The sequence below is a fragment of the Streptomyces sp. NPDC051183 genome, from assembly GCF_040682455.1.
Taxonomy (GTDB): Bacteria; Actinomycetota; Actinomycetes; order Streptomycetales; family Streptomycetaceae; genus Streptomyces.
Genome location: NZ_JBFBBA010000020.1, coordinates 56,505 through 112,478, shown reverse-complemented (window position 1 = coordinate 112,478; position 55,974 = coordinate 56,505). Strand labels below are relative to the sequence as shown.

Genomic DNA, 55,974 nt, shown 5'->3' with positions numbered 1-55,974 from the left:
GCCTGCTGATGGCGCTGTTCGTGATGGCCCTGACGGTCCTGATCGTGTGGCTGGACCGCGAGGGCTACCACGACAACGCCAACGAGAAGGTCGACTTCCTCGACTGCGTCTACTACGCGACCGTGACGCTGTCGACGACCGGCTACGGAGACATCGTCCCGTACAGCGACAGCGCGCGGCTGGTCAACGTCCTGCTGATCACGCCGCTGCGCGTGCTGTTCCTGATCATCCTGGTCGGTACCACCCTGGAAGTCCTCACCGAGCGCACCAGGGAAGAGTGGCGGCTGAACCGCTGGAGGAAGAACTTGCGTGACCACACGGTCGTCGTCGGCTTCGGCACCAAGGGCCGCTCGGCCCTGCAGACGCTGCTGGCCACCGGCCTCCAGAAGGAGCAGGTCGTCATCGTCGACCCCAGCACCAAGGTGATCGACATCGCCAACGCGGAGGGCTTCACGGGTGTGGTCGGCGATGCCACGCGCTCCGACGTCCTACTGCGGGCCGAGCTCCAGAAGGCCCGTCAGATCGTCATCGCCACCCAGCGGGACGACACCGCGGTACTGGTCACCCTGACGGCGCGCCAGCTCAACCGCGGCGCGAAGATCGTGGCCGCCGTACGGGAAGAGGAGAACGCGCCGCTGCTGCGCCAGTCGGGAGCCGACGCGGTCATCACGAGCGCGAGCGCGGCCGGCCGGCTGCTCGGCCTGTCGGTGCTCAGCCCGAGCGCGGGCACGGTGATGGAGGACCTGATCCAGCAGGGCAGCGGGCTCGACCTCATCGAACGGCCCGTCACCAGGCCGGAGGTCGGCAAGTCGGTGCGGGACACGGACGACCTGGTGGTCAGTGTGCTGCGCGGACACCGGCTGCTCCCGTACGACGACCCGCACGCGAGCCCGCTCCAGCTGACGGACCGTGTCATCACCATCGTCCGTGCGGCGCCGCCGACTTCACCGCCGGTGGTTCTGGGCCCGGCGGAGTAGCGCCCACTGGGCCCGGCGGGCGGCTTCGCGTAGCCTCCGGGCCATGCATGCGATCACCATCGAGCAGCCCGGCGGCCCCGAGGCCCTGGTGTGGGCCGAAGTCCCCGATCCGGTGGCCGGCGAGGGCGAGGTCCTGGTCGAGGTCACGGCGAGCGCCGTGAACCGCGCCGACATCCTGCAGCGGCAGGGGTTCTACGATCCGCCGCCCGGCGCCTCGCGCCACCCCGGCCTGGAGTGTTCCGGACGGATCGCCGCCATCGGCCCCGGAGTCTCGGGCTGGTCGGTGGGCGACACCGTGTGCGCCCTGCTGGCCGGCGGCGGGTACGCGCAGCGCGTGGCCGTCCCGGCGGGGCAGCTGCTGCCCGTTCCGGCGGGCGTGGACCTCGTGGCGGCCGCCGCGCTGCCCGAGGTCGTGGCCACGGTGTGGTCGAACGTGTTCATGGTGGCGGGCCTGCGCCCCGGCGAGACCCTGCTGGTGCACGGCGGTTCCAGCGGCATCGGCACCATGGCGATCCAGCTGGCGAAGGCGGTCGGCGCGCGGGTGGCGGTGACGGCGGGCGGCAAGGAGAAGCTCGCCCGCTGCGCGGAACTGGGCGCGGACATCCTGATCGACTACCGCGAGCAGGACTTCGTGGAGGAGCTGCGGGCCGCGACCGGCGGGGCCGGGGCGGACGTGATCCTGGACATCATGGGCGCGAAGTACCTGGCGCGGAACGTGGACGCGCTGGCCGTCAACGGCCGTCTCGCGGTGATCGGGCTGCAGGGCGGGGTCAAGGCGGAGCTGAACCTGGGCGCGCTGCTGGCGAAGCGGGCGGCGATCACCGCGACCTCGCTGCGGGCCCGCCCGCTGGAGGAGAAGGCGGCGATCGTGGCGGCCGTACGGGAGCACGTCTGGCCCCTGGTCGCGGCGGGCCGGGTGCACCCCGTGGTCCACGCGGCGTACCCGATGCGGGACGCCGCGGAGGCGCACCGCGTCATGGAGTCCAGCACGCACGTGGGCAAGCTGCTGCTGACCCCGTAGCGGTGCACCACGGCACGGGCTAACAAAGCACTACTAGTGGTCGAGGACCCCGGCGATGCGGTGCGTCACGCCCGGGAAGCGGGGGGACCGGCTGGTGCGGACGAAGACGCTCCAGCCCGGGCGGACGTCGTCGGCACCGCTCGGGAGGTAGGCCGTCAGCTCGGCGCCATCGGGGAGCCTGACCTGCGCGCTCGCCAGCGTCACGGACTCGACCGTGCCGATCCTCTTGCCCCGGCGGAGCTTCGCCGGGCTCGACTTGGTCATCGGTTCTCCCTCGTACGTACGGCGCTCGCGCGGTCGGCCATGGGCGGCCGCGGTCCACCGCAGCTAACCGCACCGCGGGGCCGGGGCCTCGGACCCCGGCCCCGCGACCACCCGTTCGGCGTCAGAGCGAGCGCAGCAGCACCGCCGGGGACTCGACGCAGTCGGCTACGTACCGCAGGAAGCCGCCCGCCGTGCCGCCGTCGCAGACGCGGTGGTCGAAGGTCAGGGACAGCTGGACGACCTGGCGCACGGCCAACTCGCCCTGGTGGACCCACGGCTTCGGGATGATCCGGCCCACGCCGAGCATGGCCGCCTCGGGGTGGTTGATGATCGGCGTCGAGCCGTCGACCCCGAAGACGCCGTAGTTGTTCAGGGTGAACGTCCCGCCGGTCAGGTCGGCCGGGGCCAGCTTCCCGGCCCGCGCGAGCTCGGTCAGGCGGGCGAACTCCGCCGACAGCGACTCCGGGCTGCGCGTCTGGGCGTCACGGACCACCGGGACCATCAGGCCCCGCTCGGTCTGCGCGGCGAAGCCGAGGTGCACGGCCGGGAGCCGGACGATCTCCTTGGCCGCCAGGTCCACGGTGGAGTTGAGCTCCGGGTACCGGGCCAGCGCGGCCGTGCAGATCCGCGCCAGCAGCGCGAGCACCGAGATCTTGGGGCCGCCCACGGCGTTCATCGCCGCCCGGGCCGCCATGAGCTCGGTGGCGTCCGCGTCGACCCAGCAGGTGGCCTCCGGGATCTCCCGGCGGCTGCGCGACAGCTTCTCGGCCACGGCTCCGCGCAGGCCCTTGAGCGGGATCCGCTCGCCCTGCGCGGCCACCGCCGCCGGGGCGGCAGGGGCGGCCGGGACCGGCGCCGGTGCGGGCGCCCGCAGCGCCGCCTCGACGTCCGCCCGCAGGATCAGCCCTTCGGGGCCCGAACCGGTCAGCCCGCGCAGGTCGAGCCCGTTGTCCTTGGCCAGCTTGCGCACCAGCGGGGAGATCACGGGGACCGGCCCGGCCGGGACGGCCACGACGGGCGCCGCCGTCGGCGCGCTGACCGGCGGGGCGACGGGCGCGGTGACCGGCACGGCGGGCTGCGCCGACACCGCGGCGGTGACGGGTCGCACCCGTCGCCGACGCGCCGGGCGCGAGTGGTCCTCGCCGTAGCCGATCAACGGCCGGGGCACGCTGCCAGAGCCTTCGGCCTCCGCCGCCGGGGCCGCCGGGAGCGACGACGCCCCCACCGCCACGGTGATCAGCGGGGCCCCGACCGGCAGCTCCGTACCCTCCTCGCCGAAGCGAGCGGTGACCACGCCCCCGTACGGGCACGGCACCTCGACCATCGCCTTGGCCGTCTCGACCTCGACGACGGGCTGGTCGATCGCCACGACGTCCCCGACCGCGACCAGCCAGCGGACGATCTCCGCCTCGGTCAGGCCCTCGCCCAGGTCGGGGAGCTTGAATTCCATTACCTGCGCCATCAGTTCTCCCACTGCAGGCGGGCCACGGCGTCCAGGATCCGGTCGACGCCCGGCAGGTGGTGCTTCTCCAGCATCGGCGGCGGATACGGGATGTCGAAGCCGGTCACGCGCAGCACCGGCGCCTCCAGGTGGTGGAAGCACCGCTCCATGACGCGGGCGGCGATCTCCGCGCCCGGTCCGCCGAAGCCGCCGGCCTCGTGGACCACGACCGCGCGCCCGGTCCGGCGTACCGCCTGCACGACGGTGTCCTCGTCGAACGGGACCAGCGAGCGCAGGTCCAGGACCTCCAGGTCCCAGCCCTCCGCGCGGGCCGCCTCGGCCGCCTCCAGGCAGACCGGGAGCGAGGGCCCGTAGGTGATCAGCGTCGCGCTCGTGCCCGCGCGCCGGACCAGCGCCTTGCCGATGCCGGGGACGGCCGCCGGTGCGTCCGGCGACCACTGCGCCTTCGACCAGTACAGCCGCTTGGGCTCCAGGAAGACCACCGGGTCGTCGCTCGCGATCGAGGCGCGCAGCAGCCCGTACGCGTCCTCGACCGTCGCCGGGGTCACCACGTGCAGGCCGGGCGTGGCCGTGTAGTACACCTCGGAGGAGTCGCAGTGGTGCTCCACCCCGCCGATCCCGCCGCCGTACGGCACGCGGATGGTGATCGGCAGCGGCATGGCGCCGCGCGTCCGGTTGCGCATCTTCGCCACATGGGAGAGCAGCTGCTCGAACGCCGGGTAGGCGAAGGCGTCGAACTGCATCTCCACCACCGGCCGCAGCCCGTACATGGCCATGCCCACCGCGGCGCCCAGGATCCCGGCCTCCGCGAGCGGGGTGTCCGTGCAGCGGTCCTCGCCGAATTCCTTCGCGAGCCCGTCGGTGATCCGGAAGACCCCGCCCAGCGCCCCGACGTCCTCGCCCATCACGTGGACGGTCGGGTCCTCGGCCATCGCGTCGCGCATGGCCCGGGTCAGGGCCTGGGCCATCGTCGCCGGCTTGGCAGCCACCGTCGTCATCACTCGGACTCCGCTTCGAGCTCGGCACGCAGCATCGCCGCCTGTTCGCGCAGCTGGCCGGTCTGCTCCGCGTAGACGTCTCTGAAGAGGTCCATCGGGTCGAGCACCGGCTCAGCGTTCATCTTCTCCCGCAGTTCCGCCGCCATCACCTCGGCCGCGTCCTTGGCCTCCTGGATGCCCGCCGCGTCGAGCAGCCCGCGCGCGGTCAGCTCGCGCTCCAGCAGCTCCACCGGGTCGTGCGCCTTCCACGCCTCGACCTCGGCGTCGCCGCGGTAGCGGGTCGCGTCGTCGGCGTTGGTGTGCGCCTCGATCCGGTACGTGACGGCCTCGATCAGGGTCGGTCCGCCTCCGGCCCGGGCCCGCCGGACGGCGTCGGACAGCACCTCGTGGACGGCGGCGATGTCGTTGCCGTCGACGAGGCGGCCGGGCATGCCGTACCCCACGGCCTTGTGCGCCAGGGTGGGCGCGGCGGTCTGCTTGGCGAGCGGTACGGATATCGCGAAGCCGTTGTTCTGGACGAGGAAGACCACCGGGGCCTGCCAGACGGCCGCGAAGTTCAGCGCCTCGTGGAAGTCGCCCTCGCTGGTGCCGCCGTCGCCGACCATGGCGAGCGCGACCACGTCGTCCCCGCGCAGCCGGGCGGCGTGCGCCAGGCCCACCGCGTGCGGCAGCTGGGTGGCCAGCGGGGTGCACAGGGGGGCTATCCGGTGCTCGCGCGGGTCGTACCCGGTGTGCCAGTCGCCGCGCAGCAGGGTCAGCGCCTGTACGGGGTCCAGCCCGCGGGCCACGGCCGCGAGGGTGTCGCGGTAGCTCGGGAAGAGCCAGTCCTGCTCCTCCAGGACCAGCGCGGCCGCGATCTCGCAGGCCTCCTGGCCGACGGTGGAGGGGTATACGGCCAATCGGCCCTGCCGGGTGAGGGCGGTCGCCTGTGCGTTGTAGCGGCGGCCGCGCACCAGCTCGGCGTAGCACCGGCGCATCAGCTCCGGGTCGAGCCCGTCGGCGGCCGGAGTGCCCAGCACCCGGTACGGCTCGGGGTCCGGGAGCAGCGGGGCGGCATCCGTACGGGGCCTCCAGGCGGGCGGCGGGGTGGAACGGTGGGACGCACCGGCACCGGGCAGCTCTTGGACCGTCATGGCGGCGTACACCTCCTCGTGGGAAGCGGGCAGGGAGAGCCTCGGATGTGAGGCGCCTCACCTACCGATTGTTCGGTTGTCTGCGCAATTTGGCTACAGGCGGCTCCAGGCTGTGGACAAAGTGGCGCCGGGGCCCTGGGATGGATGCAGGACGTCCAGGAGAGGGAGGCAGTGGGCGATGGCGGATGAACAAATGGCCGGAGCGGGTTCCGCGCAGGTCCCGCCGGGAGGTGCCCCCGGGACCCCGTCGGTCCCGCCGGCCCCCCAGGCACCGGCGCGCGCGCTGGATCCCGTCGACCGTTCGATCATGCGGCTGCTCCAGACGGACGGCCGGGCGTCGATACGGTCGGTCGCCGAGCAGGTGCACGTCTCCCGGGCGAACGCCTACGCGCGGATCAACCGGCTGATAGACGACGGCGTGATCCGCGGCTTCACGGCCCGCGTGAACCACGAACGCGCGGGCCAGGGCGCCTCCGCGTACATCACGCTGAAGATCGTCCAGAACTCCTGGCGGACGGTGCGCGAGCAGCTCCGCGAGCTCCCGGGCGCGGCCCACATCGCCCTGGTCAGCGGGGACTTCGACGTCCTCCTGCTGGTGCACACCCCGGACAACCGCACCCTGCGCGAGCTGGTCCTGACCCGCCTCCAGGCCATCCCGGAAGTCCTCTCCACCCGCACGCTGCTGGTGTTCGAGGAAACGGACCTCCTCGACCGCGGCCCGGGCTCGGGCGCCGGACCGACGATCTCGGAGGAGTAGCTCAGCGAGTGGCTCAGCGCTTCGTGCGCAGGCCGTCCAGGGCCATGCTGACCACCGCGTCGGCGAGCTGGTCGGGGGGCGTGCCCGGGTGCGGGCGGTACCACTCGACCAGGGAGTTGACCATGCCGAACAGCAGGCGGGTGGCCAGCCGGATGTCGACGTCGGCCCGCAGGTCACCCTCGGCCGCGGCGGCCTTGAGCAGGTCCGCGACCTGGTGGTCGAACTCCCGGCGGCGCTCCAGCGCCCACCGCTCGGTACGGGTGTTGCCGCGCACGCGCAGCAGGAGCGTCACGTACGGCAGCTCCGCCACCAGGACCTCGACCGTCCGGCGGGTGACGTACTCGACCCGCTCGACCGCGCGGCCCCGTACGGCGCCCTGCTCCTCCAGCACCGCGAAGAGGCCGTCCAGCGCCCGGCTGACGGCCCGGCGCAGCAGCTCCTCCTTGCCCGCGACGTGGTGGTAGATCGACGACTTGGAGATTCCGGCCGCCTTGGAGAGGTGCTCCATCGAGGTGCCGTCGTAGCCCCGCTCGTTGAAGACCTGGACGGCGACGGACAGCAGCGTCTCGGGCGTGTACGTGTCCCGCCTGGCCGCCGTCACTGCGACTCCTGCGCTTCGGCCGTGTCCTCGTCACCGGCGGCGTAGCCCAGCCGGAACAGCGCCAGCGAGGGCGCGTAGCGGCCGCCGGGGCAGCGCTCGTCGAGGTTGTGGAGCAGGTCGTAGGCCCAGTCCCGGCCGAGCCGGTCGTGCCATTCGGCGGGCCCGAGCGGGTAGTTGACGCCGAGCCGCATGGCGGTGTCGATGTCCTCGGCCGCGGCCGCGCCGCGGGCGACCGCGTCGGCGGTGAGGTCGATCAGCATCGCCACGGTCCTGGCGACGATCATGCCGGGGACGTCGCCGATGACGGAGACCTTCTTGCCGAGCTTCTGGAACAGCCCGACCGCCTCGGCGAGGGTCCGCTCGCTGGTGTCCTCGCCGGCGGAGAGCGCGATCCGGGTGGCGCCGCGGTAGTCGAGCGCGAGGTCGAAGTACACGACGTCCGCGAACTCGATCGCCGTCTTGCCGTCCGCGAGGACGAGCTGGCCCTCCCCGGGGAGCTGGATATACGGGCCCCCGTGCGGGGTGGCGTCGACCGCGATCCCCGCCTCCTCGAAGAGGTCGGCCAGCTCGGCGGCCGGTCCGAGGTCGCCGACGACGGAGACCTTCGCCGGGGCGTCCTCGGGGCCGGCGGTGTGCGGGGCGGACGCCTTCGCGTCCGGGCCGTACAGGAACCAGCCGTGTCCCGACTTGCGGCCGAGGCGGCCCGACTGGACCAGCCGGCGCTGCGCGAGGGAGGGGGTGAACTTGGGGCTTCGGAAGAACGACTCCCACACCGAGCGGGTGACGGCCTCGTTCACGTCCTGCCCGATCAGGTCGGTCAGCGCGAAGGGGCCCATCTTGAAGCCGCCGCTCTCGCGGAGCACGGCGTCGATGGTGGCGGGGTCGGCGCCCTGCTCCTCGTACACCGCGAAGGCCTCGGCGTAGAAGGGGCGGGCGATCCGGTTGACGATGAAGCCCGGGGTGTCGGCGCAGCGGACCGGCGTCTTCCCCCAGCCCAGCACGGTGGCGTACGCACGGTCGGCGGCGGCCGGGTCGGTCGCGAAACCGCTGACCACCTCGACCAGCGGGAGCAGCGGGGCCGGGTTGAAGAAGTGCAGGCCGAGGAAGCGGCCGGGGTGCGCGAGACCGGCGGCGAGCTCGGTGACGGACAGCGAGGAGGTGTTGGTGGCCAGCAGGGCGTCCGGCGAAACCACCTCTTCGAGTGCCGCGAAGAGCGCCCGCTTGACGGTGACGTCCTCGACGACGGCCTCGACGACGAGCGCGGCCCCGGCAAGGGCGGACAGCTCGGCGGCCGAATCGATTCGGCCGATCGCGTCCTCGGCCTCGGCCCGGTCCAGCCGGCCCTTGGCGGCCATCCGTTCGACGCGGTCCTGGACCATGCCGACGCCGTCGGCGGCCAGCGCCGCGTTGATGTCGTAGATCAGCACGCGGTGACCTGCGAGAAGGGCGACCTGGGCGATGCCCTGTCCCATGGTTCCGGCGCCTACGACCGCCACAGTGCGGGACCGCTCGATTGCTGTCATGACCCGATCCTCCCGCACCGACTTGTCCACAGGTCTGCCGGGCCCTCTTGTCCCGACCGATCGTTCGGTTACTCTAACTCCAGTCTGCTCTTTTTCGCCCGGCTCAACGAGGAGTTGGTCTTGATGGCCGCCGACCAGTCCGCCGCAGCACTGCCCGCGTCCCTCCTGTCGGAGCGGCACCGGCCGACCCTCGACCAGGCGCTGGCCGCCATCCGCAGCCGCGCCTACTGGTCCCCGCACCCCGAGCACCCGAAGGCGTACGGCGAGACCGCGCCGGCGGACGGGCTCGCCGCCTTCAAGGCCCTCGACGGCACCCGGTTCGAGCTGGACCAGCCCGGCACTGACGGCTGGACCGGCGGCGAGGTCTCCCCGTACGGCCCGGCGCTCGGCGTGGAGTACCCGCACGCGGACATCGACGTGCTGCTGCCCGCGATGAAGGCCGGCATCGGCGCCTGGCGCGACGCCGGCCCCGAGGTGCGCGCCCTGGTCTGCATCGAGATCCTGTCGCGCATCTCCGCCCGCACGCACGAGTTCGCGCACGCGGTCATGCACACCAGCGGCCAGGCCTTCATGATGGCGTTCCAGGCCGGCGGCCCCCACGCGCAGGACCGCGGCCTGGAGGCCGTGGCCTACGCGTACGAGGAGCAGACCCGGGTCCCGGGGCAGGCCGACTGGTCCAAGCCGCAGGGCAAGAAGGACCCGCTGGAGCTGGGCAAGACCTTCACCGCGGTCCCGCGCGGCATCGCCCTCATGATCGGCTGCAACACCTTCCCGACCTGGAACGGCTACCCGGGCCTGTTCGCCTCCCTGGCCACCGGCAACCCGGTGCTGGTCAAGCCGCACCCCCGCGCCGTCCTCCCGCTGGCGCTCACGGTCAAGGTGGCGCGCGAGGTCCTCGCCGGGGCCGGCTTCGACCCGAACCTGGTGGCACTGGCGGTGGAGCGGCCGGGCGAGGGCATCGCCAAGACCCTCGCGGTCCGCCCCGAGATCAAGCTGATCGACTACACCGGTTCCACGGAGTTCGGCGACTGGCTGGAGGACAACGCCCGCCAGGCGCAGGTCTACACGGAGAAGGCCGGCGTCAACACCGTCGTCCTCGACTCCACCGACAACTACAAGGGGATGCTGTCCAACCTGGCCTTCTCGCTGTCCCTGTACAGCGGCCAGATGTGCACCACCCCGCAGAACCTGCTGATCCCGCGCGACGGCATCGCCACGGACGCCGGCCACAAGTCGTACGACGAGGTCGTCGCCGATCTCGCGGCCTCGGTCGGCGGGCTGCTCGGCGACGACGCGCGGGCCAACGCGCTGCTGGGCGCGCTGGTCAACCCGGACGTCAAGGCCCGGCTGGAGGCGGCGGCCGGGCTGGGCGAGGTCGCGCTGGCCTCGCGGGAGATCGCGAACCCCGAGTTCCCGGACGCGGTCGTGCGTACGCCGGTGATGGTGAAGCTGGACGCCGCCAAGCCGGACCCGGAGGCCCCGTACCTCTCCGAGTGCTTCGGCCCGGTCTCCTTCGCGGTGGCCGTGGACTCCACGGCGGACGCCCTCGACCTGCTGCGCCGCACGGTGCGGGAGAAGGGCGCGATGACGGTCGGCGCGTACACGACGTCCGCGGACACCGAGCGGGCCATCGAGGAGGTCTGCCTGGAGGAGTCGGCGCAGCTCTCGCTGAACCTCACGGGCGGGGTGTTCGTCAACCAGACCGCGGCCTTCTCCGACTTCCACGGCTCCGGCGGCAACCCCGCGGCGAACGCGGCGCTGTGCGACGGGGCGTTCGTGGCGAACCGCTTCCGGGTGGTGGAGGTTCGCCGCCAGGCGTAGCCGGGGCCGGGGCGGGAGCCACAGCCGTTACGGCTTCGGCCCGCCCCAGTGGAAGAGGGTCATGGCCACGCTGGTGGCCAGGTTGTAGCTGGAGACCTGCGGCCGCATCGGCAGGGACACCAGGTGGTCGGCGCGGGCACGCAGCTCGGGCGAGATGCCGTGGCGTTCGGAGCCGAAGGCGAGCAGGGCGTCGTCCGGGAGGGTGAGGGAGCGGATGTCCTCGCCCTCCGGGTCGAGCGCGTACAGCGGCCCGGGCGGCAGGGTCTCCAGCGTGACCCGGTCGACGGTGGTGGCGTAGTGCAGGCCGGCGCCCGCGCGGACCACGTTCGGGTGCCAGGGGTCGAGGTCGCCGCGGGTGACGACGCCGGTGGCGCCGAAGCCCGCCGCGAGCCGGACGACCGCGCCGACGTTGCCGAGGTTGCGGGGGTTGTCGAGCACGACGACCGGCGCCCGGCGGTCCGGCTCCGCCAGGGCCGCGCGCCCGGCCTCCCGCGCGGGCCGCACCGCGAGCGCGGCGACCCCGGTGGGATGCACGCGGGGCAGCAGCCCCTTGAGCGGCGCCCGGCGCACCAGCCGGGCCACCTCGGCCTCCACGTCCGGAGCCAGCTCGCGGGCGAGGTCCCGTACCGCGCCGGGCTCGTCCGCGACGACCATCCGTACCTCGGCCCCGAACCGCAGGGCGTGCTTCAGCGCGTGGAATCCGTCCAGCAGGACCAGGTCCCCCGCCTCGGCGGCCTCCCGCCACCGCCGCACCGTCTCGTCCGCACTTCCCTGCTCGCTCATGCCCCGACCCTACGGCGCCCGGCCGGGCACGGCGGCGCAGGTCAGGTCAGGTCAGGTCAGGTCAGGTCAGGTGGGCTCGGATCGGATCGGCTCGGGCGGGCTCAGCTCAGGGCGGAGCCCGCCGGCACCTGGGCGGGCTCGGCGTCCGGCGGGGGCGGCGCGTCCGCCCCGCGGCGGGGCCTCAGCCGAGCGGCCCGCGCGCCGAGCCGGACCAGGAACGCGGTCGGCAGGAACACCGCGTCGGCGGCGATCATCGCCAGGGAGAAGAACGGCAGCCCCAGCAGCACCGCGATCCCCGCGTGCTCGACCATCATCACGGCGAGCAGCACGTTCTTGATCCGCCGGTTGAACAGCGTGAACGGGAACGCCACCTGCACCGCCACCGTCCCGTACGACAGCAGCATCACCATCGTCCCGCTGCTCGCGAGCAGCGACGACAGTCCCGGCCAAGGGGTGAAGTAGTCCAGCCCCAGCGGGTAGTACAGCGCGGTTCCGTCCTGCCACCGCGACCCCTGGATCTTGTACCAGCCCGCGGTCGCGTAGATCAGGCAGACCTCCGCCATGATCACCAGCATCCCCGCGTTGTGCAGCACGTTCGCGAGGACGTCGAGGACCGCCCGTCCCTCCCCGGCCGGCTCGTAGCGGTCGACCATCCACCACACCGCGGTGCCCACCCACACGGCCGCGAACGCCACCAGCCAGCCGTACCCGAAGCGCGCCGTCACCGCCCCGTACGCGAAGAGCACGCCGAGGACGGCCCACAGCACCGGCCCGGCCGCCCCGGCCGAGGCCGATCCGCGGCGCTCCGCCCGCCTCGCGTCCAGGGACCACACCTGCGCGCACCGCGTCAGCACCAGGTAGATCGCCATCAGGTGGATGACGTTGTCCCCGCCGTCGCCCATGAAGACGCTGCGGTTCTGCAGCGACAGCACTCCGACCATGAACAGCACCGACATCGCCCGCGCCCGCCAGCCCAGCATCAGCAGCAGGCTCGCCAGCACCGACACGGCGTACACGAGCTCGAACCACAGCGTCGAGTCCGACCACATCAGCACCGTGAACGCCCGGTTGGAGGCGATCAGGCGCTCGGCCATCTCCCAGCTCCACGGGCCGTCGGGCCCGTACAGCTCGTGCCGGTTCGGGAACTCCCACAGCAGGAAGAACAGCCAGGTCCCGGCGAAGCCGATGCGGATCACGGCGCTCTGGTACGGGCCCAGCGCCTGCCCGGTGACCTTCGCCAGCGCCCGCGAGGCGGACGCCCGCACCCTCACACCGTCCACCACGCCAGCTCCCGGTAGTACGTCTCGGTGTCGGACTTCTCGTCGGACCACTTCGGCGCGGCCACCGCCTTCGTCGCCGAGCGCAGCTGGATCCGTACGATCACCGCACCGGCCGGCTGCCGGGGCTCCAGCCGCGCCAGCGCGATGCGCCTCAGGTACTGCTCCGACAGCTCGCCGCGCTCGCCGTTCGCCTTGTTGTCGTCGTCGTGGGAGCCGGTGTAGAAGTCCCAGGCCCGCCGGAGCTCGTTCTGCTGGGTATGGCTCGGCAGCAGGTTGTGCCGGATGGCCGCGCCGTCCTCGGCGGACAGGTCGCGCCAGTCGCCGGTGACCAGCTCGCCGTCCGCGCCGCGCACCTGGGCCCGTACCTGCACCGCGATGTTCTGCTGGAGCGGATTGGGGGCGAAGAGCTTCCAGTTCTGTTCGAACTCGGGGTAGATCCAGTCGTCGACCGTCCGCGCGTGCTGCTTGCTGACGGTGTTGCTCGGGGCCACGTGCAGGAAGACCAACGCCAGGTGCCAGCAGGCGGCCACGGCCACGGCGCCCAGCGCGAGCGCGGCGGCGACCCGGTAGGGAGCGGACAGGCCGGCGATACCGGGCGCCCGCGGCGGCGGGGCGGCCGTTTCCACGGGCTCTCGCAGCGGCGGGGCGGCCGTTTCCACGGGCTCTCGCTCGTTCGAATCCATCCCGTCCCGATCGTCCGGCGTCCACAGGGTTGACCACAGAGGTTGACACCCTACGGGCCTGCGTCTCACCATTGAAGAGGATGAACCGAACGATCGGTCGGTCGGGCGGACGGACACTCTGGCAAGGGGACCGGGATGGTTGCAGTGACCCCGGAAACGGGGCAGGACCTCGGCGCGCAGCTCGCGGCGGCGTTCGACGCGGCCGTGGCGGCGGACGAGCGCGTGGAGCCGCGGGACTGGATGCCCGACGAATACCGCGCCACCCTGGTCCGCCAGATGGCCCAGCACGCCCACTCCGAGATCATCGGCATGCAGCCCGAGGCCAACTGGATCACCCGCGCGCCCTCGCTGCGCCGCAAGGCGATCCTGATGGCGAAGGTCCAGGACGAGGCGGGCCACGGCCTGTACCTCTACAGCGCCGCCGAGACGCTGGGCACCAGCCGCGACGAACTGCTGGACAAGCTCCACGCGGGCAAGCAGAAGTACTCCTCGATCTTCAACTACCCCACGCTGACCTGGGCCGACGTCGGCGCGATCGGCTGGCTGGTCGACGGCGCCGCGATCACCAACCAGGTACCGATCTGCCGCTGCTCCTACGGCCCCTATGCGCGGGCCATGGTCCGGATCTGCAAGGAGGAGTCCTTCCACCAGCGCCAGGGCTTCGAGCTCCTCATGGCCCTCTCCAAGGGCACCGAGGAGCAGCACGCGATGGCGCAGGACGCGGTCGACCGGTGGTGGTGGCCCTCGCTGATGATGTTCGGCCCGCCCGACGGCGAGTCGGCGCACTCGGCGCAGTCCATGGCCTGGCGGATCAAGCGGCACTCCAATGACGAGCTGCGCCAGCGCTTCGTGGACATCGCCGTCCCGCAGGCCGAGGCGCTCGGCCTGACCCTGCCCGACCCGGACCTGAAGTGGAACGAGGAGCGCGGGCACCACGACTTCGGCGCGATCGACTGGGCGGAGTTCTGGGACGTGCTCAAGGGCAACGGCCCCTGCAACGACCAGCGCATCGGCCAGCGCCGCAGGGCACACGAGGAAGGCGCCTGGGTCCGCGAGGCGGCCGCGGCCTATGCCGAGAAGCACGCACACGCAGGACAGGCAGCACGGGAAGTCACGGAAAGCGAGGCACGGGTATGACGCAGAACTGGCCGCTGTGGGAGGTGTTCGTGCGCTCGCGGCGCGGCCTCTCGCACACGCACGCGGGAAGCCTGCACGCCCCCGACGCGGAGATGGCCTTGCGCAACGCCCGCGATCTCTACACCCGGCGCGGCGAGGGCATCTCGATCTGGGTGGTCCCCTCCGCCGAGATCACCGCATCCTCGCCGGACGAGCGGGACCCCTTCTTCGCCCCGTCCGCCGACAAGCCGTACCGGCACCCCACGTTCTACGAGATCCCCGAGGGGGTGCACCACCTGTGACCAGCACCGATGTCGTGAATTCCGCAGCCCTTGCCCTCGGGGACGACGCGCTGATCCTCTCCCACCGCCTCGGCGAGTGGGCGGGCCACGCGCCGGTCCTGGAGGAGGAGGTCGCCCTCGCCAACATCGCCCTCGACCTGCTCGGCCAGGCCCGGATCCTGCTGTCCATGGCCGGCGACGAGGACGAGCTGGCGTTCCTGCGCGAGGAGCGGTCCTTCCGCTGCCTCCAGCTCGTCGAGCAGCCGAACGGCGACTTCGCCCACACCATCGCCCGCCAGCTCTACTTCTCGCTCTACCAGCACGAGCTCTACGGCATGCTCGCGGCCGGGGACGGCCCGTTCGGGCCGCTCGCCGCCAAGGCGGTCAAGGAGACGGCGTACCACCGCGACCACGCCGAGCAGTGGACGCTGCGGCTCGGCGACGGCACCGAGGAGAGCCGCAGCCGCATGCGGACCGCGCTGGACGCGCTGTGGAAGTACACCGGCGAGATGTTCCAGCCGGTGGACGGACTCGACGGCGTGGACTGGGCCGCCCTGGAGGAGCGCTGGCTGGCCTCGCTGACCGGTGTACTGGAGCGGGCCGGGCTCGCACTGCCCGAGGGCCCGCGCACCGGCGCCTGGGCGGCCGGGGCCGGGCGCCAGGGCCTGCACACCGAGCCGTTCGGGCGGCTGCTCGCCGAGATGCAGCACCTGCACCGGAGCCACCCGGGGGCGTCATGGTGACGTACACCGACCGCACCACCGGCGCCGAGGCGCAGGACGCGACCGCGGGCACGACCCGGCTGGAGGCGGAGCTCGCCGCGCTGGCCGGCTCCGTGCCCGACCCCGAGCTGCCCGTGCTCACCCTCGGCGAGCTCGGCGTCCTGCGCGGCGTTCGGATGCATGAGGACGGCCACGCCGAGGTCACCCTCACCCCCACGTACACCGGCTGCCCCGCCATCGAGGCCATGTCCGCGGACATCGAGCGGGTCCTGACCGACCACGGGATACCCCGGGTGCAGGTCCGCACCGTGCTCGCCCCCGCCTGGTCGACCGACGACATCAGCGCCGAGGGCCGCCGCAAGCTGGCCGAGTTCGGCATCGCCCCGCCGCGGCCGCACGCCGCCGACGGACCCGTACCGCTCACCCTGTCGGTCCGCTGCCCCCACTGCGGATCCACCGACACCGAGCTGCTCAGCCGGTTCTCCTCCACCGCGTGCAAGGCACTGCGCCGCTGCGCCGCGTGCCGTGAACCGTTCGACCACTTCAAGGAGCTGTAAATGGCTGTGTCCACGCCGGCCACGCCGTCAGCCTCGATGGTGACCCCGCGCCCCGCACGGCACGGCGCGTTCCACCCGCTGACGGTGGCCGCGGTCGAGCCGCTCACCGACGACTCCGTGGCACTGACCCTGGCCGTTCCGCCGGAGCTGCGCGACGAGTACCGGCACGCACCCGGCCAGCACCTCACGCTGCGCCGCAGCACCCCGGGCGGCTCCGAGGTCCGGCGCACCTACTCGATCTGCTCCCCCGCCCCGGCGGCCAACGGGCCCGGGCCCGCGCTGCTGCGGGTCGGCGTGCGCCTGGTCGAGGGCGGAGAGTTCTCCACGTTCGCGCACAAGGAGGTCGCCGCCGGGGACGTACTCGACGTGATGGTCCCGGCCGGGCGGTTCGTCCTGGACCCGGTCGCCGCCCCGGCCGCCGCCCACTACGCGGCCGTCGTCGGTGGCAGCGGCATCACCCCGGTGCTGTCGATCGCCGCCACGCTGCTCGCGACCCGGCCCGATGCCCGCTTCTGCCTGGTGCGCAGCGACCGCACCGCCGCGTCGACGATGTTCCTGGAAGAGGTCGCCGACCTGAAGGACCGCTACCCCGAGCGGTTCCAGCTGGTCACGGTCCTGTCCCGGGAGGAGCAGGACGCCGGGCTGCCGTCCGGACGGCTCGACGAGGAGCGGCTCACGGCCCTGCTCCCCGCGCTGCTGCCGGTGGCCGACCTGACGGGCTGGTTCCTCTGCGGGCCGTACGGGCTGGTCCTCGGCGCGGAGCGGGCCCTCGGCGCCCTGGGCGTGGTGCGGACCCGGATCCACGAGGAGATCTTCCACGTCGAGGACACGGCCGCACCGGCCCCCGCCCCGACCTCCGCCACCGCCGCGCACGGGCGGGTCACCGCCAGGCTCGACGGGCGCTCCGGCACCTGGGCGGTCCGGGACGGCGAATCCCTGCTGGACGCGGTGCTGCGCAACCGCGCCGACGCCCCGTACGCCTGCAAGGGCGGGGTCTGCGGTACCTGCCGGGCCTTCCTGGTGACGGGCGAGGTCCGGATGGACCGCAACTTCGCCCTGGAATCGGATGAGACCGAGGCCGGGTTCGTGCTGGCCTGCCAGTCGCACCCGGTGACGGAGGAAGTGGAGATCGACTTCGACCGCTGAGTGCGCTGCCTGTCCTTTTTCGAGGCCTGTCCTTTTTCAAGAACCTGTTCTATCTTGACGCTCCGTCAGACCTGAACGGAATCCGGTGCGCGCGGGAGGACAGGCAGTGGACTTCACCTTCACCGAGGAGCAGCAGGCCGCCGTCGAGGCGGCGAAGGCGGTGTTCGCGGACGTCGCCCCGGACGGCGTGCCCAGCCCCGCGCTCACGCCGAGGGCCGTGGCCGAGGAGTTCGACCGCGGGCTGTGGGCCAAGCTGGCCGACTCCGACCTGCTGAGCCTGGTCCTCGCCGAGGAGTACGGCGGGGCGGGACTCGACGCCATCGCCCTGTGCCTGGTGCTGCGCGAGTCCGCCAGGGTGCTGGCCCGGGTGCCGCTGCTGGAGCACTGTGCCACCGCCATGGCCGTCCAGGCCCACGGCAGTCCCGAGCTGAAGTCCGCCCTGCTGCGCGACGCCGGGCGGGGCAGCCTCGTCCTCACCGCGGCAGCGCACGGCCGCACCGGGCACGACCCGGCCGAGCTGTCCGTCACCGCCCGCAGCGACGGCGGGGAATGGGTCCTGGACGGGGTGCAGACCGCCGTCGCCTGGGCGCAGAACGCCGACTGGATCGCCGTACCCGCCCACTCCGGGGAGGGCGAGGCCGTCCTCGCGTTCGTCCCGCGCCTCACCGCCGGGCTGACCCTCGCCGAGCAGTACTCCACGAGCGGGGAGCGGCTCGCCGAACTCTCCCTGGACGGCGTCCGCGTGCCGGCCGCCCACCTCGTCGACCGGCCCGACGCCTGGGAGCGGCTCCGCCAGCTCCTCGCCACCGGCACCTGCGCGCTCGCGCTGGGCCTCGGCGAGGGCGTGCTCACGATGACCAGCCAGTACACGAGCAAGCGCGAGCAGTTCGGCTTCCCGGTGGCCACCTTCCAGGCCGTCGCCGTCCAGGCCGCCGACCGCTACATCGACCTGCGCGCCATGGAGGTCACCCTCTGGCAGGCCGCCTGGCGGCTCGACGCCTCGACCGGCGGGGCGGGCGGGCTGCTGCCGAGCGCCGGTGACGTCGCAGTGGCCAAGATCTGGGCCTCCGAAGGCGTACGCCGGGTCGTACAGACCGCCCAGCACCTGCACGGCGGCTTCGGCGCCGACACCGACTACCCGCTGCACCGCTACCACGCGTGGGCGAAGCAGCTGGAGCTCCAGCTCGGCCCGGCCGCCGTCCACGAGGAGGCGCTGGGCGACCTGCTGGCCGCCCACCCCCTCGCCTGAGACCGGCCACGGCCACGGCCGGGCCCACGGCTGCATCCGGGCTACAGCACGAAGGCCGGGTTCCCGCCGTCCGTCACCATCGGGCGCCCGGCGCCGTCCCAGGCCAGCATTCCGCCGTCGATGTTGACGGCGTCGATGCCCTGGTTCAGCAGGTACTGGGTGACCTGCGCGGAACGCCCGCCCACCCGGCACATCACGTGGACGCGGCCGCCGTCCTCATTGGCCTCCGTCAGCTCGCCGAAGCGGGCCACGAAGTCGCTCATCGGGATGTGCAGCGCACCTTTCACATGCCCGGCCGCCCATTCGTCGTCCTCACGGACGTCCAGGACAAAGCCTTCGGAGGGCACCGCGGCGGCGTCCACCGAGGGAAGCGGTCCGAAGTTCATACGTCGCCTTCTCTCATCGCAGATAGGAGGGCCAACCTATCCGAGGGCCGTCACGCGGTGGCGATGGCCGCCAGTTCCGCCTCGCGCTCGGAGACCTGCGCCAGCAGCTGCTCCGCGATCTCCTCCAGCAGCCGGTCCGGGTCCTCGGGCGCCATCCGCAGCATCGACCCGATCGCGCTGTCCTCCAGCTCCCGGGCGACCACCGACAGCAGCTCCTTGCGCCGGGACAGCCACTCCAGCCGCGCGTACAGCTCCTCGCTCTCGCTCGGCTGCGCCTGCTCCGGTGCCGGACCGGCCGCCCACTCCTCGGCCAGCTCGCGCAGCAGCCGCTCCTCGCCCCGCCCGTAGGCGGCATTGACCCGCGCGATGAACGCGTCCCGACGCTCCCGCTCCGCCTCGTCCTGGGCCAGGTCCGGGTGCGCCTGACGGACCAGCTCGCGGTAGAGGCGGCGTACCTCCTCCGTCGGACGCACGCGCTCCGGCGGCTTCACGCTCCGGTCGGTGAGCATCGCGGACGCGTCGTCGGAGATCCCGTCCGAGTCCAGCCAGTCGTGGAACAGCTCCTCCACCCCCGGCATGGGCATCACCAGGGAACGGGCCTCACGCGCCAGGCGCAGGTCCTCCGCGTCCCCGGTGCGGGCCGCCTTCGCCTCGGCGATCAGGGCGTCCAGCTCGTCGAGCCGCGAGTACATCGGGCCGAGCTTCTGGTGGTGGAGCCGGGAGAAGTTCTCCACCTCCACACGGAAGGTCTCCACCGCGATCTCGAACTCGATCAGTGCCTGCTCAGCGGCCCGCACGGCACGCTCCAGGCGTGCCTCGGGCCGCTCGTCGCCGGAGGGGCCGGGCTCTTCGGGGGCTGTCTGCTCGCTCACCCGGCCAGCCTAAGGCCCGATCGCGCGGGTGTTTCACGTGAAACATCGGCCGGTTTCACGTGAAACACCGCCGCCGGGGTCCTCAGACCCCGGCCTCCGCCGCGATCCGCCCGGACCGCACCGCGGCCACCAGATCCGCGTGGTCGGCCTCGCTGCGGTCGGCGTAGGCCACGGCGAAGGCGGCCATCGCCTCGTCGAGCTCCTCGTTCTTCCCGCAGTACCCGGCCAGGACCCGCGGATCGGCGCTGTGCGCATGCGCCCGGGCCAGCAGCGCGCCGGTCATCCGGCCGTAGTCGTCGAACTGCTCGACGGCCAGCGCCGCCGGGTCCACGCTGCCCTTGCGGTTGCGGAACTGCCGGACCTGGAACGGCCGGCCCTCCACCGTGGTCCAGCCGAGCAGGATGTCGGACACCACCTGCATCCGCTTCTGCCCGGCCACCACCCGGCGCCCCTCGTGCTCCTCCGGCGCGGAGGCGAAGCCCAGCGCGGGCAGGTGCGGCAGCAGTACCGAGGGCCGGGCCTCCTTCACCTGAAGGACCAGCGCCTCGCCCCGGTGGTCGAGCAGCAGCACCACGTAGGAGCGGGTCCCGACGCTGCCGGTGCCCACCACCCGGAAGGCCACGTCGTGGATCGCGTACCGGGCCAGCAGCGGCAGCCGGTCCCCCTGGAGGGTCTCCAGGTACGGGCCCAGCGATGCGGCCACGGCCGCCGCCTCCCCGTCCCCGACCCGGCGCAGCACCGGCAGCGCGTCGACGAACCGGCGGCTCCCGTCGGGCGCCGCCTCGGTGGACCTGGCGGCGAAGCGGGCGGAGGTGTTGTTGCGCGCCTTCTCCGAGACCCGCTCCAGCGTGCCCAGCAGGTCCCGGGCATCGGTGTGCGAGACGAGTTCCTCGTCGGCGATGGCGTTCCACGCGTCCAGGGCCGGCAGCTTGGCCAGCAGCCGCATGGTCCGGCGGTAGGCGCCCACCGAGTCGAGGGCGGCGGCCCGGCAGGTGTCCTCGTCCGCGCCGGCCACCCGCCCGGCCAGCACCAGCGAGGTCGCCAGCCGCTTCAGGTCCCACTCCCAGGGCCCGAACACGGTCTCGTCGAAGTCGTTGAGGTCGATGACGAGTCGGCCGCGCGCGTCTCCGTACAGCCCGAAGTTGGCCGCGTGGGCGTCCCCGCAGATCTGCGCACCGACGCCGGTCACCGGCCCGCCGGACAGGTCGTACGCCATCAGCCCGGCCGAACCGCGCAGGAAGGCGAAGGGGTTGGCGGCCATCCGGCCCACCCGTATCGGCGCCAGCTCGGCGACCCGCCCGACGTTGGACTCCTCCACCGCCCGCACCGCGTCGGGGCGTCCGGCCGGGGCCTCGAAGCGGGCGTGCGCAGACCTCGGCACGCGCGTACGCAGCGCCCTGCCGGCCTCCTTGGGCGAACCGGCCCGGGACCCGGCACCGGCACCGGGGCCGCCCGCGGCCCCCGTCCCACCCCACCGTGCGAATCCGCCGACGACCGGTATCCGCCCCGTCACATCCGGTGCCACCACGCGCTGTTCCGGTACTGCAATCATTCGCGCCGCCCCCACCCGTACTGTTCGTACCGCTCGATCGACATCAAAGGACATCAAGTCGGCCCGACCGTATCTACAGCCCGGCGTCCCTGGCCAGCAGGGCCGCCTGCACCCGGTTCTCGCACTCCAGCTTCGCCAGGATCCGGCTGACGTACGTCTTCACCGTTGCCTCGCTCATGTGCAGCCGCCGGCCCGCGTCCGCGTTGGAGAGCCCCTCCCCCAGCAGGGCCAGCACCCCGCGCTCCCGCTCGCTCAGCGCCGCGACCCGCTGCCGGGCCTCCTCGCCGCGCCCCACGGCCTGCCCCGAGGCCAGCTGGTCGACCACGTGCCGGGTCGCCGCCGGCGAGAGGTACGCGTCCCCGGCCGCGGCCGCCCGTACCGCGCCGATCAGCTCACCGGGCGCCGAGTCCTTCAGCAGGAACCCCGCGCTGCCCTGGCCCAGCGCCCGCAGCACGTTCTCCTTCTCCCCGAAGGTGGTCAGGACCAGCGCCCGGACATCGGGCAGCACCCGCGCCAGCTCGCCGAGCGCGGTCAGCCCGTCCATCACCGGCATCTGGATGTCCAGCAGCACGACGTCCGGCGCGTGCGACCGCGCCAGCTCCACCGCCTCCCGGCCGTTGCCCGCCTCGGCGACGACCTCGATGTCCGGCGCCGAGGTCAGGATCATCCTGATCCCGGCCCGGATCAGCGGTTCGTCATCGGCGATCACCACTCGGATCACCCTGGCTGTCACCCGCGTCACCCGCGCTCCTACTTCTTGACCTCGTAAAACTGTTTGTCGACGAGCTTGCCGTCCTTGAAGCAGAACCGGAAAACCTGGTCCGTGGACAGGTCCGTGCCCTCCTTGGACAGGAGCACCAGGCACTTCGAGCCCTCCGGCACGGGCGGCCCCTTCCGGTTCATCCCCGCCGTCAGAATGCCCTCCCCGTGGGGCAGCTGCTCGCGGACGGCGGCCTCCGACTGGCCGACCTGCACGGCGTCGTAGTCCGACCGGCTGATCATCTCGTCGCCCATCGTGCCCACCAGGAACAGGATTCCGGCCCCGATCACGATCACCAGCAGCACCACCGCCGCCACCGCGATTCCGCAGCCCAGCGCGACACCCCCGGTCCTGCTGCGCCCCCGCGTCAGCTCCCGGTCCACCGCCGCCCAGTCCATCGGCGGGGCGCCCTTCAGGCCCTGCGCCTGCAGCCGCTGCCCGAAGTCGTCGGCGATGGCCTCGACCCCGGCCGGCTCCGCCCCGTAGGGCAGCACCCCGGCCACCCGGAACCCGCCGCCCTCGGCGGGACCGGCGTGCACCATCCCGCCGACCAGCCGCGCCCGCTCGCGCAGCCCCGTCAGCCCCTGTCCGCCCGAGACCACCTCGCCCGTGCCGGGCCCGGCCGCGGGCCCGTTGGCGATCTCCACCACCAGCGAGTCGTCCTCGTACCGCAGGTCCACCGTGATCGGGGCCCCCGGCGCGTGCTTGTACGCGTTCGTCAGCGCCTCCTGCACGATCCGGTACGCCGCGTGGTCGCAGGCGGCGACCAGCGGCCGCGGCGCTCCCGCACCCGTCAGCCGTACGTCGGTCCCCGCGCTCCGCGCCGCCTCCACGATCCCGGCGATGCCCGCGACCCCCCGGGCGGCGGGCTGCGCCTCCTCCTCCGGGGCCGGCGCCTCCACCCCGTCCCGCAGGATCCCTACGACCTCGCGCAGCTCGTGCATGGCCGCGACCGAGGCCTGGCGCAGCACGCCCACCGCCTCGCGCTGGCGCTCCGTCAGCTGGGGGTCGACCTCCAGCGCCCCGGTGTGCACCGAGATCAGCGCGAGTTGGTGGCCCAGGCTGTCGTGCATGTCCTGGGCGATCCGCTGCCGCTCGCGCAGCCGGGCCTGCCCGGCGACCATCGCGCGCTCCCGCATCAGCTGCCCGTTGCGCTCCTGGAGCGCCCGCAGCAGGGTCCGCCGCTGCGACCAGTAACGGCTGGCCAGACCCGGCATCACGGTCGTCGCCAGGAACATCAGGGTGCCGAAGACGATCAGCAGCCGCGGCTGGCCCAGCGACTGGTCCTTGAGCAGGGTGAAGCCGATCGTCGCGGCCAAGGCCGCGGTGAACGCGCCCAGCGCCCGGCCCACCCCGACGATCCGCCGCCCCGCGGACCAGCCCAGCAGCGTCGTGACCAGGAACGTTCCGGGCAGATAGGCCCCGAGGGCCGAGCCCACCACCAGCGTCGCCACCGGCAGCCGCCGGCGCAGCAGGGTGAGAGCGAACACAGTCAGGGCGCTGGCCAGCATCCGCCCGGCGGAACCGTTGTCGAGTTCCTCGACCCCCACGCCGAGCAACGCCAGCACAGCGGCCAGCGCCAGATCCCCCGCCAGCATCCGCCGGGTCCACTGCTCGGGCCCCCTCAGCCAGTCCCAGCCCGCACGCACCCTCGCCGTCGCATCCACGCGCCCGACCTTAAACACCGTCCCGCACGCCGGACAGCTCTCTTTCGTCGCGCCCCGCACGACGAAAGTCGTACGGCCCACCCCCGAACCTCGGGGCGCCCGGCGCCCGTTCCGGGAACGACGAAAGAGCCCCCGCTCCGGATTTCTCCGGAGCGGGGGCTCTTTCACATGTGGGCGAGGGGGGATTTGAACCCCCACGTCCCGAAGGACACTGGCACCTGAAGCCAGCGCGTCTGCCGTTCCGCCACTCGCCCGAGCGGCGCCCCAGTGGTTCTTCCCTTTCGGGCCGTTCCCCTGGCGACGAACGAAAGATTAGCACGTAGAACGGGGTGGATTCACATCCCTTTCCCCGCACCCGCCACGGCGCTCGACGACGGCCCCTCCCGCACTCCGCTCCGCGTGCGGGACACTGTCCCTGGGGCGCCCCTACGATCGCTTGTGAGGACCAACACTCCTCCGCACGTGAGAGATGGGGAACCACCCGAATCCGCCACGCGTGGATACGATCAGTAAGCAGTACCAGGACGACAACGACGGAGGAGGTGCCCCATGGGAGTTCTGAAGCGGTTCGAGCAGCGACTCGAAGGTCTGGTGAACGGCACCTTCGCCAAGGTGTTCAAGTCCGAGGTCCAGCCGGTGGAGATCGCCGGAGCCCTCCAGCGGGAGTGCGACAACAACGCCACCATCTGGAACCGTGAGCGGACCGTCGTCCCCAACGACTTCATCGTGGAGCTCAGCGCCGGCGACTACGACCGCCTGAGCCCCTACTCCGGGCAGCTGGGCGACGAGCTCGCGGGCCTGGTCCGCGACTACGCCAAGCAGCAGCGCTACAGCTTCATGGGCCCCATCAAGGTCCACCTGGAGAAGGCCGAGGACCTGGACACCGGTCTCTACCGCGTCCGCAGCCGCACCCTCGCCTCCAGCACCTCCCAGGCCCCCGCCGGCGGCCCGCAGGCCCCCCAGGGCCAGCCGGGCGGCGGCTACGGCTACCCCCCGGTCGGCGCACCGCCCATGCCGCCGGGCCCGCCCCCGGGCGGACCCGGTGCGCGCAGGACGGCCCCCGCCGGACCGGCACCCGTACCCTCCGGCGGCGCGGGCACCATGCGCCGGTGGATCGAGATCAACGGCACCCGCCACCAGATCTCGCGCCCCACGCTCGTACTCGGCCGAAGCACCGAAGCCGACGTGCGGATCGACGACCCCGGCGTATCCCGCCGGCACTGTGAGATCCGGACCGGAACGCCTCCGACGATCCAGGATCTCGGGTCCACCAACGGCATCGTGGTGGACGGGCAGCACACCACCCGCGCTACGCTCCGCGACGGCTCGCGGATCGTCGTGGGCAGCACCACCATCATTTACCGACAAGCCGAAGGGTGAAGCGGGGGCAATGTCAGAGCTGACCCTGACGGTCATGCGGTTGGGTTTCCTGGCCGTTCTGTGGCTGTTCGTCATCGTGGCCGTCCAGGTCATCCGCAGCGATCTCTTCGGTACGAGAGTCACGCAGCGCGGCTCCCGCCGCGGCGCGAGCGCCGCAGGCGGCGCCCCGCAGCAGGCGGGCGGCCGCCAGAGTGCGCCACCGCAGCAGCGCCAGCGCCGCGGTGCACCGACCAAGCTCGTCGTCTCCGAAGGCACCCTCACGGGTACCACGGTGGCCCTCGCCGGCCAGACGATCACGCTGGGCCGCGCCCACGACTCCACGATCGTGCTGGACGACGACTACGCCTCCAGCCGCCATGCCAGGATCTATCCCGACCGTGACGGGCAGTGGATCGTCGAGGATCTCGGGTCCACCAACGGCACGTATCTCGACCGGACCCGGCTGACCACCCCGACGCCCATTCCGCCGGGCGCCCCGATCCGCATCGGCAAGACCGTCATCGAGCTGCGGAAGTAGTACGAGAATGATCGAGCGGAGCGAGCGAGCCGCGGCGGTCCGTCCCACCGGGGACACGGACCCGAGCGCGCTCCCGACCGGAGGGTGGGCAGTGTGGCTCGAGACCGGTTGCACCCGGAGGCTTCTTCGACAGGGCAGGTGCGTATGAGTCTGTCCCTGCGGTTCGCCGCCGGATCACACAAGGGCATGATCCGCGAGGGCAACGAGGACTCCGGCTACGCCGGTCCGCGCCTCCTCGCGATCGCCGACGGCATGGGCGGCCAGGCCGCCGGCGAAGTCGCGAGCTCCGAGGTGATCTCCACCCTCGTGCAGCTCGACGACGACGTCCCGGGATCCGACATCCTCACCTCCCTCGCGACGGCCGTGCAGCGCGCCAATGACCAGCTGCGCGTCATGGTCGAGGAGGATCCCCAGCTGGAGGGCATGGGCACCACGCTGACCGCCCTGCTGTGGACCGGCCAGCGCCTCGGCCTGGTCCACGTCGGCGACTCGCGTGCCTACCTGCTCCGCGACGGCCTCCTGACGCAGATCACCCAGGACCACACCTGGGTGCAGCGCCTCGTCGACGAGGGCCGGATCACCGAAGAGGAAGCCACCACCCACCCGCAGCGCTCCCTGCTGATGCGCGCGCTGGGCAGCGGCGACATCGTCGAGCCCGACCTCTCCATCCGCGAGGTCCGGGCCGGCGACCGCTACCTCATCTGCTCCGACGGGCTCTCCGGCGTCGTCTCCCACCAGACCCTGGAGGAGACCCTCGCCGACTACCACGGTCCGCACGAGACCGTGCAGGCCCTGATCCAGCTCGCGCTGCGCGGCGGCGGACCCGACAACATCACCTGCATCGTCGCCGACGTCCTCGACACGGACAGCGGGGACACCCTCGCCGCCCAGCTGAACGACACCCCGGTGGTCGTCGGCGCGGTCGCCGAGAACCAGCACCAGCTCTTCGACGGCGGCAACGCCATGCAGACCCCGGCCGGCCGTGCCTCCGGCCTCGGCCGCCAGGCCCCCCCGCCCGCCGGTGCCTTCGGCCCCCCCGGCAGCGGCGAGGCCCCCGGCTACGGATACGGCGGCGACCAGGGCGGCGCGTACGGGAGCTTCGGCGAAGCCGAGCCGTATGACGACGACTCGCGCTTCGACGACACGTACGACCACCCGCGCAGGCGCCGCTCCAAAGGGCGCAAGTGGACCACCCGCACGCTGACGCTGCTGATCATCGCCGGTGTCGTCGGCGGCGGCCTCTACGCGGGCTGGCGCTGGACGCAGACCCAGTACTACGTCGGCATCAAGGGCGAACACGTCGCGCTCTTCCGCGGCATCAGCCAGAAGCTCGGCCCGGTGGAGCTCTCCAAGGTGGAGACCGACCGCCCCGACATCGAACTGAAGTACCTGCCGCCCTTCAAGCGCAAGCAGGTCGAGGCCACCATCAGCGAAAGCAGCCTCGACGGCGCCCGCAAGAAGATCGACGAGCTCGGCAACCAGGTCTCCGCCTGCAAGAAGGACGAAGAGCGGCGCGCCGCCGAAGCGCAGAACAACCCAACGCCCGGCCCCACCCTGACTCCCGCAGAGCAGGATCTGGTCGGTTTTTGCGAAAAGCAGTAGACATACGCGGGCACAGGGGGCCTGCCACACCATGAGCGTTGTCACCAACACGACCACCATCGGCGCCATCGAGCTGCCGAGCCGGCGGAACACCGAGCTCCTGCTGCTCGGCTTCGCCGTGGTCATCCCGATCTTCGCCTACGCCAACGTGGGCTTGTCGATCCACGACAAGCTGCCCCCGGGCATGTTCACGTACGGGCTCGGCTTCGCCGTGCTCGCCGGCATCGCCCACCTCGTCGTACGCCGCTACGCCAAGTACGCCGACCCGCTCCTGCTGCCGCTCGCCACCCTGCTCAACGGACTCGGCGTCGTCCTGATCTGGCGCCTCGACCAGTCCGTCCGCCTGCAGAACCTCGCCAAGCGCAGCTTCGGCGCCTTCACCGAGTCCGCCCCCCGCCAGATGCTGTACACGGCACTCGCCATCGCCCTGTTCGCCGGCGTGCTGCTGGTGCTCAAGGACCACCGCACGCTCCAGCGCTTCACGTACATCTCGATGGCCGCGTCGCTGGTGCTGCTGATCCTGCCCGTCATCCCGGGCCTGGGCGCCGACGTCTTCGGCGCCAAGATCTGGATCAGCGTCGGCGGCTTCTCCATCCAGCCCGGCGAGTTCGCGAAGATCGTCATCGCCATCTTCTTCGCCGGCTACCTGATGGTGAAGCGCGACGCCCTGGCCCTGGCCAGCCGCCGGTTCATGGGCCTCTACCTGCCGCGCGGCCGCGACCTCGGCCCGATCCTGATGATCTGGGCGATGAGCCTGCTCGTCCTCGTCTTCGAGAACGACCTCGGCACCTCGCTGCTCTTCTTCGGCATGTTCGTGATCATGCTGTACGTGGCCACCGAGCGCACCAGCTGGATCGTCATCGGCCTGCTGATGAGCGTGGGCGGCGCCGCCGTCGTCGGTGCCACGGCCAGCCACGTCAAGGCCCGAGTGACGGCCTGGCTCGACCCCTTCGCCTGCTACACCAAGTCCGGCGCCTGCGAGCAGGTCGGGCAGTCGATCATGAGCTTCGGCTCCGGCGGGGTCCTCGGCACCGGCTGGGGACAGGGCAACTCCGACCTCATCGGGTTCGCCGCCAACTCCGACTTCATCTTCTCCACCGTCGGCGAAGAGCTCGGCCTCGCCGGCGTCATGGCCTTCCTCCTGCTCTACGGCCTGATCATCGAGCGCGGTGTGCGCACCGCCCTCGCCGCCCGCGACCCCTTCGGCAAGCTCTTCGCCATCGGGCTGTCCGGCGCCTTCGCCCTCCAGATCTTCGTCGTCGCCGGCGGAGTCATGGGCCTCATCCCCCTCACCGGCATGACCATGCCCTTCCTCGCCTCGGGCGGTTCCTCCGTCCTCGCGAACTGGGCCCTCATCGGCATCCTCATCCGGATCAGCGACACCGCACGCCGCCCTGCCCCGGCCCCCGCCCCGTCCCCCGACTCCGAGATGACCCAGGTGGTCCGCCCGTCATGAACAAGCCCCTGCGCCGCATCTCGCTGTTCTGCGGGCTGCTCGTCCTCGCGCTGCTCGTGCGGACCAACTGGCTCCAGTACGTCAAGGCCGAGGAGCTGAGCACCCGCAAGGAGAACCGCCGGGTCCAGATCGCCCAGTACGCCACCGAGCGCGGCAACATCATCGTCAAGGGCAACCCGATCACGGGCTCGGCGACCACCGACGGCAGCGACTACAAGTACAAGCGGACCTACCTCGACGGCCCCCTCTGGGCGCCCGTCACGGGGTACGCCTCGCAGGCCTTCGGCTCCACGCAGCTGGAGTCCCTGGAGGACGGCATCCTCACCGGCAACGACGACCGGCTGTTCTTCGACCGCACCATCGGCATGTTCACCGGCGAGAAGAAGCAGGGCGGCAACGTCGTCACCACCCTGAACCCCGAGGCCCAGAAGGCCGCCTTCGCCAAGCTCGGGGACAAGAAGGGCGCCGTCGCCGCGATCGACCCGCAGACCGGCGCCATCCTGGCCCTGGTCAGCACCCCCTCGTACGACCCGTCGAGCTTCGCCGGCAACTCCAAGAACGACGAGAAGGCCTGGGTCGCCCTGAAGGACAGCGAGGACAAGAACCTCGTCAACCGGGCCCTGCGCGAGACCTACCCGCCGGGTTCCACCTTCAAGGTCCTCACCGCCGCCGCCGCCCTGGAGCACGGTGTCGTCAGCGACATCGACGCGCCGACCGACACCCCGGAGCCGTACATCCTGCCCGGCACCAGGACCCCGATGGTCAACCACGCCAGCGGGTGCGAGAAGTCGAGCCTGAACAACGCGCTGCGGGTCTCCTGCAACTCCGTCTTCGCCAACATGGGCGACAAGGTGGGGCGGGACAACATGGTGAAGACCGCCGAGAAGTTCGGCTTCAACAACGACAAGATCGACACCCCCGTCCGCGCCTTCGCCAGCGTCTACGACAAGACGATGAGCAAGGACGGCAACGCCCAGAGCGCCATCGGCCAGTTCAACACCGCCGCCACGCCGCTCCAGATGGCCATGGTCACCGCCGCCATCGCCAACGACGGCAAGCTGATGAAGCCGTACATGGTCGCCCAGCTCACCGCGCCCAACCTCGACGTCATCGAGAAGCACGAGCCGCAGGAAATGAGCCGGCCCCTCTCCGCCGCCAACGCGCAGAAGGTCCAGCAGATGATGGTCAACGTCGTCGAGAACGGCACCGGCGGCAACGCCAAGATCCGCGACGTGGTCGTCGGCGGCAAGACCGGTACCGCCCAGCACGGCGAGGGCAACAAGAAGCGCCCCTACGCCTGGTTCATCTCCTACGCCGAGAACAAGGACGGCACGTCCCCGGTCGCCGTCGCCGTCGTCATCGAGGACAGCGACGCCAGCCGCGAGGACATCTCCGGCGGTGGCCTCGCCGCACCGGTCGCCAAGGCCGTCATGGAAGCCGTACTGGCGAGCAACAAGGGGTAACCGCACAGGCCAGCCGATGTGACCCGGATCACTGATTCCGGCCCGGATCCGAGCGTACGGTACCGGTCCGGTATCAGCCTGTGGTCACGAACCGATCACCGACGATCGGCCGGTAGCCTTTGCGGCGAACAGCACACCGCCGGACCACACACGGGTGCGGTCGGGACTGACGGAGAGGGCTGCAACGTTATGGAAGAGCCGCGTCGCCTCGGCGGCCGGTACGAGCTGAGCCACGTGCTCGGCCGTGGTGGCATGGCCGAGGTCTACCTCGCCCACGACACCCGGCTCGGCCGTACCGTCGCCGTCAAGACCCTGCGCGCCGACCTCGCCCGCGATCCGTCCTTCCAGGCCCGGTTCCGGCGCGAGGCCCAGTCGGCCGCATCGCTCAACCACCCGGCGATCGTCGCCGTGTACGACACCGGCGAGGACTACGTCGACAACATCTCCATCCCGTACATCGTGATGGAGTACGTCGACGGTTCAACCTTGCGCGAGCTCCTGCACTCCGGCCGCAAGCTGCTGCCCGAGCGCACCCTGGAAATGACCATCGGCATCCTCCAGGCCCTCGAGTACTCGCACCGCGCCGGCATCGTCCACCGCGACATCAAGCCCGCCAACGTCATGCTCACCCGTACCGGCCAGGTCAAGGTCATGGACTTCGGCATCGCCCGTGCCATGGGCGACTCCGGCATGACCATGACCCAGACCGCCGCCGTCATCGGCACCGCCCAGTACCTCTCCCCGGAGCAGGCCAAGGGCGAGCAGGTCGACGCGCGGTCCGACCTCTACTCGGCCGGCTGCCTGCTCTACGAGCTGCTGAGCGTGCGCCCGCCGTTCGTCGGCGACTCCCCGGTGGCCGTCGCCTACCAGCACGTACGGGAAGAGCCCCAGCCCCCGTCGAACTTCGACCCCGAGATCACGCCCGAGATGGACGCGATCGTGTTGAAGGCGCTGGTCAAGGACCCCGACTACCGCTACCAGTCCGCCGACGAGATGCGCGCCGACATCGAGGCCTGCCTCGACGGCCAGCCCGTCGCCGCGACCGCCGCCATGGGCGCGGGCGCCTACGGCTACCCCGACCAGGGGCACGGCTACGGACACCAGGGCTACGACCAGCCCACCACCGCCCTGCGCACCGCCGACGCCGGCCAGACCTCCATGCTCCCGCCGATGCCCCCGGGCGACGGCGGATACGGGTACGGGGACCAGGGCCACGGCGGCTACGACCAGGGCGGCCACGGCCGCAGGCAGCAGAAGAAGAGCAGGGCCTCCACGATCCTGCTGGTCGCGGCCGGCATCCTCGTCCTGGTCGGCGCGATCCTCATCGGCCGCTCCCTCTTCAGCAACGGCGCCGACAACCGGCCTGCCGTTCCCAAGCTCATCGGGCAGACCTTCGAACTCGCGCAGAAGAGCGGCGAGAACGTCGGCCTGACCGTGGAGAAGGAGGGCGAGGAGGCCTGCGAGAACCAGGCGAAGGGCAACGTCTGCTCGCAGAACCCGGCGCCCGACACCAAGGTCGACAAGAAGACCGTCGTCAAGGTGAAGATCTCCACCGGTGCGCCCAAGGTGTCCGTCCCCGACGTGCTCAACATGTCGTACGAGAAGGCGGAGCAGGCGCTCAAGGACAAGGGCTTCCAGGTCGAGAAGAAGTCGACCGAGTCCGAGCGGACCGTCGGCACCGTCCTGGAGCAGAGCGTGAAGAGCGGCACCGACGCCGAGAAGGGCTCGCTCATCACGCTGACCGTCGCCAAGGAGCAGTCCAAGGCGATCGTCCCGGACCTGACGGGCAAGACCAAGGAACAGGCCGTCAAGGCACTGGCCGAGGTCAAGCTCAAGCTGGGCAGCACCACGGAGCAGGACTCCCCCGGCTCGCCGCCGAAGACGGTCATCGGGCAGCAGTACGCCCCGGGTGAGCAGGTCAACGTGGGCGACACCGTCAACGTGACCATCGCCAAGGCCTCGCAGCAGACGCAGGTCCCGGTCCTGGCCGGCAAGACCGTCGCTCAGGCCAAGGCGGAGCTCGCCGCCAAGGGCCTGGCCTTCGGCTCGGTCCTGGCGGGCCCGTCGGACGACACCGCGATCATCATCCGGTCCGACCCGGCAGCCGGCACCCCGGTCGCCACGGGCCAGGTCGTCAACGTCCAGACGCTCGCCGGCCAGCAGGACGGCGGCAACGGCAACGGCGGCGGCTTCTTCGGAGGCCTCACCGGCGGCCAGCGCCGCTAGCCCCGGTACGACGGGCAGTACGCGAAAAGGGCCCGGCTCCTCTCGATCGAGAGGAGCCGGGCCTTTTACACGGCCTCCGCAGGGGCTCTGCGCGGCCGCCTGCGCCCTCGCGCGTACGGCCGTGGCCTCCGGGGCCACTGGGGCTCCGGGGGCGCGTCAGCGCAGCTCCGCCGGCGGGGTGCGCTTGTCGTCGACCTTCTCCGTGCGGACGAGCTCGCCCCATACGACGTAGCGGTACTTCGAGGTGTACACGGGGGTGCAGGTGGTCAGGGTGATGTAGCGCCCCGGGGCCGTCCTGCCGGACTCCTTGGGGACCGGGTTGATCACGTCCACGTTGTACTTCGAGGTCTGCCGCAGCTCCGCGAAGACCTTGTAGACGTACCAGGTGTCCCGCGTCTCGAAGACGACCGCGTCGCCCGTCTTCACCTTGTCGATGTTGTGGAACTTCGCCCCGTGCCCGTCCCGGTGCGCCGCCAGCGTGAAGTTGCCCGTCGGGTCCCACGGGAGGGCCGACTTCACCGGGTCCGTGTAGTAGCCGGCGACCCCGTCGTTGAGGACGTCCGGGTCGGTGCCCCGCTTCACCAGCACCTCGCCGTTCTTCATCGCCGGCACGTGCAGGAAGCCGAGCCCGCCCTGGGTGTCCAGCGCTCCGGGCTCGGCGGGTGCCGCCGACGGCGCCGGGGCCGCCGGCTGCTGCCACTGCTGGCGGATCTGATCGCCGCGCGCCGACGCGTGGCGGTCCGCGAGCACGTTCGTCCACCACAGCGAGTACGCCACGAACAGGCCCAGCACCAGCCCGACCGTGATCAGGAGCTCGCCCAGCAGACTCAGGAAGCCGGCGAGCACACTGCGGTCGGGAGCCGCGGCGCGGCGGCGGGCACGTGACACTGCTGATTCGTCCTTAGGGCGGGGCTGCGGGGAGGGCGGCTACGGGGCGGCCATCGCGGGCGGGGCACCCTGGCTGCGGGGGCGTTCGTCGACCATCCTGCCCCATACGATCATCCGGTAGGTGCTGGTGAACTCCGGGGTGCACGTCGTCAGCGTGAGGTAGCGGCCCGGTGCCGTGAAGCCCGATCCCTCGGGCACCGGCTTCAGCACCGACACGTTGGTCGGCGGTGTCTGCGCCAGCTGCGAGGTGATCTCGTAGGTGTAGTACGCGTCGCCCGTCTCGACCACGACCGGGTCACCCGGCACCAGCCGGTTGATGAAGCGGAACGGTTCGCCGTGCGTGTTCCGGTGCCCGGCGACCGCGAAGTTGCCCTGCGGGTCGGACGGCATGGCCGTCTTGAGCGAGCCCTCGCTGTAGTGCCCGACCAGGCCCTTGTCCAGCACCTTCGCCTTGTTGATCCCCTCCGCGACCGGGACCTTCACGTCCAGCTTCGGGATGTGGAGGATGGCGAAGCCCTGGCCCGGTTCGAAGGCCGAGACGGGCGGCGCGGCCGCCCCGCCCTGGTCCCGCTGCCAGGTCTGGCGCAGCGAGCCGGCGGCGCCGTTCACGGTCCGCTCGGCCAGCAGGTTCGTGTACCAGAGCTGGTAGGCGACGAACAGCAGCATCACCAGCCCGAGCGTGATGAACAGTTCCCCGGCCAGCCGGCTCATCACCACCACCGGGCCGCCGGAGGCGGGGCGCCTGCGCCGGCGCCCCGTGGCCCCCCGCCGCGAGCGCGGACGCTTCGCGGCCTCCTGAGCTGCCCTGCGCCGCGCGGCCCGGCCCTCTGTGGGCGCGGACGGCGCGAACGCCGTCACGCGACGGCCTTGCCCACCACCGGGGCCAGCCCCACCGAGCGCTCCACGGCACCCGCGTCGCCGCACCGCACCAGCCAGTTCGCGAGCATCCGGTGACCCCACTCGGTGAGCACCGACTCGGGGTGGAACTGCACGCCCTCGACGTCGTGCTCCCGGTGGCGCAGGCCCATGATGATCCCGTCCTCGGTCCGCGCCGTGACCTCCAGCGCGTCCGGCAGGGTCTGCGGCTCGGCCGCCAGTGAGTGGTAGCGGGTCGCGGTGAACGGCGACGGCAGCCCCTCGAACACCCCGAGGCCCTCGTGGACCACCGGGGAGGTCTTGCCGTGCAGCAGCTCCGGCGCCCGGCCCACGACGCCCCCGTACGCGACCGCCATCGACTGCATGCCGAGGCACACGCCGAAGACCGGAACGCCCGTGTCCGCGCAGTGGCGGACCATGTCGATGCAGACGCCGGCCTCTTCGGGCGTGCCCGGCCCGGGCGACAGCAGGACCCCGTCGAAGCCGTCCTGGGCGTGCGCGAGCTCGACCTCGTCGTTGCGCAGCACCTCGCATTCGGCGCCGAGCTGGTACAGGTACTGGACCAGGTTGAAGACAAAGCTGTCGTAGTTGTCGACAACCAGAATGCGCGCGCTCACGGAGTGGCTCCCGATCCTTCGTCCACCGTCACATCGTTGAACGGGAGGAGCGGCTCGGCCCACGGGAAGACGTACTGGAACAGCACGAACACCACCGCGAGGACCAGTACGAGAGAGATCACCGCGCGTACCCACGCATTGCCCGGCAGGTGCCGCCAGATCCAGCCGTACATGCCGCCTGTGTCCTTTTCGTCCACGATCGTTCAACGCACCGCAGGGGCGGTACGTCCACAGCCTAAAGGCACCTGCCCGGCGTGGTGGGTCACCTTGGCAAACCCTCCGGTCCACCCTGTGAGACGGGCCGCGTACCGGTCAGTTCGGCCCAGACGACGAGGCGGTGGCTGTGGCCCCATTCCGGGTCGCAGGTGGTCAGCGTCAGGTACCGGCCCGGGGTGGTGAAGGGCGAGCGGCGGGGCACCGGGTCGACCACGCCGACCTCGTCCGGCTGGATGCGCAGGGGTTCGGCGCGGACCGTGTACGTGTACCAGCCCGCGGCGTCCTTGAGGATCACGAGGTCGCCGGGGCGCAGCTCCGGGACGTCCTTGAAGGGGTCGCCGTAAGTGCGCCGGTGGCCCGCCACCGCGAAGTTTCCCGTTCCGCCGGGGCGGGCCGTGCCGGCGTAGTGGCCGAGGCCCTTCTTGAGGACCTCGGTGCCCGTGCCCTCGAGGACCGGCTTGTTCCAGTCCGCTCCGAAGCGGGGGACGTGCATCTCGGCGAAGGCCCGGCCCTCGGGGTACGCGGGGGGTGGCGGTGCAGTGGTCGGAGCAGGGGCCTGCTCGGGCGCCGGCTGCGGAGCGGCCGCGGGCGCCGCCGCCCAGCTGTCGCGCAGCCGCGTCATCTCCCCGTCCATGGCCCGGTCGGCCTTGACCCCGGTCCACAGCAGGACGTAGGCGACGAAGAGCACGATGAGGGTGCCCGCGGTCAGGCACACCTCGCTGAACGTCCGCACCACGAGGTGCAGGACGGCCTCGGCGCGGACCCTCTCAGGGCGCGCCCGTCTCGGAGTTGGGGCCCACGGGCTTCGCATAGTGGAGGTCCACTGTGCCGGAGTAGCCGGGCAGTGTCAGCGCCTTGTGCTCGTCCACTTTCCAGCCGAGACCGTACGCGTTCACGTACAGCTGGTAGTTCTGCAGGGCCGGGGAGGCCGCCATCGCCTTGCGCAGCGCGCCCGGGTCGCCGATCGCCGTGATCTTGTACGGGGGCGAGTACACCCGGCCCTGGAGGATCAGGGTGTTGCCCACGCAGCGCACCGCGCTGGTGGAGATCAGGCGCTGGTCCATGACCTGGACGCCCTGGGCCCCGCCCTGCCAGAGGGCGTTCACGACGGCCTGGAGGTCCTGCTGGTGGATCACCAGGTCGTTGGGCTGCGGCTCGGGGACGTTGGGGATGCGGGCGGTCGCGTTCGGCGGCGCGTCGTTGAGGGTGACCGTGAGGGCCTTGCCGGAGAGTTCCTCCGTGCCCGAGGCCGCCCGCAGGGCCGCCAGTTTGGCGTCCTCCGCCTTGGTGCTGCCGTCGTCGCGCTCGGCGAGGGCGTCCACCCGGGCGCGTACCGCTCCGGTGCTCTTCTCCAGCTCAGCGTTGTTCTGGCTGCGCTCCTGGACGAGGTCCGAGAGCTTGAGGAGCGAGGCATCCGTGCGGATGTTCGTACCCTTGGAAGTGTTGAAGCTGGTGACGAAGATCAGGCCGGCCAGGGCGAAGACCGAGGCCGTCAGCAGGCGGACCGGTCTGACCCGCCGGGGGGTACCCGCGGAGGAGTCGTCGGAATTGCTCAACGTACCCTTCTCCTTCAACGCCACAGGTCCACTACGCTAACGGACGCCCGGGGGAGGCAACGTCCCCAGCGCATCGACAGGAGAACCCCTCGTGCCGAAGTCACGTATCCGCAAGAAGGACGACTACACCCCGCCGCCGGCGACGAAGCAGGCGCAGACGATCAGGCTGACCAACCGCAGCTGGGTCGCCCCGGTCATGCTGGCGTTCTTCCTGATCGGTCTCGCGTGGATTGTCGTCTTCTACGTGACCGACACCCAGCTGCCCATCGAGGCGCTGGGCAATTGGAACATCGTGGTCGGTTTCGGATTCATCGCCGCGGGATTCGGCGTCTCCACTCAGTGGAAGTAGAAGCGCGGTAGTACCGGCCGCGCAAGCTCTCCCCATGAGTTATCCACAGCGTCATCCACACCTGAGGAAAAGACAGAAGATCTGTGGATAACTCTGTGGAGAGTTGACGCCGGTGTGATCAGGTGAGTGCGGCCGTCCGGACCGCGATCACGGCTGCCGCCAGCAGGAACACCAGCACACAGGTGCCCCACTGGACGAGCGTGCGGTTCCTGGCGGCAGCCGGCCGCAGCAGCCCCGCGGCGAGCAGGGCGCCGGTCACCAGACCGCCGATGTGGGCCTGCCAGGAGACGCTCACACCGCTGCCGAGCGGTACGAACGTCATCACCAGCATGAGCACGACCACCGTGACCAGCGGCCGCATCTCGTAGCGCAGCCGGCGCGCGAGGACGACCGTGGCGCCGAGCAGGCCGAAGACGGCGCCGGAGGCGCCCAGGGTCGGGGCGTTCGGCTGGGTCAGCAGATAGACGAGGGCGCTTCCGCCCAGGCCCGACAGCAGGTAGACCGCGAGGTAGCGGGCCCGGCCCAGAGCCGCTTCGAGCGGCCCGCCGATGAACCACAGGCCGAGCATGTTGCCGATGATGTGCCACCACTCGACATGCAGGAACACCGAGGTCAGCAGCCGGTAGTACTCACCGGTGGAGACCCCTTCGAGCGGCGCCCCGACGTACTCGACGTAGCGGCCGAGCAGCTCCAGGCGGATCGTCAGCGCCGGGAAGACGGCCGCCGCGAGGAAGACCGCGACATTGATCCCGATGAGGATCTTCGTCATCAGCTGCGGATCGGTGGCGACCACCCCGCCCGCGAGGGTGCGCGGCGCGTTGGCCGAGGGGCGGTGGCCCGTACCCGATCCCCCTCGTACGCATTCGGGGCACTGGAAGCCGACCGAGGCGCTGATCATGCACTCGGGGCAGATCGGGCGCTCGCAGCGCGTGCAGCGGATGCCCGTGTCGCGGTCCGGGTGGCGGTAGCAGCCCGGCAGACGGTCGGTGTCCATCGGTCCCCTCGGTCGGCGGCGGGACAGCGGGTCCGCCCCACCGGTCCGGTACACATCGAGTACGGACGGGCGGGGCGGAAAGGTTCCCGACGCGGAGCGTCAGCGCTTCCGGGCGTCCGCTAGCGCTTTTCGACGGAGACGGACTGGATGACCACGTCGTCGAGCGGGCGCTCGGTGCGCGGGTTGGTCGCGCTGGCGGCGATGGCGTCCACGACCTTCCGGCTCGCCGCGTCGGTGACCTCGCCGAAGATGGTGTGCTTGCGCGTCAGCCAGGCGGTGGGGGCGACGGTGATGAAGAACTGGGAGCCGTTGGTGCCCGGGCCGGCGTTGGCCATGGCGAGCAGGTAGGGCTTGGTGAAGGCCAGATCGGGGTGGAACTCGTCGGCGAACTGGTAGCCGGGGCCGCCGGTGCCGTTTCCGAGCGGGTCGCCGCCCTGGATCATGAAGCCGCTGATGACACGGTGGAAGAGGGTGCCGTCGTAGAGCGGGTCCGTGGTCTTCTGGCCATCGGTGGGGCGGGTCCACTCGCGCTCACCCGTGGCGAGCTCGACGAAGTTCCGGACCGTCTTCGGAGCGAAATTCGCCAGCAGCTCGATCTCGATGTCCCCGAGGTTGGTCTTCAGGGTGGCGTAGAGCTTCTCGGCCACGGATCTGCCTTCCATAGTCAGCACTGTCGGTTTCAGATACTCGCACGGAGCCGCGCGCCGGACGGAAATCCTCCACCCGTATGCCCTGTCACGCATGCCGCTCGGCGGTATGGCAGGCATGATCCGACAAAGGGTGGAAAGGTGAACTGTGTCCGCCACCGAGGAGGAGGATCCCGTGACCCGCAAGGACAGCGTGCGCCTGGCAGCCGAGAGCGCCAGGGAGAGTTTCCTGCACGCGGCGGAAGTGGTGGCACCGTACGCGGAATCCGCCAAGGATGCCGCGGTGCACTACGCCCAAGAGGCCAACGAGCGACTGGCGCCGAAGGTGTCGTACGCGGCGAACGAAGCCGCGCGGCAGGCCCGCGTCTCGTACGACACCCATGTGCATCCCCGGATCAGGGCGGCGCGCGCACACGTGCCGCCGAATGTGGACCGGGCTGCGACGAAGGCGGTGAAGCAGACGCGCCTGGCGGCGCGACACGCGGCCGATTACACCCAGCCGAGGTTCGAGAGCGCGCTCGCGGCGGCCACTCCGGTGGCCGAGGAAGCCGTGTCGCGGTCGACGGCGGCGATGGCCGCCCTGCGCGGCCAGGTATCGGCGAAGGAGGTGCAGAAGCTGGTGCGGCGCCACGAGCGTCGTGCCCGCACGGCCCGCGTGTGCAAGGGCGTCGCGCTGGTCGGCCTGCTCGCGGGCGGCGCCTTCGCGGCCTGGAAGTGGTGGGACCAGCAGTCGAACCCGGACTGGCTCGTCGAGCCGCCGGCGGCCACGGAGCTGTCGGAGCGGGCCGAGGAGCCGGCGAGTTTCGACGACGAGCTGGCGGCGAAGGAGCGCGAGGCGGACGCGGAGCGGGACAAGCGCTGACGCGCCGCTGATGGCTTGGCGCGGAGGGCCCGGATCCTGTGGATCCGGGCCCTCCGCCATGTGTCACCGCGTCACAGTGTCACCGCGTCACCGCGTCACCGCGTCGTGCGCGGTCAGCCGGGGAGCGTGAGCACCATGCCCGGGCGGATGAGGTCGGGGTTGGAGCCGATCACGCCCTTGTTCATGGCGTAGAGCTCGCGCCAGCGGGCCTCGTTGCCCAGCTCGCGGCGGGCGATGGCGGACAGCGAGTCGCCCGACCGCACCGTGTACGTGCGCTTCTTGGCGGCCATGGGCTTGGGGGTGGGGGCCGCGGGCACCGCCTTGTGCGCGGCCGAAGCCGGGGTGGGGGTGTGCGGCGCGGGGGCGCGCGCGGCGGGCTTCGGCGGCGCGGGGGCGGGCTTGGGGGGCGCCGCGGCGGCCATCCGCTCGGCGGCGGCCTTGGTGGCCGAGGCGGCGTCGGTGTACTTGCTCCCGGTGTCGGCCGGCGGGTTCATGGACGGTGCTGCCGGCGCCGGGGCGGCCTGTTGCTGCACCTGCTCCTTGACCTTCTCGGCCGCCTCTTGCCTCTTCTTCTTGTCTGACTTCAGGAAGTCGAACATTCCCATGAGCTTGAGCCTCCGGCGTGGTGTTGCCCCCTGGGCTGAGTGCCTTCACCCACTGTCGGACACGGGGCTCCCGACGGCCCTGTGACTGGGCCATCCGGGGGACGGCCGGGCGCGACGGGCCGTCACTGCCGGGCGCGACGGGCCGGGCGGGGGCTTTCGGACGGGGCCTCCAGGTCCCCCGAGGCGAGGAGCGCGAGGCCGCGCAGGAGGGCCTGGCGGTCGGCGGGCGCGAGGGAGGCGACGGCGTCGGCGTGCACCTGGTCGACGATCCGCTGGCTCCGGACCGCGACCTCGGCCCCCTCCTGCGTGACGGCGATGATCCGGGCCCGCCGGTCCTTGGTGGAGGGGCGTCGCTCTGCGAGCCCGGCCTCTTCGAGGGCGTCGACGGTGACGACCATCGTCGTCTTGTCCATGTCCCCGATCTCGGCGAGCTGGGCCTGGGTGCGCTCCTCCTCCAGGGCGTGCACGAGGACGCAGTGCATACGGGCGGTCAGGCCGATCTCGCCGAGCGCGGCGGCCATACGGGTGCGCAGGACGTGGCTCGTGTGGTCCAGGAGGAACGAGAGGTCGGGCTGGGTCCGGGCGGGCGCCATGGCAGTCATGTCCCCCAGTCTAGCAATTCGATCCGAAATAAATCGTCTGCAACAAAACCATCTGCTACGGTCTCACTAGTCGCCCTCACTGACTGGAGAGTCCGATGCCTGCCGCACCCACCTCCGTTCCCGCACCCGCCACCGCTGGCACCGACGCCACCGCTGCCGACGTGGGCCTCACGCCTCCCGACGGTCCGCACGGGCTCCGCTCCCGCTGGACCGCACTCGGCGTGCTCTCCACCGGCATGCTGATGACCGTCCTCGACGGCAGCATCGTCACCGTCGCGATGCCCGCCATCCAGGCCGACCTGGGCTTCAGCCCCGGCGGCCTCAGCTGGGTCGTCAACGCCTACCTGATCGCCTTCGGCAGCCTGCTGCTCCTGGCCGGCCGCCTGGGCGACCTGATCGGCCGCAAGCGGATGTTCCTGGCCGGGACCGCCGTCTTCACCGGCGCCTCGGTCCTCGCCGGCTTCGCCTCCTCCCCCGCGGTGCTCATCGCCGCCCGCTTCCTCCAGGGGCTGGGCAGCGCGATGGCCTCCGCCGTCAGCCTCGGCATCCTGATCACGCTGTTCACGGGGGCCCGGGAACGGGCCAGGGCCATCGCCGTCTTCTCCTTCACCGGCGCGGCGGGAGCCTCCCTGGGCCAGGTGCTCGGCGGGATCCTCACCGATGCGCTCGACTGGCACTGGATCTTCTTCATCAACCTGCCCATAGGGCTGGCGACGCTCCTGCTGGCCCTGCCCGCGCTCCCCGCCGACCGGGGCCTCGGGCTGGCCGCGGGGGCCGACGTCATCGGCGCGGTGCTGGTCACCGCCGGGCTCATGGCGGGCATCTACGCCGTGGTCGAGGTCGAGCGGTACGGCTGGACCGCCGCGCACACCCTCGGCTTCGGGTCGCTCTCGGCAGCCCTGCTGGCCGCCTTCGTCCTGCGCCAGGCCACGTCACGCACCCCGCTGATGCCCCTGAGGATCTTCCGCTCCAGGGTGGTGGTCGGGGCGAACCTGGTGCAGATGCTGATGGTGGCCGCGCTGTTCTCCTTCCAGATCCTGGTCGCGCTCTACCTCCAGAAGGTGCTGGGATACGGAGCCGCCGAGACCGGTCTCGCGATGCTGCCCGCCGCCGCGGTGATCGGCGCGGTCTCGCTCGGCGCCTCGTCCCGGCTCAACGCCCGCTTCGGGGAGCGCGCCGTGGTGCTGGCCGGGCTCGCCCTGCTGGTCCTGGCCCTCGGCCTGCTGACCCGGCTGCCGGTCCACGCCGACTACGCCACCGACCTGCTTCCGGTGATGCTGCTGGCCGCCGGCTTCGGCCTGGCCCTGCCCGCCCTGACCACGCTGGGCATGTCCGGCGCCGGGGAACAGGACGCGGGACTCGCCTCGGGACTGTTCAACACCACCCAGCAGATCGGCATGGCGCTCGGCGTCGCGGTCCTCTCCACCCTGGCCGCCGCGCGCACCGGGAGCCTGGAGTCCGCCGGCCGCACCACCGCCGAGGCCCTGACCGGCGGCTACCACCTGGCCTTCGCGGTCGGCGCCGGACTGCTCCTGACAGCCACCGCCGTCGCCGCGACCCTTCTGCGGAGCCCGCGCCGCCCCTGATGTTTCACGTGAAACATCAGGGGTTGTGGACGGCCCGGAAACGAAGCAACGGGCCGTCCTCCCTCTCCGGGGTGTAGATGCCGAACCCCATGACGAGCTGCGACGGGTCCGCTCCACCCGCCGTGACGGAGTCGTCCGCGGCTTCGTGAACGGGGTACAGGAGCACGGCTCCCAGGAGCGCGCCGTTGCTCCGGGCCACCGCGGACGCGACCGCGGCCTGGTGCGACGGGTTCGTGATCCTTCGGAAGCCGCCCCGGCCGCCCCGGCCGGCCAGGCGCGACCGGCGGAAGAGGGGCAGCGGTTCGAAGCCGAGAACCGATGCCGTGGGGCCGCCGTCGGCGAGGTGTGGCAGGACCAGCAGCCACTGGTCCCCGGCCTCCCGTCCCATCTGCTTCAGATAGGACAGGTGCGGGCGCAGCTGCGGTCCCAGGCCGTCCAGTCCCGAGAGGACATCCATCATGCGGGCGTGCGGGACCAGGCCGGTGCGCGCACGCAAGGAGACGGACCGTCCGCTGTCCGGCGGGCCGCTGAGCACGTGTGGCTCCGCCAGAACGTCCAGCAGCGGCCGCCACCGCTGGACGTTGCGGGCTTTCGCCTCCCCGTCCACGGGGTGGTTGAGGGGCTCGATCCACTGGCCGGGCGAGCGGATCTCGACCAGTTCGGTGTCGAAGCGGGTGTTCCGTGGCTGCCCGGTGCCGGACGCGCCCAGGTGCTGGGCCAGCAGCGCGGGCACCTGGGCCGGCGTGAGCGGTGGCCTGCCGTCGACCTCGACGGCGTAGCGCGCCAGCTCCTCGTGGAACGTGCGCTCGTTGCGGCATACCGCCCCGAAGACCTCGAAGAGACCCTCACCGGTGGCGTCCGGGACCCGCGCGAAGTAGAGCCGCATCAGGTCCCGGTAGCCGACGCGGAAGCCGGCCCAGCACCCCATCCCTGCCCGCCCCACCGCGCGATCGGTACGCGGGCCCTGGTAGACGACGGTCAGACCCTCGACGGCGCCGCCGGGGGAGAGCCGTGAGCCGCATACGAAGACCTTCCAGACGTGCGGTTGAGCGAAGTCCGGCTCGTGCCCGTCGTGTTCACCGTTCGTGGATGCGCTCTCGATCACGACGGCGCCGCCGCCGGAGTCGATCCGCGACCGGGCGGCGACGACGTACGGAGCGAGCTCGTCGAAGGAGTCGGGGACCGAAAGTCCGTCGGCCCGCACCCGGGAAACGGGCTCGACGTCCCTTTCGTACAGCTCTCGAAGACGCCTCAGACCCTCGGCCCGGTCGTACGCACCCTCGGACCAGAGGCGGCGCAGGCGCGCGGCCTCTTCCCGCCGCCGGATGATGCGGTCCGAGGAGAGGACGACCATGACGTGGTGGTCGTAGCTTCCCTCGCCCCGCGCGGACCGGTACAGCTTCACCGCGCCGGTCAGCACGAACATGTCCATCGCCTGCCTCTCGCCCTGGCCGTCGTCCTCGTCGCGGAGCACGAGATTGCGGACGTGCGCCTTCTCCTGGGAGTTGGCGATGGTCCGCCGCTCCTCCGGGACGTCCGAGTCGAGGTCGTGGAAGTCCTCCACTCCCACATAGCCGGCGGGACGCGGCACGGAGACGATGAAGTCCCTCGGGAACAGGTCCTCCGAGGCGGTCGGATCCAGGAGGGTGCCGACCAGGGGTGAGGTGGCGAAGGCGACGTACTGCGCCCTGGGCAGGAGATCGAGCAGCTCCGCCGTGGCGGCATTGACGGACGTGAGGCCCGCCCTCCCCGTTCCGGTCGGCTTCCTGGAGGTGTCCGCAGTGCCCGGATTCCACTCCGCGCCGGCGTCGATGATCAGCGTGGGGAGCTCCGCCAGCGGCGTGTGGATGCGCCGCAGGTCCTTGAGCAGCTTGGACAGAACGCTCTTGTTCTTCTTCACGACCATGAGCCGTACGGACGTGTCGTGCAGGTTCTCGGGATCGTTCAGAGGCAGCCGCGGCACCCGCTTCTCGAAGTCCAGTGCGGCGAGCCCTTGACTCAGGCCCCTGTAGTCGTTGTCGCGCGTCGTCAGCCGGACGATGTCGAACCCGCCGTCCAAGGAGGGGAGTTGTCCATGCCGCAGGAAACTGTCCCCACTGAACCAATCCGGATCGTCCGCGTAGTCGGAGTCCCCGGAGTCGTCCGCGCCGCGCAGGATGTTCTCCCGCCCCACCAGATTGCGGTCGAGGGTCCGCTGCATCTGGTACCGCAGCAGGTTGGTCGGTCCCGTCAGCACGATGACGAGCCGGTAGCCGGCGTCCACCGCCTTGGCCACGATGCCGGTGATGTGGGTGCTCGCGCCGGACGCCACGGGCGTGATCACCAGGCCCTTGGACTGGTAGGCCTCCGCCGCGCTCGGTTCGGCCAGCTTCTCCAGTACCTGATCCGTCACCCCGTCCAGGCCGGCCACCCTGGAGGCCGACCACCCCCGCCGCTCCAGCAGCCCGACGTACGCGGGCCAGTACCGGCCCCGGCCGGGCCGCGCCTGCGGGTCGTACCACGGGGCGAACGAGGACCGGATCACGACGGGACCGGCGCCGTCCTGGAGTCCGGGCGTTCCTTCGGCGAGCAGCTTCCCGATGCGCCGCGCCAGCTGATCACGCTCCTGCTCGACCCGGGCCAGCTCCTGCTCGCGCTGGTGCAGCCGGTGGCGCAGGGCGTCCAGCTCGGCCGCGGCGCCGTCCGTGTCCGCGTCGGCCAGGCTGCTCTCCAGCTCCCGTATGCGGACCTCCTGCTCGCGCCGGGTGCGCTCAAGGAGCCGGATGCGGGTGGCCGGATCCATCCGGCTCTCCTCGTCCTTGCGGAACAGCGCCCACACCCGGGCGGTCTCCTCCGCGGACAGCGGCGGCCGAGGGGGCCCGCCCGCGTCGTGGAGGAGGTTCTTCACGAAGTTCTCGTGCGCCGCCCGCGCACCGCTGAGCATGCGGCTCACGGAGCTGGCATCGCGCGGCTCCTTGAGCGCGTACGCCCGCAGGGGCATGTCGAGCCGCTGGAACAACTCGCGCAGGGCAAGCGCCAGTTCCCGGCGTTCCGGGCTCGCCTCCGGATGGAGCGGGCCGAGGTACCCGGCCCCGCTTCGACTTCTACTGATCGCCACCGACCCAGTCTCGGCCCCCACTTGGACCCGCTGGACTGTTGCGCGTGAATTGGCAACGCGTTGCGGGCCGTTGGCAACTGTTGCACCCCTGCGCACCGCCTTCCCCACGCCGCAAGCTGAACGCATGACCCAGACGGCTCCCGAAGCCCCCCAGCGCAAGAACTCCCGGCTCCGCCGCACCGCCGCGGTCGTGATCCTCGGTTTCATCGGCGGAATCGCCACCGGCCTCGGCACCGCCACGGGGTCCGCGCTCCCCGACTGGATCCGCCTGCTGTTCTGATACCGGACGCCTCGACCGGCTGCACCCGTACCGTCACAGGACGTGCGCGACACCTGCCGGACAGCCCCGCCCGGAAACGAAAAAAGCCCCCCTGGCCCGCGTTTCCGCAGGTCAGGGGGGCTTTCAGGGGTGGAGCCTAGGAGATTCGAACTCCTGACATCTGCCTTGCAAAGGCAGCGCTCTACCAGCTGAGCTAAGGCCCCTGGAAATGGACGCGCCCGTCCCCTGTGAAGGAGTGGACGTTCCGCAGAACAGAGTACCGGGTGTACCCCCTCTTCCCGCAAAATGATAGGGACTCCCGCCCCGCGACCACTCTCCGTAAGATGCTCGCGAGGTTCGCACCAGCGAAGGGGAGTAGTAAGAGTGGACGCAGTACAGCAAGAGGCCACGGCCAGAGCCAGAGAGCTTCAGCGCAGTTGGTACGGGGAGCCGCTCGGCGCGCTCTTCCGCCGGCTCATAGATGATCTCGGCTTGAACCAGGCTCGCCTCGCTGCCGTCCTCGGACTGTCGGCGCCGATGCTGTCCCAGCTGATGAGCGGCCAGCGCGCCAAGATCGGGAACCCGGCCGTGGTCCAGCGGGTCCAGGCCCTCCAGGATCTCGCCGGCCAGGTGGCCGACGGGAGCGTCAGCGCGGCGGAGGCCACCGACCGGATGGACGAGATCAAGAAGACCCAGGGAGGCTCCGTCCTCAGCAACAGCGGCCAGACCACCCCCAGTTCCGGGGCGCCCACCGTCAAGCGCGTCGTCCGTGAGATCCAGTCGCTGCTGCGCTCGGTCTCCGCGGCCGGCGACATCATCGATGCGGCGGACACCCTCGCCCCCAGCCACCCGGAACTGGCAGAGTTCCTCCGGGTGTACGGCGCGGGCCGCACCGCGGAAGCGGTCGCCCACTACGAGTCCCACCAGAACTGACACGCACGGCACCGCAGGACGAACGGGCAACGAAACAACGGGCATGGGGGACGAGCGCAGCGATGGGTGAGATCTTCGCCGGTCGGTACGAGCTGATCGATCCGATCGGCCGCGGTGGCGCGGGTGCCGTCTGGCGGTCCTGGGACCACCGGCGCCGCCGGTACGTCGCCGCGAAGGTCCTCCTGCAGAGCGATGCCCACACCCTGCTGCGGTTCGTGCGTGAGCAGGCGCTGCGGATCGATCACCCGCACGTACTCGCCCCGGCCAGCTGGGCGGCGGACGACGACAAGGTCCTGTTCACGATGGACCTCGTCGCCGGCGGCTCCCTCGCCCATGTGATCGGGGACTACGGGGCCCTGCCTCCCCGTTTCGTGTGCACGCTGCTCGACCAGCTCCTGTCGGGGCTGGCGGCGGTGCATGCGGAGGGTGTCGTCCACCGCGACATCAAACCGGCCAACATCCTGATGGAGGCCACCGGAACCGGGCGGCCGCACCTGCGGCTGTCCGACTTCGGCATCTCCATGCGCAAGGGCGAGCCCCGGCTGACCGAGACCAACTACGTGGTAGGTACGCCGGGCTACTTCGCGCCCGAGCAGCTGCTCGGTGCCGAACCCGACTTCTCCGCCGACCTGTTCGCCGTCGGACTGGTCGCCCTGTACCTGCTGCAGGGCCGCAAGCCCGACGCGCAGGCCCTGGTGGAGCACTTCCTCGCCCACGGGACCCCCGGCGCCCCGGAAGGCGTCCCTGCGCCCCTGTGGGACGTTCTGGCCAACCTGCTTCAGCCGGACCCCCAGAACCGGTTCAAGACCGCCACAGGGGCACGCAAGGCCCTTGCCGAGGCCGTGGAGCTGCTGCCGGCGCCCGCGCCCGACGAGGACCCGGTGGAGGTTTTCGACCAACTCGGCCCGCTCCCGCCCGGTTTCGCCCCCCAGGGCCCCCAGAGCGCGGCCACGGCCGCGGCCACGGCCCCCGCGCCCGGCCCGGCGACTCCGACCCCGACCCCGACCCCGACCCCGGCTCCGGCTCCGACCGGCACGACGATCGCGGACCAGCCGACCGCGGCGGCCCCCGTCACGACACCCGTCACGACACCCGCCACGGCCCCCCTGGGGGTCTTCGGCCCCTCGGAGACGGGCAGCTTCCACCTCCAGCCGCCGGCGGTCCCGCCCTCGCACCTCGCCGAGCCCACGGCTGCGCCCGCGCCCGCGGCCCGTACCGGCGGCATCGCCCCGCCGCCCGCGAAGGTCACCGCCGGGATCCTCGCCGCCGCCCTGCTGTGCTTCGCGGTCGGAGCCTGGGCGCTGACCCAGCTCTAGGCGGCCTGCGCCCGGTTCCGCCGGGCCAGCAGCATCCAGCCGCCGAGCACGAGCAGCAGCAGGCTCCCGGTGCCGAAGCCGGCGCCGGCCACGACGCGCATCACCGAGCGGTTTCCGGCGGCGTCGTGGGCCTCCACCGCGGTGAGCCCGTCCTTCGCCGCGGCCCGGTCCTCGGCGTCGACCCCGAAGCCGCCCGCCGCGAGGCTCTCCCGGTACGCGGGCCCCTGGGCCGCGGCACCGAGGACCTCCATGCGCAGGGTCAGCGGCACCGGCACGGCGTCCTCGGTGAACTCGGCGACCTTCCCGCCCAGGGTCACGGCGATGTAGTACCAGCCGGACACGCGCACCGGCCGCACCGCGGTGTCGCCGGAGTAGCGGTTCTCGTACGTCACCGGCGCCGTCTTCGGCAGCGTGACGCTGGCCTGCTTGCCGTCGTAACTGGCGTCCTTGTACTGCACCAGCCCCCGGTAGGGCGTGTACAGCGAGACCATGAGCCCGCGCGAGGCCGACCCCGAATCCTTGGTCCGGCTGGCGGCGGCGAGTTCGGCCCCGAGGCTGAGCTGCTGCCCCCAGTCGAGCGGCACCCGGTAGTACCGCGTCTGGCCGGGTCGCAGCTCGTCGCGCCACACGCCGCTGCCCAGGGCGCGCGCGTCGTTGAAGCCGGTGCCGCCGCTGCGGGGCACGGACTCGGTGCCCGGCAGGGTCGGGGAGGCCGAGGGCCAGACGCTGGGCGCGGTGGTGGGCGCGCCGCCCTTGGCGAGGCCGGGCTCGCGCTGGACCCGCAGTTCCAGCGGCCACTCGCCCTGGTCGGAGCCCTTGGCCGCGGTGCGGGTGACCTTCGCGTAGTAGACCCCGCCCTGCTGGCAGTCGGAGTCCTCCGCCAGCCTCCGCACGCCGATCGCGCTGAGGGGTACCGCGTCGTACATGAAGGCGTCCCGCCCGGGGTTGCCCGAACAGGCGCGGCCGTCGGTGGTCATGACCTCCACCTGGATGCCGTCGTTGTACGCCACCTTGGCGCCCTGCGGCGGCTGGAGCACGGCGGAGACGTACACGCTGGACCTGTCGTCGAGGACGAGCCGGTAGACGCGCTCCCCGGGGGCGATGGCGTCCCGGTAGACGGACCCGGCCTCCAGGAGCGGAGCGCCGTCGCTGGAGGGCTTGCCCTCGATCTTCTTCGCGTCGTCCGCCATCCGGTACGAGGGCACCGGCTGCGGGCTCGGCTGCGCCGCCGACGGCGCGGCCGCCGCGGCCACGACCCCCAGGGCCACCGCTCCCACCAGCACTCTTGTCCGTACCCGACTCATCCCGCCCACCCCGACCCACCCCGAGTTTGCTAGCGCAAGCCAAATCTTTACATAATGCAACTTTTCGTCACAGAACAGCACAAAGCCCCGACCGCAGCGGCAGTCGGGGCTCTGGGATCAACCTCGGGTCTCACACACCGGAACCAGAAGGCACGGAGTCGGTTGCCTCCGTCCACAGGTCCTGCTCGGCGCGGTCCGCCTGGATCTGGCGGTACACGAGGAGTCCGCCGATGGCGGCCAGTGCGACCAGGAGCAGCTTCTTCACCGCGCGACCTCGTCTTTCGTTGACGTAGGGGACTTCTGGCGCCCAACAATACACACCGACCGATACCGATCGGTGACCTGCCGGTCAGCCAACTGGCCCTACGAAAAAGACCCCCAGGCCATGGGCCTGGGGGTCTTTGACACTGTGGGGCTAACAGGATTTGAACCTGTGGCCTCATCCTTATCAGGGATGCGCTCTAACCAACTGAGCTATAGCCCCATCCGCGCTGCGCGCTGACTCCTGAAGATTAGCGCACAGAGCGGGTCAGGCCAAAATCCGTTGCCGGGAGCCGTCCCCGCAGGTCATCCGGCCGTCATTCGTCGGTCATTCGTCCTCGGCGAGCGTGAGCTCCACGCCGCCGACGAAGCCGGCCGACAGGTTGTAGATGAACGACCCGAGCGTCGCCAGCGCCGTCATCAGCACCACGTCGATCACCGCGATGACCGAGGTGAAGATCAGCACGCGCGGCAGCGACAGGAACGCCTGGAGGTCGAAGCCGTTGCTCTCGTTCGATCCGGTCGCCTGGCTGATCGTGCCGCCGACGGTCGAGAAGATGCCCATGGCGTCCATGACCATCCACAGCACCACCGACGCCACGATCGTGCAGACGCCCAGCGCGATCGACAGCAGGAAGCTGACCTTCATCACCGACCACGGGTCGGCCTTGGCCACCCGCAGCCGCGCCTTGCGCGTCCTGGGCGCCGTACGGGCCCCGGTGCGCGGCTTGCGCTGCGCACCCGGGTCACCGCCGCCGCGGGCCATGCCCGGGCCCGAGGGCGCCGCGTAGGCCTGCGGCGGGTGGTAGGGCGGCGGACCGGGCTGCGGTGCCTGCGGTCCTCGGGTGTCCGTCACGGTTCCCCCTTGGGAGTCCGCGGCGGGGCCACGGGCACCGTTCGCGCCAGTCTGTGCCGGTCCGGCGCCCGTGGCTCCACTCACGCTTACTCCTCGTGCTCCCCAGCCGAGGGCTGGGCGCCCTCGGCGGCCTCGGCGGCCTGTCCTTCGACGGCCGCCTCGGTCCCGATCTCTGTCTCGGCCTCGTCGACCTCGTCAGCTTCCTGACCGGCCTCGGCGTTGCGCGCGATACCGACCACGGCATCCCGCTTGCCCAGGTTGATCAGCTGGACGCCCATGGTGTCACGGCCGGTCTCCCTGACTTCGTTGACTCGCGTACGAATCACACCACCGCTGAGCGTGATGGCGAGAATCTCGTCCGTTTCGTCCACCACGAGCGCCCCTACGAGCGACCCGCGGTCCTCCACGATCTTGGCGGCCTTGATGCCCAGGCCGCCACGGCCCTGGACGCGGTACTCGTCCACCGGCGTCCGCTTGGCGTAACCGCCGTCGGTCGCGGTGAAGACGAACGTACCCGGCCGGACAACGCTCATGGAGAGGAGTTCGTCACCCTCTCGGAAGCTCATGCCCTTCACACCCGACGTCGCACGGCCCATCGGGCGCAGCGCGTCGTCGGTCGCCGTGAAGCGGATCGACTGCGCCTTCTTGCTGATGAGCAGCAGGTCGTCCTCGGCGGACACCAGCTCGGCGCCGATCAGCTCGTCGTCGCTACCGCTCTCGGTCTCCCGGAGGTTGATCGCGATGACACCGCCCGAGCGGGGCGAGTCGTAGTCCTTGAGCGCCGTCTTCTTCACCAGGCCGCCCTTGGTGGCCAGGATCAGGTAGGGCGCCGCCTCGTAGTCGCGGATCGCGAGGATCTGGGCGATCTTCTCGTCCGGCTGGAAGGCCAGCAGGTTCGCCACGTGCTGCCCGCGCGCGTCGCGGCCGGCGTCCGGCAGCTCGTACGCCTTGGACCGGTAGACGCGGCCCTTGTTCGTGAAGAACAGCAGCCAGTGGTGCGTGGTGGACACGAAGAAGTGGTCGACCAGGTCGTCCTGCTTCAGCTTCGTGCCGCGCACGCCCTTGCCGCCGCGCTTCTGCGAGCGGTAGTCCTCGGTCTTGGTGCGCTTGACGTAGCCGCCGTGGGTGATCGTGACGACGATGTCCTCTTCGGCGATCAGGTCCTCGATGGACATGTCACCGTCGAAGGGCACCAGCTTGGAGCGCCGGTCGTCGCCGAACTTCTCGACGATCGCGGCCAGTTCCTCGCTGACGATCGAGCGCTGGCGCTCTTCCGAGGCCAGGATCGCGTTGTACTCGTTGATCTTGGCCTGGAGCTCGTCGTGCTCGGCGACGATCTTCTGCCGCTCCAGCGCCGCCAGGCGGCGCAGCTGCATCTCCAGGATCGCGTTCGCCTGGATCTCGTCGATCTCCAGCAGGCCCATCAGGCCCTCGCGCGCGATCTCGACCGTGTTGCTGCGCCGGATGAGGGCGATGACCTCGTCGATCGCGTCCAGCGCCTTGAGCAGGCCGCGCAGGATGTGCGCCCGCTCCTCCGCCTTGCGCAGGCGGAACCTCGTGCGCCGGACGATGACCTCGATCTGGTGCTGCACCCAGTGGCGGATGAACGCGTCGATCGACAGGGTGCGCGGCACCCCGTCCACCAGCGCCAGCATGTTCGCGCCGAAGTTGGTCTGCAGATCGGTGTGCTTGTACAGGTTGTTCAGCACGACCTTGGCGACCGCGTCGCGCTTGAGCACGATCACCAGGCGCTGGCCGGTGCGCGAGGAGGTCTCGTCGCGGACGTCGGCGATGCCGCCGATCTTGCCGTCCTTGACCAGGTCGGCGATCTTCTGCGCCAGGTTGTCCGGGTTGGTCTGGTACGGAAGCTCCGTGACCACCAGGCACTGGCGGTTCTGGATCTCCTCGACCTCCACCACCGCGCGCATCGTGATGGAGCCGCGACCGGTGCGGTACGCCTCCTCGATGCCCTTGCGGCCCACGACCAGGGCGCCGGACGGGAAGTCCGGACCCTTGATCCGCTCGATGAGCGCGTCCTGGAGCTCCTCGTGCGAGGCCTCCGGGTGCTCCAGCGCCCACTGCGCGCCCGCCGCGACCTCGCGGAGGTTGTGCGGCGGGATGTTGGTCGCCATGCCGACCGCGATGCCGGCCGAACCGTTCACCAGCAGGTTGGGGAAGCGCGCCGGCAGGACCGTCGGCTCCTGGTTGCGGCCGTCGTAGTTGTCCGTGAAGTCGACGGTCTCCTCGTCGATGTCCCGGAGCATCTCCATGGCCAGCGGCATCAGCTTGCACTCGGTGTAGCGCATCGCGGCCGCCGGGTCGTTGCCCGGGGAGCCGAAGTTGCCGTTCGAGTCCACCAGCGGCATCCGCAGCGACCACGGCTGGGCCAGGCGGACCAGGGCGTCGTAGATCGAGGAGTCGCCGTGCGGGTGGTACGTACCCATGACGTCACCGACGACGCGGGCGCACTTGTAGAAGCCCTTCTCGGGCCGGTAGCCGCCGTCGTACATCGCGTACAGCACGCGGCGGTGGACCGGCTTGAGGCCGTCCCGCACGTCGGGCAGCGCGCGGGAGACGATGACGGACATCGCGTAGTCGAGGTAGGAGCGCTGCATCTCCGTCTCGAGCCCGACGGGCTCGATCCGCAGTACGGGCTGCTCTTCCTCGGTGTTCTCGGCAGTGGGGGTGGTTTCGTCGGCCATTGCTGGTCAGAAGTCCTTTCAGGCGGTCAGCTGAGCCGACTCAGATGTCGAGGAAGCGAACGTCCTTGGCGTTGCGCTGGATGAAGGAGCGTCGCGCTTCGACGTCCTCACCCATCAGCACCGAGAACAGGTCGTCGGCCTGCGCGGCGTCGTCCAGGGTGACCTGGCCGAGCACGCGGTGGTCCACGTCCATGGTGGTGACGCGCAGTTCCTCGGCGTTCATCTCGCCCAGACCCTTGAAGCGCTGGATCGAGTCTTCCTTGATCCGCTTGCCGTTCTGCTTGCCGAGCTCGACGAGGGCGTCGCGCTCGCGGTCGGAGTACGCGTACTCGAAGTCGTCCCGACCCCACTTGATCTTGTACAGCGGCGGGCGCGACAGGTACACGTGCCCCGCCTCGACCAGCGGCCGCATGAAGCGGAACAGGAAGGTCAGCAGCAGGGTGTTGATGTGCTGGCCGTCGACATCGGCGTCCGCCATCAGGATGATCTTGTGATAGCGGAGCTTCTCGATGTCGAAGTCCTCGTGCACACCCGTGCCGAAGGCACTGATCAGCGCCTGGACCTCGGTGTTCTGGAGGATCTTGTCGATACGGGCCTTCTCGACGTTCAGGATCTTGCCGCGGATCGGCAGGATGGCCTGGTACATCGGGTTGCGGCCGGACTTCGCGGAGCCACCGGCCGAGTCGCCCTCGACGATGAAGATCTCGCACTTGGTCGGGTCGTTCGACTGGCAGTCGGACAGCTTGCCCGGCAGCGAGGCGCTCTCCAGCAGACCCTTGCGACGCGTCAGGTCACGGGCCTTGCGGGCCGCGACGCGCGCGGTGGCCGCCTGGATCGACTTGCGGATGATGTCCGCGGCCTCGACCGGGTTGCGGTCGAACCAGTCGTTGAGGTGCTCGTGGACGACCTTCTGCACGAAGGTCTTGGCCTCCGTGTTGCCCAGCTTGGTCTTCGTCTGGCCCTCGAACTGCGGCTCGCCCAGCTTCACCGAGATGATCGCCGTCAGACCCTCGCGGATGTCCTCGCCGGCGAGGTTGTCGTCCTTCTCCCGCAGCAGCTTCTTGTCACGCGCGTAGCGGTTGACAAGACCCGTCAGCGCCGCACGGAAGCCCTCCTCGTGCGTGCCGCCCTCGTGCGTGTGGATCGTGTTCGCGAAGGAGTAGACACCCTCCGTGTACTGCGAGTTCCACTGCATCGCGATCTCGACCGAGAGCATGCGCTCCTTGTCCTCGGCCTCGACGTCGATGACGGTCGGGTGGATCAGCTCACCCTTGCGCGAGTTCAGGTACTTCACGAAGTCGACGATGCCGCCCTCGTAGTAGTACTTCACCGTGCGCGCCTGGTTGTCGTCGGACTCCTCCGCGGAGTCCGCGCCCATCGTCGCCTTCGCCGAGTCGCGCTCGTCCGTCAGCGACAGGGTCAGGCCCTTGTTGAGGAAGGCCATCTCCTGGAAGCGCCGCGACAGCGTCTCGAAGGAGTACTCGGTCGTCTCGAAGATGTCGCCGTCGGCCCAGAAGGTGACCGTCGTGCCGTGCTCGTCGGTCTCCTCGTTCTTCGCGAGGGCCGCCGTCGGGACACCGAGCTTGTAGTCCTGGGTCCAGCGGTAGCCGTCGGTCTTGACCTCGACCGCGACCTTCGTCGACAGGGCGTTCACGACGGACACGCCGACGCCGTGCAGACCGCCGGAGACGGCGTAGCCGCCGCCGCCGAACTTGCCGCCCGCGTGCAGGACCGTCAGGACGACCTCGACGGCCGGCTTCCCCTCGGACGGCACGATGCCGACCGGGATACCGCGGCCGTTGTCGACCACGCGCACCCCGCCGTCGGCGAGGATCGTGACGTCGATGGTGTCCGCGTGCCCGGCCAGGGCCTCGTCGACCGAGTTGTCCACCACCTCGTAGACGAGGTGGTGCAGCCCGCGCTCACCGGTCGAGCCGATGTACATACCGGGCCGCTTGCGGACCGCGTCCAGGCCCTCGAGGACCTGGATGGCACTGGCGTCGTACGAGGTGGTGACCTCGCCCTTCTCGCCGGCTGTGGACTGGTTGTCGTTGGGGTTGCCGGAATCGGCCACGAAGCGCCCTTTCTGGCACAGCACAGGCCGTACTCCGGGCCAGCAGGCATGCAAGCAGGAGCGGCTGCGTCGATCTGCGTTGTCAGCGTGTATCAGCTAGATCCCGCAAGCGGGCGGGATTCGCTTCAGTCTACCGGTACCACGGACATGAATGGGGGTTTGCCGGTGCCTCAGTCCGCATGTGCCGCCCTGAACCTCCTCTCTCCGACTCCCCATATCCGGGAAGGGGCTCAAAGAGGCTCACACGGGCGTCCAGCGCTTCGGGCTGTCAACCTCCCGCTACCGTGAGGGACGCCACGCGATCCGGGGCTATCCGTACGTGTCGCCCGGACCCGTACTGCCCGGCGCACGCCACGGCCCGTACCGCTTCGGGCGGCTGCCCGGCCCCTGGACCTTGATCATCTGTACGGTGCCCTGGCCGAGGTCCGCGTTCAGCCGGGCCACCAGCTGCGGGGCCAGCAGCTTCAGCTGCGCCGCCCACGCCGAGGAGTCGCACCGTACGAGGAGTTCACGGTCCTCGTAGCGTTCCGGTTCACAGTGCGCAGCGATCTCCGGGCCGACGATCTCCGGCCAGCGCTCCATCACGCCCGCGACCGCCATCGGCATCTCCCAGCCGCGCTCCGTGCGCAGCCGGTCCAGCGCGGCCATCAGCGGCATCGGGTCCCGGCCGTCCGCCCGCGCACCCGAGCGCAGTCCGGGGTTCGGCTGCCGCTTCTTCCCGCCCGCCGCGTTGCCGCGGGCCCGCGCCTGCTCGCGCGCTGCCGCCAGTGCCTGGCGGGCCAGGTCCACCCCGGAGGGCTCGGGCGCCCTGCGCGGTTCCTTCTCCTGCTTGCCCTGGTCGCTCACAGCCGGGTCACCTCACCGCCGGACACCCCGAACCGCGCACCCACCAGCACATCCGGGACGTCGTCGTCCACCGCAGCCGTCACCAGCACCTGCTCGCCCGGGGCCACCAGCTCCGCCAGCCGTTCCCGGCGCCGCGCGTCCAGTTCCGCGAAGACGTCGTCCAGGATCAGCACCGGCTCGCTGCCCTCCGCGCGCAGCAGCTCGTACGAGGCCAGCCGCAGCGCCAGCGCGTACGACCACGACTCCCCGTGGCTCGCGTAACCCTTGGCCGGC

General features: G+C 71.2%; 53 protein-coding genes, 3 tRNA genes and 1 pseudogene (2 of these 57 running past the window's edge). 22 read left to right on the top strand and 35 right to left on the bottom strand.

Features of this window, described 5'->3' with window-relative positions; translation table 11 throughout:
• Together AB0M99_RS19550 and AB0M99_RS19545 are read left to right on the top strand one after the other, a co-directional pair.
• On the top strand, nucleotides 1-977 hold the 3' portion of the coding sequence (locus AB0M99_RS19550; protein WP_365921974.1) for a potassium channel family protein. It extends 124 nt beyond the left edge of the window; the window shows 977 of its 1,101 coding nt (coding positions 125-1,101); its start codon lies beyond the left edge, outside the window; the stop codon is at nucleotides 975-977.
• A 43-nt stretch (nucleotides 978-1,020) separates the two neighbouring features.
• On the top strand, nucleotides 1,021-1,998 hold the full coding sequence (locus tag AB0M99_RS19545; RefSeq protein ID WP_365921972.1) for an NAD(P)H-quinone oxidoreductase: 978 nt from the start codon (nucleotides 1,021-1,023) through the stop codon (nucleotides 1,996-1,998).
• Between the two features lie 33 nt (nucleotides 1,999-2,031).
• Here AB0M99_RS19545 and AB0M99_RS19540 read toward each other — a convergent pair whose 3' ends face one another.
• The 4 genes from AB0M99_RS19540 to pdhA all read right to left on the bottom strand — a co-directional run bounded on the left by AB0M99_RS19540 (nucleotide 2,032) and on the right by pdhA (nucleotide 5,855).
• Entirely contained in the window at nucleotides 2,032-2,262 is a 231-nt protein-coding gene (locus AB0M99_RS19540; RefSeq protein ID WP_365921970.1) for a hypothetical protein, read from the bottom strand.
• A gap of 121 nt (nucleotides 2,263-2,383) precedes the next feature.
• Nucleotides 2,384-3,724 (bottom strand): dihydrolipoamide acetyltransferase family protein, encoded by a 1,341-nt coding sequence (locus AB0M99_RS19535; protein ID WP_365921968.1) that lies wholly within the window; start codon nucleotides 3,722-3,724, stop codon nucleotides 2,384-2,386.
• Complete coding sequence (locus AB0M99_RS19530; protein ID WP_365921966.1) at nucleotides 3,724-4,722, bottom strand: alpha-ketoacid dehydrogenase subunit beta; 999 nt, start codon at nucleotides 4,720-4,722, stop codon at nucleotides 3,724-3,726. Before AB0M99_RS19530 ends, AB0M99_RS19535 begins: the two co-directional genes overlap by 1 nt.
• On the bottom strand, nucleotides 4,722-5,855 hold the full coding sequence (pdhA, locus tag AB0M99_RS19525; RefSeq protein ID WP_365921964.1) for a pyruvate dehydrogenase (acetyl-transferring) E1 component subunit alpha: 1,134 nt from the start codon (nucleotides 5,853-5,855) through the stop codon (nucleotides 4,722-4,724). Before pdhA ends, AB0M99_RS19530 begins: the two co-directional genes overlap by 1 nt.
• A gap of 178 nt (nucleotides 5,856-6,033) precedes the next feature.
• On the opposite strand from pdhA, the gene AB0M99_RS19520 reads away from it, so the two are divergent.
• On the top strand, nucleotides 6,034-6,612 hold the full coding sequence (locus AB0M99_RS19520) for an Lrp/AsnC family transcriptional regulator (RefSeq protein ID WP_365921962.1): 579 nt from the start codon (nucleotides 6,034-6,036) through the stop codon (nucleotides 6,610-6,612).
• 13 nt (nucleotides 6,613-6,625) lie between these two features.
• Here the strand turns inward: AB0M99_RS19520 and AB0M99_RS19515 are convergent, their stop codons facing one another.
• Nucleotides 6,626-7,213, bottom strand: coding sequence for a TetR/AcrR family transcriptional regulator (locus AB0M99_RS19515; protein ID WP_365921960.1), 588 nt, complete (start codon nucleotides 7,211-7,213; stop codon nucleotides 6,626-6,628).
• On the bottom strand, nucleotides 7,210-8,736 hold the full coding sequence (locus AB0M99_RS19510; RefSeq protein ID WP_365921958.1) for a 3-hydroxyacyl-CoA dehydrogenase: 1,527 nt from the start codon (nucleotides 8,734-8,736) through the stop codon (nucleotides 7,210-7,212). The genes AB0M99_RS19515 and AB0M99_RS19510 overlap by 4 nt, the downstream gene beginning before the upstream one ends.
• Nucleotides 8,737-8,859: 123 nt before the next feature.
• Here AB0M99_RS19510 and paaN point away from each other — a divergent pair, with 123 nt between their 5' ends.
• Nucleotides 8,860-10,557 carry a phenylacetic acid degradation protein PaaN gene (gene paaN / locus AB0M99_RS19505; protein WP_365921956.1) on the top strand — a complete coding sequence of 566 codons (1,698 nt, stop codon included), beginning with the start codon at nucleotides 8,860-8,862 and terminating at the stop codon, nucleotides 10,555-10,557.
• Nucleotides 10,558-10,584: 27 nt separating this feature from the next.
• Here the strand turns inward: paaN and AB0M99_RS19500 are convergent, their stop codons facing one another.
• The 3 genes from AB0M99_RS19500 to AB0M99_RS19490 form a co-directional block, all read right to left on the bottom strand.
• Nucleotides 10,585-11,340 carry a TrmH family RNA methyltransferase gene (locus AB0M99_RS19500; protein WP_365921954.1) on the bottom strand — a complete coding sequence of 252 codons (756 nt, stop codon included), beginning with the start codon at nucleotides 11,338-11,340 and terminating at the stop codon, nucleotides 10,585-10,587.
• A gap of 101 nt (nucleotides 11,341-11,441) precedes the next feature.
• Nucleotides 11,442-12,620, bottom strand: a complete 1,179-nt coding sequence (locus AB0M99_RS19495) for an HTTM domain-containing protein (RefSeq protein WP_365921952.1) — start codon at nucleotides 12,618-12,620, stop codon at nucleotides 11,442-11,444.
• Nucleotides 12,608-13,303: a DUF5819 family protein gene (locus AB0M99_RS19490; protein ID WP_365921950.1), complete on the bottom strand. Its 696-nt coding sequence runs from the start codon at nucleotides 13,301-13,303 to the stop codon at nucleotides 12,608-12,610. Before AB0M99_RS19490 ends, AB0M99_RS19495 begins: the two co-directional genes overlap by 13 nt.
• 135 nt (nucleotides 13,304-13,438) lie before the next feature.
• Here AB0M99_RS19490 and paaA point away from each other — a divergent pair, with 135 nt between their 5' ends.
• The 6 genes from paaA (at nucleotide 13,439) to AB0M99_RS19460 (ending at nucleotide 18,374) form a co-directional block, all read left to right on the top strand.
• Nucleotides 13,439-14,440: a 1,2-phenylacetyl-CoA epoxidase subunit PaaA gene (gene paaA / locus AB0M99_RS19485; RefSeq protein ID WP_365921948.1), complete on the top strand. Its 1,002-nt coding sequence runs from the start codon at nucleotides 13,439-13,441 to the stop codon at nucleotides 14,438-14,440.
• Nucleotides 14,437-14,721: a 1,2-phenylacetyl-CoA epoxidase subunit PaaB gene (gene paaB / locus AB0M99_RS19480; protein WP_132758176.1), complete on the top strand. Its 285-nt coding sequence runs from the start codon at nucleotides 14,437-14,439 to the stop codon at nucleotides 14,719-14,721. The genes paaA and paaB overlap by 4 nt, the downstream gene beginning before the upstream one ends.
• Nucleotides 14,718-15,443 carry a 1,2-phenylacetyl-CoA epoxidase subunit PaaC gene (gene paaC, locus AB0M99_RS19475; RefSeq protein WP_365921946.1) on the top strand — a complete coding sequence of 242 codons (726 nt, stop codon included), beginning with the start codon at nucleotides 14,718-14,720 and terminating at the stop codon, nucleotides 15,441-15,443. Before paaB ends, paaC begins: the two co-directional genes overlap by 4 nt.
• Complete coding sequence (paaD, locus tag AB0M99_RS19470) at nucleotides 15,437-15,979, top strand: 1,2-phenylacetyl-CoA epoxidase subunit PaaD (RefSeq protein WP_365921945.1); 543 nt, start codon at nucleotides 15,437-15,439, stop codon at nucleotides 15,977-15,979. Before paaC ends, paaD begins: the two co-directional genes overlap by 7 nt.
• A gap of 36 nt (nucleotides 15,980-16,015) precedes the next feature.
• The gene (locus tag AB0M99_RS19465) at nucleotides 16,016-17,125 is read left to right on the top strand and encodes a 2Fe-2S iron-sulfur cluster-binding protein (protein WP_365922048.1); all 1,110 of its coding nucleotides are present in this window, start codon (nucleotides 16,016-16,018) and stop codon (nucleotides 17,123-17,125) included.
• Between the two features lie 106 nt (nucleotides 17,126-17,231).
• A complete protein-coding gene (locus AB0M99_RS19460; protein WP_365921943.1) occupies nucleotides 17,232-18,374 on the top strand; it encodes an acyl-CoA dehydrogenase family protein in 1,143 nt (380 codons plus the stop codon).
• Between the two features lie 41 nt (nucleotides 18,375-18,415).
• On the opposite strand, the gene AB0M99_RS19455 is transcribed toward AB0M99_RS19460, so the two are convergent.
• From AB0M99_RS19455 to AB0M99_RS19430, 6 genes are all read right to left on the bottom strand, one after another.
• Entirely contained in the window at nucleotides 18,416-18,760 is a 345-nt protein-coding gene (locus tag AB0M99_RS19455; RefSeq protein WP_365921941.1) for a rhodanese-like domain-containing protein, read from the bottom strand.
• 50 nt (nucleotides 18,761-18,810) lie between these two features.
• Nucleotides 18,811-19,632 carry a J domain-containing protein gene (locus AB0M99_RS19450; RefSeq protein WP_365921940.1) on the bottom strand — a complete coding sequence of 274 codons (822 nt, stop codon included), beginning with the start codon at nucleotides 19,630-19,632 and terminating at the stop codon, nucleotides 18,811-18,813.
• An 82-nt stretch (nucleotides 19,633-19,714) separates the two neighbouring features.
• Entirely contained in the window at nucleotides 19,715-21,184 is a 1,470-nt protein-coding gene (locus AB0M99_RS19445) for a DUF2252 domain-containing protein (protein WP_365921938.1), read from the bottom strand.
• A gap of 73 nt (nucleotides 21,185-21,257) precedes the next feature.
• Entirely contained in the window at nucleotides 21,258-21,917 is a 660-nt protein-coding gene (locus AB0M99_RS19440) for a response regulator transcription factor (protein WP_365922046.1), read from the bottom strand.
• 17 nt (nucleotides 21,918-21,934) lie between these two features.
• Entirely contained in the window at nucleotides 21,935-23,611 is a 1,677-nt protein-coding gene (locus AB0M99_RS19435; RefSeq protein WP_365921936.1) for a sensor histidine kinase, read from the bottom strand.
• Between the two features lie 171 nt (nucleotides 23,612-23,782).
• Nucleotides 23,783-23,865, bottom strand: a tRNA-Leu gene (locus AB0M99_RS19430).
• A gap of 295 nt (nucleotides 23,866-24,160) precedes the next feature.
• Between AB0M99_RS19430 and AB0M99_RS19425 the strand changes: the two genes are divergently transcribed.
• From AB0M99_RS19425 to pknB, 6 genes are all read left to right on the top strand, one after another.
• On the top strand, nucleotides 24,161-24,991 hold the full coding sequence (locus AB0M99_RS19425) for a DUF3662 and FHA domain-containing protein (protein WP_365921934.1): 831 nt from the start codon (nucleotides 24,161-24,163) through the stop codon (nucleotides 24,989-24,991).
• Nucleotides 24,992-25,001: 10 nt separating this feature from the next.
• On the top strand, nucleotides 25,002-25,508 hold the full coding sequence (locus AB0M99_RS19420; RefSeq protein WP_365921932.1) for an FHA domain-containing protein: 507 nt from the start codon (nucleotides 25,002-25,004) through the stop codon (nucleotides 25,506-25,508).
• Nucleotides 25,509-25,652: 144 nt separating this feature from the next.
• The gene (locus tag AB0M99_RS19415) at nucleotides 25,653-27,110 is read left to right on the top strand and encodes a PP2C family serine/threonine-protein phosphatase (RefSeq protein ID WP_365921930.1); all 1,458 of its coding nucleotides are present in this window, start codon (nucleotides 25,653-25,655) and stop codon (nucleotides 27,108-27,110) included.
• Between the two features lie 31 nt (nucleotides 27,111-27,141).
• On the top strand, nucleotides 27,142-28,566 hold the full coding sequence (locus tag AB0M99_RS19410) for an FtsW/RodA/SpoVE family cell cycle protein (protein ID WP_365921928.1): 1,425 nt from the start codon (nucleotides 27,142-27,144) through the stop codon (nucleotides 28,564-28,566).
• Nucleotides 28,563-30,029 carry a penicillin-binding protein 2 gene (locus AB0M99_RS19405; protein ID WP_365921926.1) on the top strand — a complete coding sequence of 489 codons (1,467 nt, stop codon included), beginning with the start codon at nucleotides 28,563-28,565 and terminating at the stop codon, nucleotides 30,027-30,029. The genes AB0M99_RS19410 and AB0M99_RS19405 overlap by 4 nt, the downstream gene beginning before the upstream one ends.
• 189 nt (nucleotides 30,030-30,218) lie before the next feature.
• On the top strand, nucleotides 30,219-32,255 hold the full coding sequence (pknB, locus tag AB0M99_RS19400) for a Stk1 family PASTA domain-containing Ser/Thr kinase (RefSeq protein WP_365921924.1): 2,037 nt from the start codon (nucleotides 30,219-30,221) through the stop codon (nucleotides 32,253-32,255).
• 156 nt (nucleotides 32,256-32,411) lie between these two features.
• Here the strand turns inward: pknB and AB0M99_RS19395 are convergent, their stop codons facing one another.
• The 6 genes and pseudogenes from AB0M99_RS19395 to AB0M99_RS19370 form a co-directional block, all read right to left on the bottom strand.
• On the bottom strand, nucleotides 32,412-33,143 hold the full coding sequence (locus AB0M99_RS19395) for a class E sortase (protein ID WP_365921922.1): 732 nt from the start codon (nucleotides 33,141-33,143) through the stop codon (nucleotides 32,412-32,414).
• A gap of 39 nt (nucleotides 33,144-33,182) precedes the next feature.
• Nucleotides 33,183-33,866, bottom strand: a pseudogene (locus AB0M99_RS19390) (class E sortase); the annotation flags it as partial.
• A 131-nt stretch (nucleotides 33,867-33,997) separates the two neighbouring features.
• Entirely contained in the window at nucleotides 33,998-34,636 is a 639-nt protein-coding gene (locus tag AB0M99_RS19385; protein WP_365921921.1) for an aminodeoxychorismate/anthranilate synthase component II, read from the bottom strand.
• A complete protein-coding gene (locus AB0M99_RS19380; RefSeq protein ID WP_365921919.1) occupies nucleotides 34,633-34,809 on the bottom strand; it encodes a hypothetical protein in 177 nt (58 codons plus the stop codon). Before AB0M99_RS19380 ends, AB0M99_RS19385 begins: the two co-directional genes overlap by 4 nt.
• A gap of 89 nt (nucleotides 34,810-34,898) precedes the next feature.
• Nucleotides 34,899-35,597 (bottom strand): class E sortase, encoded by a 699-nt coding sequence (locus AB0M99_RS19375; protein ID WP_365922044.1) that lies wholly within the window; start codon nucleotides 35,595-35,597, stop codon nucleotides 34,899-34,901.
• Between the two features lie 22 nt (nucleotides 35,598-35,619).
• Entirely contained in the window at nucleotides 35,620-36,408 is a 789-nt protein-coding gene (locus tag AB0M99_RS19370) for a DUF881 domain-containing protein (RefSeq protein ID WP_365921917.1), read from the bottom strand.
• A 91-nt stretch (nucleotides 36,409-36,499) separates the two neighbouring features.
• Between AB0M99_RS19370 and crgA the strand changes: the two genes are divergently transcribed.
• Nucleotides 36,500-36,757, top strand: a complete 258-nt coding sequence (crgA, locus tag AB0M99_RS19365) for a cell division protein CrgA (RefSeq protein ID WP_365921915.1) — start codon at nucleotides 36,500-36,502, stop codon at nucleotides 36,755-36,757.
• A 118-nt stretch (nucleotides 36,758-36,875) separates the two neighbouring features.
• On the opposite strand, the gene AB0M99_RS19360 is transcribed toward crgA, so the two are convergent.
• Together AB0M99_RS19360 and AB0M99_RS19355 are read right to left on the bottom strand one after the other, a co-directional pair.
• Nucleotides 36,876-37,751 carry a rhomboid family intramembrane serine protease gene (locus AB0M99_RS19360; protein WP_365921913.1) on the bottom strand — a complete coding sequence of 292 codons (876 nt, stop codon included), beginning with the start codon at nucleotides 37,749-37,751 and terminating at the stop codon, nucleotides 36,876-36,878.
• A gap of 119 nt (nucleotides 37,752-37,870) precedes the next feature.
• Nucleotides 37,871-38,398: a peptidylprolyl isomerase gene (locus AB0M99_RS19355; RefSeq protein ID WP_365922042.1), complete on the bottom strand. Its 528-nt coding sequence runs from the start codon at nucleotides 38,396-38,398 to the stop codon at nucleotides 37,871-37,873.
• 175 nt (nucleotides 38,399-38,573) lie between these two features.
• Here AB0M99_RS19355 and AB0M99_RS19350 point away from each other — a divergent pair, with 175 nt between their 5' ends.
• Nucleotides 38,574-39,260 (top strand): DUF5324 family protein, encoded by a 687-nt coding sequence (locus AB0M99_RS19350; RefSeq protein ID WP_365922040.1) that lies wholly within the window; start codon nucleotides 38,574-38,576, stop codon nucleotides 39,258-39,260.
• 113 nt (nucleotides 39,261-39,373) lie between these two features.
• Here AB0M99_RS19350 and AB0M99_RS19345 read toward each other — a convergent pair whose 3' ends face one another.
• The gene (locus AB0M99_RS19345; protein ID WP_365921911.1) at nucleotides 39,374-39,865 is read right to left on the bottom strand and encodes a LysM domain-containing protein; all 492 of its coding nucleotides are present in this window, start codon (nucleotides 39,863-39,865) and stop codon (nucleotides 39,374-39,376) included.
• A gap of 122 nt (nucleotides 39,866-39,987) precedes the next feature.
• A complete protein-coding gene (locus AB0M99_RS19340) occupies nucleotides 39,988-40,467 on the bottom strand; it encodes a MarR family transcriptional regulator (protein ID WP_365921909.1) in 480 nt (159 codons plus the stop codon).
• Between the two features lie 236 nt (nucleotides 40,468-40,703).
• Here AB0M99_RS19340 and AB0M99_RS19335 point away from each other — a divergent pair, with 236 nt between their 5' ends.
• A complete protein-coding gene (locus tag AB0M99_RS19335) occupies nucleotides 40,704-42,053 on the top strand; it encodes an MFS transporter (protein WP_365922039.1) in 1,350 nt (449 codons plus the stop codon).
• Between the two features lie 16 nt (nucleotides 42,054-42,069).
• On the opposite strand, the gene AB0M99_RS19330 is transcribed toward AB0M99_RS19335, so the two are convergent.
• Nucleotides 42,070-45,150 (bottom strand): Z1 domain-containing protein, encoded by a 3,081-nt coding sequence (locus AB0M99_RS19330; protein WP_365921907.1) that lies wholly within the window; start codon nucleotides 45,148-45,150, stop codon nucleotides 42,070-42,072.
• A gap of 124 nt (nucleotides 45,151-45,274) precedes the next feature.
• Here AB0M99_RS19330 and AB0M99_RS19325 point away from each other — a divergent pair, with 124 nt between their 5' ends.
• Entirely contained in the window at nucleotides 45,275-45,430 is a 156-nt protein-coding gene (locus tag AB0M99_RS19325) for a hypothetical protein (RefSeq protein WP_365921905.1), read from the top strand.
• Between the two features lie 130 nt (nucleotides 45,431-45,560).
• On the opposite strand, the gene AB0M99_RS19320 is transcribed toward AB0M99_RS19325, so the two are convergent.
• Nucleotides 45,561-45,633, bottom strand: a tRNA-Ala gene (locus AB0M99_RS19320).
• Nucleotides 45,634-45,793: 160 nt separating this feature from the next.
• On the opposite strand from AB0M99_RS19320, the gene AB0M99_RS19315 reads away from it, so the two are divergent.
• Nucleotides 45,794-46,342: a DNA-binding protein gene (locus tag AB0M99_RS19315; RefSeq protein WP_365921903.1), complete on the top strand. Its 549-nt coding sequence runs from the start codon at nucleotides 45,794-45,796 to the stop codon at nucleotides 46,340-46,342.
• Between the two features lie 62 nt (nucleotides 46,343-46,404).
• On the top strand, nucleotides 46,405-47,658 hold the full coding sequence (locus tag AB0M99_RS19310) for a serine/threonine-protein kinase (RefSeq protein ID WP_365921901.1): 1,254 nt from the start codon (nucleotides 46,405-46,407) through the stop codon (nucleotides 47,656-47,658).
• Here AB0M99_RS19310 and AB0M99_RS19305 read toward each other — a convergent pair.
• The 8 genes from AB0M99_RS19305 to recF all read right to left on the bottom strand — a co-directional run.
• On the bottom strand, nucleotides 47,655-48,962 hold the full coding sequence (locus AB0M99_RS19305) for a hypothetical protein (protein WP_365921899.1): 1,308 nt from the start codon (nucleotides 48,960-48,962) through the stop codon (nucleotides 47,655-47,657). The genes AB0M99_RS19310 and AB0M99_RS19305 overlap by 4 nt on opposite strands.
• 130 nt (nucleotides 48,963-49,092) lie before the next feature.
• On the bottom strand, nucleotides 49,093-49,227 hold the full coding sequence (locus tag AB0M99_RS19300; RefSeq protein ID WP_208809277.1) for a DLW-39 family protein: 135 nt from the start codon (nucleotides 49,225-49,227) through the stop codon (nucleotides 49,093-49,095).
• A 145-nt stretch (nucleotides 49,228-49,372) separates the two neighbouring features.
• A tRNA-Ile gene (locus AB0M99_RS19295) sits at nucleotides 49,373-49,446 on the bottom strand.
• A 105-nt stretch (nucleotides 49,447-49,551) separates the two neighbouring features.
• Nucleotides 49,552-50,079 (bottom strand): DUF3566 domain-containing protein, encoded by a 528-nt coding sequence (locus AB0M99_RS19290; RefSeq protein ID WP_365921896.1) that lies wholly within the window; start codon nucleotides 50,077-50,079, stop codon nucleotides 49,552-49,554.
• Nucleotides 50,080-50,165: 86 nt separating this feature from the next.
• On the bottom strand, nucleotides 50,166-52,781 hold the full coding sequence (gene gyrA, locus AB0M99_RS19285; protein WP_365921894.1) for a DNA gyrase subunit A: 2,616 nt from the start codon (nucleotides 52,779-52,781) through the stop codon (nucleotides 50,166-50,168).
• Nucleotides 52,782-52,821: 40 nt separating this feature from the next.
• A complete protein-coding gene (gene gyrB, locus AB0M99_RS19280; protein ID WP_365921892.1) occupies nucleotides 52,822-54,879 on the bottom strand; it encodes a DNA topoisomerase (ATP-hydrolyzing) subunit B in 2,058 nt (685 codons plus the stop codon).
• 285 nt (nucleotides 54,880-55,164) lie between these two features.
• Nucleotides 55,165-55,701: a DUF721 domain-containing protein gene (locus AB0M99_RS19275; RefSeq protein ID WP_365921890.1), complete on the bottom strand. Its 537-nt coding sequence runs from the start codon at nucleotides 55,699-55,701 to the stop codon at nucleotides 55,165-55,167.
• Nucleotides 55,698-55,974 carry the final stretch of a DNA replication/repair protein RecF gene (recF, locus tag AB0M99_RS19270; protein WP_365921888.1) on the bottom strand. 860 nt of this gene lie beyond the right edge of the window, so only the last 277 of its 1,137 coding nucleotides appear in the window; its start codon lies beyond the right edge, outside the window; its stop codon occupies nucleotides 55,698-55,700. The genes AB0M99_RS19275 and recF overlap by 4 nt, the downstream gene beginning before the upstream one ends.

Bases quoted from the DNA above. Each gene is read 5' to 3' on its own strand.
- AB0M99_RS19545 (WP_365921972.1), top strand. From the start codon at position 1,021: ATGCATGCGATCACCATCGAGCAGCCCGGCGGCCCCGAGGCCCTGGTG.
- AB0M99_RS19540 (WP_365921970.1), bottom strand. From the start codon at position 2,262: ATGACCAAGTCGAGCCCGGCGAAGCTCCGCCGGGGCAAGAGGATCGGC.
- AB0M99_RS19535 (WP_365921968.1), bottom strand. From the start codon at position 3,724: ATGGCGCAGGTAATGGAATTCAAGCTCCCCGACCTGGGCGAGGGCCTG.
- AB0M99_RS19530 (WP_365921966.1), bottom strand. From the start codon at position 4,722: ATGACGACGGTGGCTGCCAAGCCGGCGACGATGGCCCAGGCCCTGACC.
- pdhA (WP_365921964.1), bottom strand. From the start codon at position 5,855: ATGACGGTCCAAGAGCTGCCCGGTGCCGGTGCGTCCCACCGTTCCACC.
- AB0M99_RS19520 (WP_365921962.1), top strand. From the start codon at position 6,034: ATGGCGGATGAACAAATGGCCGGAGCGGGTTCCGCGCAGGTCCCGCCG.
- AB0M99_RS19510 (WP_365921958.1), bottom strand. From the start codon at position 8,736: ATGACAGCAATCGAGCGGTCCCGCACTGTGGCGGTCGTAGGCGCCGGA.
- paaN (WP_365921956.1), top strand. From the start codon at position 8,860: ATGGCCGCCGACCAGTCCGCCGCAGCACTGCCCGCGTCCCTCCTGTCG.
- AB0M99_RS19500 (WP_365921954.1), bottom strand. From the start codon at position 11,340: ATGAGCGAGCAGGGAAGTGCGGACGAGACGGTGCGGCGGTGGCGGGAG.
- AB0M99_RS19490 (WP_365921950.1), bottom strand. From the start codon at position 13,303: ATGGATTCGAACGAGCGAGAGCCCGTGGAAACGGCCGCCCCGCCGCTG.
- paaA (WP_365921948.1), top strand. From the start codon at position 13,439: ATGGTTGCAGTGACCCCGGAAACGGGGCAGGACCTCGGCGCGCAGCTC.
- paaB (WP_132758176.1), top strand. From the start codon at position 14,437: ATGACGCAGAACTGGCCGCTGTGGGAGGTGTTCGTGCGCTCGCGGCGC.
- paaD (WP_365921945.1), top strand. From the start codon at position 15,437: ATGGTGACGTACACCGACCGCACCACCGGCGCCGAGGCGCAGGACGCG.
- AB0M99_RS19465 (WP_365922048.1), top strand. From the start codon at position 16,016: ATGGTGACCCCGCGCCCCGCACGGCACGGCGCGTTCCACCCGCTGACG.
- AB0M99_RS19455 (WP_365921941.1), bottom strand. From the start codon at position 18,760: ATGAACTTCGGACCGCTTCCCTCGGTGGACGCCGCCGCGGTGCCCTCC.
- AB0M99_RS19445 (WP_365921938.1), bottom strand. From the start codon at position 21,184: ATGATTGCAGTACCGGAACAGCGCGTGGTGGCACCGGATGTGACGGGG.
- AB0M99_RS19425 (WP_365921934.1), top strand. From the start codon at position 24,161: ATGGGAGTTCTGAAGCGGTTCGAGCAGCGACTCGAAGGTCTGGTGAAC.
- AB0M99_RS19420 (WP_365921932.1), top strand. From the start codon at position 25,002: ATGTCAGAGCTGACCCTGACGGTCATGCGGTTGGGTTTCCTGGCCGTT.
- AB0M99_RS19415 (WP_365921930.1), top strand. From the start codon at position 25,653: ATGAGTCTGTCCCTGCGGTTCGCCGCCGGATCACACAAGGGCATGATC.
- AB0M99_RS19410 (WP_365921928.1), top strand. From the start codon at position 27,142: ATGAGCGTTGTCACCAACACGACCACCATCGGCGCCATCGAGCTGCCG.
- AB0M99_RS19405 (WP_365921926.1), top strand. From the start codon at position 28,563: ATGAACAAGCCCCTGCGCCGCATCTCGCTGTTCTGCGGGCTGCTCGTC.
- pknB (WP_365921924.1), top strand. From the start codon at position 30,219: ATGGAAGAGCCGCGTCGCCTCGGCGGCCGGTACGAGCTGAGCCACGTG.
- AB0M99_RS19380 (WP_365921919.1), bottom strand. From the start codon at position 34,809: ATGTACGGCTGGATCTGGCGGCACCTGCCGGGCAATGCGTGGGTACGC.
- AB0M99_RS19360 (WP_365921913.1), bottom strand. From the start codon at position 37,751: ATGGACACCGACCGTCTGCCGGGCTGCTACCGCCACCCGGACCGCGAC.
- AB0M99_RS19345 (WP_365921911.1), bottom strand. From the start codon at position 39,865: ATGGGAATGTTCGACTTCCTGAAGTCAGACAAGAAGAAGAGGCAAGAG.
- AB0M99_RS19340 (WP_365921909.1), bottom strand. From the start codon at position 40,467: ATGACTGCCATGGCGCCCGCCCGGACCCAGCCCGACCTCTCGTTCCTC.
- AB0M99_RS19335 (WP_365922039.1), top strand. From the start codon at position 40,704: ATGCTGATGACCGTCCTCGACGGCAGCATCGTCACCGTCGCGATGCCC.
- AB0M99_RS19325 (WP_365921905.1), top strand. From the start codon at position 45,275: ATGACCCAGACGGCTCCCGAAGCCCCCCAGCGCAAGAACTCCCGGCTC.
- AB0M99_RS19310 (WP_365921901.1), top strand. From the start codon at position 46,405: ATGGGTGAGATCTTCGCCGGTCGGTACGAGCTGATCGATCCGATCGGC.
- AB0M99_RS19305 (WP_365921899.1), bottom strand. From the start codon at position 48,962: ATGAGTCGGGTACGGACAAGAGTGCTGGTGGGAGCGGTGGCCCTGGGG.
- gyrA (WP_365921894.1), bottom strand. From the start codon at position 52,781: ATGGCCGACGAAACCACCCCCACTGCCGAGAACACCGAGGAAGAGCAG.